The sequence below is a fragment of the Mitsuaria sp. BK037 genome (assembly GCF_014193045.1).
Classification (GTDB): domain Bacteria; phylum Pseudomonadota; class Gammaproteobacteria; order Burkholderiales; family Burkholderiaceae_C; genus Roseateles.
On the sequence record NZ_JACHYS010000001.1, the window covers coordinates 1243392 to 1299921 of the forward strand.

A 56530-nucleotide genomic window follows, 5' to 3' on the forward strand; every position below is an offset into this window, starting at 1 on the left:
CACGTTGACGCGGTCGTGCACGACTGCATCGGCAACCAGCCGGGCACGCAGAAGGAAGTGGTCAGCCTGAAGATCGGCTCCTCCGCCTTCATCATCGACGGCAGTCCCAACGTCCAGTTCGAGGGCAAGGCGGTGGTCTACACCGGCAGCTCCGGCATGGGCAACCAGATGTGAGGCCATGGGTACCAGCGCCGCGATGGTTCAGTTGAAGGTGATGAAGGCCGGCGGTGCCGGCGCCATCGCGGACATGAAGTGCTCGGAGATCCTGGCGTGCTTCGATCCGCCGATCGAATTCGGCAGCCACTCGCAGATGGTCGGGACCAAGGACGGCTACCAGGCGGAACACATCCTGCCGACCTCGGCGATGCACGACCTGGGTCGAGGCGGCGCCAAGTTCCCCGGCTGCGAGGGCTACAGCACCGGCGGTGCATTGACCTTCATGGCCGGCGACGGCCAGAGCGAAGGCATGGAGCACAAGATCCTGACGGACCAGATGCGCCAGTTCTCCCAGCAGAACGACCTGGCCAATCGCAACGCGCCGATGAGCGAGTGGATGGAGCAGTACAAGCAGGGCGCGAAGGATGCGTTGTCCCGGGGCAAGCCGACGCGCACGATCAATCGGCCCGACCTCGACCGCGACAACCTGATCGCGGCCGCGGCGGAGTGCATCGCGCTGGCCGCCGCGGAGTCGTTCGCCAAGCTCGATCCGCCGGTCAAGCCGGAGACCCCGCTGCGCAATCCCTGGGCCGCGACCAAGGCCCAGAAGGCCGAGGCGGAGGCGGTGAACATGGACGTCGACATCATGTAACACCGCCTCGGATGGCACGGCGACACTAGACGTTTTCGAAGGAGTCCCTCTTGCAGAAAGAAATCAACCAGGTCGTGGACACGGCCGACGGCCTCGTGTTCATGGGCCTGTCGTATCCGCCGGAGGACATCGGCGCGGCCGTGGGCAGCCTGTACCGGCTGGCGCCGGGCAGCAAGGCCGGCGATCCGGCCGTGCCCATCCTCAACACCAATGACGCGCTGCGGGTGCTGTGGGCCTCGCCCGCGGGCCAGCTGTGGGTCGGCAGCGCCGACGGCCATGTCGCCACCACCGCCGCCACCGGCTGGGCCGCGCCGGGCGGCGACCTGGACTACGAGGTGATGAACGGCGGCCCCGCCTGGACGGTCTCGACGCTGCCCCGCGACAGCGTGAAGGGGCTGGTGCCCAACATCACCGCGATCTGGGGCAGCGGGGATTCGGACGTCCACGTGGGGACGCGCGGCGGGCACCTGTATCACTGGAACGGGAAGGCGTGGACGCAGACCCGGGCGGGCGACGGCTCCGCCGACCAGACCATCCGCACGATCCGCGGCCACGCCGGTGACGACGTGTACGCCGTGGGCGCCGTGGATACCCTGTTGCATTTCGACGGCCAGCAATGGCGCAACCTGCCCATCCCCGGCACGCCGGGCCCTGGGGAGACGCTGGGCGGCATCGCGCTGCTGCCCGAGCGCGCCGTCATGCTCTGCGCGTCCGGCGAGGGCGGCCGCCTGCTGCATGGCAGCGCGGCGGGTTTCACCGAATTCGGTCGTTACCCGCTGCCGCTTAACGACGTGGCGGTGCTGGGCGACCGGCTGCTGTTCGCGATCTGGAACGGCGTGGCCGAGCTGGTCGGGCGCGACGTGCAGGTCGTGAAGGACAACTTCAAGACCGCCGGTGCCTTCGAGGGGCGCGGGCGGGTGTTCTTCACCGAGCCGGCCGCGCCGCGCATGCAGTTCATCGTCCATGACCCGGCCAATGCCGCGACGCCCTGGACCCGCAGCAAGTTCTGAGCGATGTTGGCCGCCCTGCAGACCTTGATGGAAGTGGCCCGGGCCCAGGCCCGGGTCGACGTCCGGCTGAAGCTGGCGGTGTTCGTGCGTGGATCCCTGAGCCGGCAGGACATGGATCCCGACACCCTGTGGGAATTGCTGCGCGAGCAGCCCTTCGCCGCGCACCTGAACCGTTTCCGGCGGGGCGGTGAGACGCAGTGGCGGCTGCCTCCGGCCGGCGGCTCCGGCCGCATCTGGGCGCGCCGAGCGGGCGTCGATCCGGCGGCTTGCGTCGCCTTCGCGGGCGACGGCAAGCATGGCCGGACCGCGATGTCCCTGCAGATCGCCGACCTCGGGCCGGCGATGGGGATGGAGCGGGCCAGTCACCTGATCTTCGAATTCCCGGACGACGCGTCCAACCGGCAGATCGCCGAGGTGGCACGCTGGAGCCTGTCGCACCTGCCGGTGCTGTGGGGCACGGCGGGCTGGTGCTTCGACGTCGTGGAGGGCTCGGCCTACATGGCGGCGCGCCACGTCGTGGCGCTGGCGCGCCGGTGCTGGGCGATCCAGATCCTGGAGCCCGCGGTCCTGCAGTGGGATGCGCTGCGCGGGCTGCCCGGCGTCAACTGGCTGACGCTGGTCGGCGATGGCTTCGCGGCGGCGCATGGCATCGACCCGGCGGCCCTGGCCGGGTTGGCCGGTGCCGAGGTGTTCGTCCATCGCGGACGCGATGCCACCATGGTGGCGGCTGGCGCGGCACCGCTGCGCGGCGACATCCATGCCGACGAATCCCTGGCGCCGCTGGTGACCGTGGCGCAGGCGCTGAAGCCGGCGCTGCTGGCCAGCTGCTCGCCGATGTACGGCCAGCTGGCCGATGAGGACGTCATGAACGCCTGGTTACAGCGCTTCATCGATCCCCAGGCCTGGCTCCGGGTGGACGTCGACGGGTAGGGCGCCTGGAGGACCTGCAGGGCCTGCGCGGCTCTGCCACAGCGTCCTCGTGACTTTCGTTCATTGCCCCCGATCCCCGTGACACGGAGGATGCGGGCTGGGCGGCGATCCTCGCCGCGGCGAGGCGTTCGATGTCACGATCAGAAGGTAATCCCCGCTCGGCCAAGCCGGGCAGCGCGCCGGCGGCTCCCGCCGACGATCCCACGCTCGATCCTGACGCGACCCGCATCGTGCCGGCACCGCTGCCGGCCGGTGCCGCGCCGCTGGAGCGCATGCCGCCGGACACCGCCGCCAACCGCGTCGCGCCCACCGCCGAGCCGCCCCACCATGACGACGGTCCCGAGACCGTCCAGCACGAGCGCGACGTCAGCTTCATCGACCCGACCTTCCCCGACACCTTCTCGATGCGCGCCGGCCGCAAGCCCGCGGACATCCCCGTCGACACCGACCACACCGTGATCGCGCCCGCGGCGCTGCTGATGCCGCGCGAGTCGGCCGAGCCCGCCGCCTCCTCGTCCACGCCGGCGCCCACTCCAGCGCCCACGGTGGCGCCCAGCCCGTCCCCCGTGGCGACCGCCCCCGCGGCGCCCCTTGCCAGCGCGCCCGCCGCCGCTCCGATCGATCCTCCCGCCGCCCCGGCCACCCCAGCCGCCACCATTTCCGTGAACGACAACGAAACCGTCATCGTGCCCGCCGGGGCGCTGCCTCCCGTGGCCAAGCCGGCGCCCACCGTGGCGCCCACCCCCGCGCCCAAGCCCGTCGAAGCCATCGCCGCGACCGGCAACGAGACGGTGATCGCGCCGGCGGCCAGCCTGGCGGCCGTCGGAGCCCCGGCCGCCAAGGCGCCCGCCGCGCCGCCGGTGGCCACGCCCGCCGCGCCCGCCGTCCCGCCCGCGCAGGAGGCGGGCGATTCCGAGTTCCACGCGTCCGAGTTCGCCGAGACCGTGCTCGATCCGGACGCCGTCGCGGCGGTGGCCGCCATGCGCGCGCTGCCGCCCGAACCCACGCCGATCGGGCGACCGTCCACCGGCACGCTGCCCGGCGGCGCGCTGGCCGCCGCCAAGGCCAGCGCCGACGCGCCGGTGCGCCAGGTCGGCCGCTTCCAGGTGCTGGACCGCATCGGCCGAGGCGGCATGGCCAGCGTGTTCAAGGCCCACGACCCGGGCATCGGCCGCGATGTGGCCATCAAGTTCCTGCATGCCTCGCTGTGCGAGGACGACGAGTACCGCGCCCGCTTCCTGCGCGAGGCGCGCGCCTCGGGCGGCCTGTCGCATCCCAACATCGTCACCGTGCACGACGTGGGCGAGGTCGACGGCCGTCCCTACATGGCGATGGAGCTGCTCGACGGCGAGCCGCTGGCCGACCTGCTCGAGCCCGGCCAGCCGCTGGCCATCCGCGACACCGTGGTGATGGCCATCCAGCTGGCCCGCGCGCTGGACTACGCGCACAAGCGCGGCATCGTCCACCGCGACATCAAGCCGGGCAACATCGCCCGCGTGCGCGGCACGCTGGACATCAAGGTGATGGACTTCGGCATCGCCCACATGGAGTCGACGAAGGGGGAGCAGCGCACCCGCGTCGGCGACGTGCTGGGCACGCCGCAGTACATGGCGCCCGAGCAGATGAACGGCGAGAAGATCGACGGCCGCTCGGACCTGTTCTCGGTCGGCATCGTGCTGTACCAGATGCTCACCGGCGTGCGCCCGTTCACCGGCGACAGCGTGGTCAACCTGGCGCTCAAGATCGCCAAGGACGACCCGACCCCGCTGAACAAGCTGCGGCCGGAGATTCCCGCGTCGCTGCGCCGCGTCGTCGACCGCTGCCTGGCCAAGGCGCCCGACAACCGCTTCCAGACCGGCGCCGAGCTGGCTGACGCGCTGGTCAAGGTGCTCAACGAGATCGACGAGGAAGCGCGCAACAAGAACCGCTCCAAGCTGATCCCGCTGCGGGTGAAGTGGGCCGCGATGATGGCCGGCATCGTCGCCATCGTGATGGCGGTCAGCGGCTCCATCATCAGCCAGCGCCAGAACGCCGCGCTGATGCAGCAGGTGGCCGACTACGGCACGGCGCTGTCGCGCTTCATCGCGGCGCAGAACGCCACCGCCGCGCTGGGCGAGGACTGGGTGTCGGTGGACGTGTCGCTGCAGGAGATCATGAAGACGCGCGACTTCGAGAGCGTCACCGTGATCGATCGCGCCGGCGTGGTGGCCGCGTCCAGCCAGCCCGACGCGGTCGGCAAGCCCTACCAGGCGCCGCCCGGCGAGCTGCTGGGCGAGCAGGGCGGCGTCAAGCGCACGCGGTATCACGCCGCGGGCGGGGCGGCGGTGCTGGGCTTCGACTCGCCGATCACCTTCCAGGACAAGACCGTGGGTCGCGTCGCGCTGGGCCTGCCGGAGCGCCCGCTGGAGAGCGTCGCGCGGCTGTCGCGCACGCTGATGGCGGTGCTGGCGGTGACGACGGTGCTGGCGGTGGCGATCGCGATGTTCTTCGTCGCCAACTGGTTCTCGCGGCCGATCAAGCTGGTCGTGGAGGCGCTGGACGAGATCGGTCGCGGCCGCGTCGACTTCCGCATCCGCGAGCAGCGCAAGGACGAGTTCGGGCTGCTCTACGCCGCCTTCGACCGCATGGCGCAGGCGCTGCAGGACAAGCAGGCGCTGGCGGCGTCCGCCGCCAAGGCGGAGGCGCCGACGACGATCGGCCGGCGCTCCGGGCTGCGTGGCGCCGGGATCGCGCCGGCGGCCGAGACGCCCGCCGCGGCAGCGGCCGCGCAGGCCGCCGTGTCCGTGAACGGCCAGGCCGCCGCGCCGTCCGACGAACAGACCCAGCCCGCGCCGCCGGTGCCTGCCGGGACGGACGCTGCCGATGCGCCGAAGCAGCCTTGAGCGTCGCCCGATGAGCGTGAAAGGATTCCCCCCGATGAATGGCCCTCACCCCAACCCTCTCCCGCCAGCGGGAGAGGGGGCCGGACCGTCCGCGTTTCGCTTGGCCTCCCTCTTTCCCTCTCTCTTTCCCCCTCTCCCGCTGGCGGGAGAGGGCAGGGGTGAGGGCCGACGGCCGATGCACTCCGCCATCGCCGCTGTCCTCGCCGCGCTGGCCCTGACCGCCTGCGTCACGACCCCCACCGGCACGCCGCCGCTGAACGAGCCCGCGCCGACCCCGCCGCCCGCCGCGGCCGCCGCTCACGGCGAGGTCATCGCCCGCAATGACCGGCTGTTGATCTACGTCCCCGTCGCCGGCGAATCCCTGCGCGGCATCGCCGCCCGGCTGCTGGGCAGCGAGGACCGCGACTGGCAGATCAGCGAGGCCAACGCCGGCGTCACCAAGGCCGATCCCGGCCAGCCGCTGATCGTCCCGCTCAAGCCGATGAACCCGGTGGGCGTGCGCGCTGGCAGCTTCCAGACCGTCCCCATCCTCTGCTACCACCGCCTGGGCACGACCGGCGGCAAGATGGCCGTCTCCCCGGCCAGCTTCGCCGCCCAGATGGAATGGCTGGCGAAGAACGACTACCGCGTCGTCAAGCTCTCGCAGCTGACCGGCTACCTCGAGGGCAAGGAGCCGCTGCCGCCCAAGGCGGTCGTCGTCACCTTCGACGACGGCTACGAGTCGGTCTACAAGTTCGCCTACCCGGTGCTGCGCAAGCTGGGCCTGCCTGCGACGATGTTCGTCTACACCGATTTCGTCGGCGCCGGCGGCGACGCGGTCAGCTGGCCGCAGCTGGCGGAGATGCAGGCCTCGGGGCTGATGGACATCCAGGCCCATTCGAAGTCGCACCGCAACCTGATCGAGCGCACCGCCGGCGAGAACGACGAGCGCTACAAGCGCAACCTCGACAGCGAGACCGCCGGCCCGCGCGACCTGATCGAGCAGAAGCTCAACACCAAGGACCAGGTGCGCCATTACGCCTATCCCTACGGTGACGCCAACGAACTGGTGCTGGAGACGCTGACGCGTCAGAAGTACACGCTGGCGGTGACCGTCAACCCGGGCGGCAACGCCTTCTACGCGCAGCCGCTGATGCTGCGCCGCACGATGATCTTCGGCGACCACGACCTCGAGGCCTTCAAGGCCCGGCTGCAGACCAGCCGCCGCATTGGACAGACGCCATGAGGGCCGCGCTCGCAGTCCTCCTGGCCGCCGCCGCGCTGGCGGCCTGCAGCAGCGGCCCGAGCGGCGCGCTGCGCGGCGGTGAAGGCGTGGCCGGCTCGCCCCCCACGGCCTTCGAGCAGGCGCAGGTGTCGCGCGCGCAGGAGCAGGTGAAGGACGGCCAGCTGGCCGAGGCCGCCTGGACCTGGGAAGCGCTGACCGTCCTGCGGCCCGACAACGCCGGCTACCGCGACAGCCTGGCCGCGACGCGGCAACTGATCGACAGCGGCGTGAGCGAGCGGCTCGAGAAGGCCCGGGCGGCGCAGAAGCGCGGCGACCTGGACGGCGCGAGCACGGCCTACCTGGGCGTGCTGGCGCTGCAGCCGGACAACGAGGCCGCCGCCGACGCGCTGCGTGGCCTGGAGAAGGAACGCAACCAGAAGAGCTACCTGGGCAAGCCGACGCGGCTGACGCTGCGCAAGGCGAGCCCGCCGGTGGCGGCCAAGCCGGCCGCCAAGGCGCAGGCGGCGGGTGCGTCGGGCAAGGACGCGGCCCCGGCCGCGGCGTCGGCCGGGCCGGACCGCAACGAACTCGAGCACATCGCGATGCTGGCCGCGCAGGGCGAGCTCGACGAGCCGATCCGGCTGCTCGAGCGCCGCGCGCCGCAGGACCGCAACGATCCCTCGGCCAAGCGGCTGCTGGCCGACCTCTACGTGCGCAAGGCCGAGAAGATCTCGACCATCGACAAGTCCGGCGCGGTGATGCTGCTGCAGAAGTGCCTGCGCGTCGATCCGAAGAACGCGCGCGCGACCGCGCTGATGCGCCAGCTCATCGACGAGTCGGCCGCCAAGGCTCCCGCCGCGGCGGGCCCGGCCGCGGCGGCGAAGAACAAGGTCGACAAGCGCTAGTCGCGGGCATCGGCGTTGGCCGACGGCCGCCGCCGAAGGCCGCCGCAGATGGTCGCCCGCGCCCCGACGCCTAGAACGTCACCGTGACCGAGGGCGCGCTGCGCTGCGCCTCGCCGTGGAACACGGCCTCGATGTTGTTGCCGTCCGGGTCCAGCACGAAGGCCGCGTAGTAGCCCGGGTGATAGGGGCGCTCGCCGGGCGCGCCGTTGTCGGTGCCGCCGTTGGCCAGCGCGGTCTTGTGGAAGGCATCGACCGCCGCGCGGTCCCGGGCCTGGAAGGCCAGGTGATGCCGCCCGGTCAGCTGGCCCTGCGCTGCATCGCTGCTCGCGGTCGACACGAACAGCTCGTCGGCCCAGAAATAGTCGTCGCCCGATCCACCGATGGGCACGCCCAGCGGCGGCAGGACCGCCTCGTAGAAGCGGCGGCTCGCGGCCAGGTCGCGCACGACGAGCTGCAGGTGGTCGATCAGGCGTCCGCGGTGCAGTTGCTGGACTTCCATGGAGGCTCCTTGAAGTGGGTCGGCATGACGCCGGTCAGGGCAAACGGCGTTCTTATCCGCCCGGCGCGCCGGCGTCATTCGTTTTTCCGTCGACGGCCCGCCGCGCCCCCGGAGTGCGGGACAAGGACGATGCGCCTGCCAGGGTCCTCGGCGTCCGGCTCAGATCACGCCCGGTCCGCCGCGCCGTCGGCGGTTCCGGCACCGGAGCCGGCGACCTGGGCGATGCTGACGCTCGGCGGGCTGTTCCTGCTGCTGCGCCAGCGGCGGAGCAGCGGAGCGGACACGGTCTTCTCCAGCACCCCCGCCAGCAGCACGCAGGCCACCACCGCCGGCGCGTAGACCGCGAAGGTCCAGGCCTGCGATGCGCCCATCACGGCGCGATACAGCGCCACCGTGGCGAGCACGACCAGCATGTGGCTCAGGTAGAGCTCGTAGCTGAGCTCGCCCAGACGGGCGAGCCAGCGTCCGCCACGGCGTGGCGCCGGCGGGTGAGCGACCGCGGCGACCAGCAGCGCGGCGGTGCCGACGCACAGGACGTACATGCCGCCCTTGAAGAGATGGCGGTGGACGAGCTCGCCCCAGCCGATCACCAGCAGCAGCCCGACGCCGCCGAGCACCGCCAGCAGGCGGGCCTCGCGCGCGCCCGGCCGCCAGCGCCGCGCGAGCAGCGCCGCCAGCACGCCCCAGGCGATCGCCGACATGCCGGGCAGGTAGGCCTTTTCCCACCAGACCTCGTCGCTCGGCGGGACCAGCGCCCTCAGCGGCACCAGGGCGAGCGCCAGCGCCACCAGCACCGCCACCAGCAGCGGCCGGGGCAGCGCCAGGCACAGCAGCGGGAAGCCGACGTAGAAGACCTCCTCGATCGACAGCGACCACAGCACGTCCCAGGCCGCCGGCGCCCAGCCGGTGCGGCCTTCATACCAGTTGAAGGTGAAGCTCAGCGCCGAGCCCAGCAGGCCGGCCAGCGACTGCCGCTCGCCCGGTGCGAAACCAGGCACGCCCAGCAGCGCCAGGGTCGACAGCAACGCCAGCATCACCAGCAGCAGCGGCAGGATGCGCGTGGCGCGGGCGCGGTAGAAGGCGCGCAGGTCGACCCGCCGCAGGTCGCCATCGCGCGCCAGCAGGCGGGTCGTGATCAGGAAGCCCGAGATCACGAAGAAGATGAACACCGCCTCGTAGCCGTTGAAGCTGATCGCGTCGATCAGGCGCTTGGGCAGCCAGGCACCGGCCAGGCTGGGCGCCAGCGGCAGGCGGAAGGGCAGGGCCAGGTGGTGGACCACCACCAGCAGGATGGCCACGCCACGCAGGCAGTCGATGGCGAAGTTGCGCGGCGTGGTGTCGGTCATGCGGAGCAGCGGCATCAGGCCGCCGAGAAGGATGGCGGCGCGGATGTTAGCGGCGCCTGGCGTCGGCGCGGCCGCTCATCGGAGTGACGGGCGTTACGTCGTCGAGCCACGCGGTGGCAGCGCGATCGGACGGATGCGCCGGGGCTCAGTCGGGCCGGCGTCCAGCATGTCGCGCACGCGGTCGTCAGCCTGCGCGACCAGCGGCTCGATCAGCGCGGCCTCCGGCAGGTTGGCCCAGTAACGGCGCGGCATCTCGCGGGTCATCATGGCCAGCTTCAGGCGCGCCGGATTGAAGATGCTGCGGTAGTAGGTCAGCCACAGCGCCGCGCCAGCGTCCGGCGGCGGCGCCGTCTCCCGCCGAGCCCCCGGGCCAGCGCACAGCCGGACGCCGTCCCAGTGCATCGAGACGCGCGGCGACAGGATGGTCCAGCGCAGGTTGGCGAAGCGCCGCGCGAAGAAGGGCGAGGCGGCCTCGAGCACATGGTGCTCGGGCTCGAACCAGGCGACCAGGCGTTCGCCGTCGGTGTCCTCGACCGGGACGAAGCGCACGAAGGCATGGGTCTTGTGGATCTCGTGCCGCACCTCGCGGGCGAGGCGCTCCGCGTGGCGGCGGTCCTCGTCGAAACGGTCGTGCCAGCGCGCGGCATCGGTCCTCAGGCGCGACAGCAGGCGATGCAGGAGCTCGAAGCGGCGCGGCTCGCGATGCAGCAGGGCGGACCGGCACAGCGACAGGAACGAGGCCGGCACCGTGAACGCGGCGCTCGCGACGCGCTCGCTCGCATCGCTCGCATCGGTCGCATCGACGTCCTCCGCAGTCGACCAGAGGTCGCCGCCGTCCTCGCCGGTGGTCCACTCCACGGTCTCCGGCGCTACGCCGTCCAGCACCAGGCGCCGGGCAGCGTGCCGAAAGCCGTCGAAGTCGACCGGCCCGTCGAGCCGCACGCGGATCATCCGAACAGCCCCAGCTGCGTGGGAGCGCCCGCGACAACGCCCCCGACCACGCCCGTGCCCGTGCCCGCGTCCGCTGCCCCACTGGCGCGAGTCGGGGCTGGCGGTGCCGCGCCAGGACGATGACCGTCGACGATGACGAAAGGCAACACCCGGCGCAGCGGCAGCTTCATGTGGCGCAGGTCCTCGGCCCGCACCCGGCGCAGTCGACGGGCGGCGATCAGCCGGTCGACTGACCCGACGCCCAGGCCGGGCACCCGCAGCAGCAGCTCTCGCGGCGCCTGGTTGAGGTCGACCGGGAAGCGCTCCGGATGGGCGAGCGCCCAGGCGTGCTTGGGATCGACGTCCAGCCGCAGCAGCCCGGTGCCGTCGTCGACGATCTCCTCGTGGTCGAAGCCGTAGAAGCGCATCAGCCAGTCGGCCTGGTAGAGGCGGTGCTCGCGCACCAGCGGCGGCGCCTTCAGCGGCAGGGCCCGCGCGGCATCGGGAATGGGGCTGAACGCCGAGTAATAGACGCGCCGCATGCGAAAGCGCCCGTAGAGCGCGGCGCTGCTGCGCAGGATGCTGCGGTCGTCGCTGTCGTCGGCGCCGACGATCATCTGCGTGCTCTGGCCCGCCGGGGCGAAGCGCGGCGGCCGCGCGGGGCGCGGCGCGGCGCCCGGAATCACGCGGATCGGCGCCTCGCCGGTCGACCCGACCGTGGACCCGCCGGTCGATCCGCCCGCTGACGCCCGCGCCTCGCGGGCCTCGTCGATGTGCAGCCTCAGCCGGCCCATCGAGCGGTGGATCGCGCTCGTGTCCTTCTCGGGCGCGAGCTGCTTCAGGCCAGCCTCGGTGGGCATCTCGACGTTGATGCTGAGCCGGTCGGCATACCGGCCGGCCCGGCGCAGCAGCTCGTCGCTGGCATCCGGGATGGTCTTGAGGTGGATGTAGCCGCGGAAGTCATGCACCTCGCGCAGCGTCTGCGCCACCCGCACCACCTGCTCCATGGTGTGGTCGGGGCTCTTGATGATCCCGCTGCTGAGGAACAGGCCCTCGATGGTGTTGCGGCGGTAGAAGTCCAGCGTCAGCCGCACGACCTCCTCGACGCTGAAGCGCGCCCGCGCCACGTTGCTCGACGACCGGTTGACGCAGTACAGGCAGTCGTACTGGCAATGGTTGGTCAGCAGGATCTTGAGCAGCGAGATGCAGCGGCCGTCGGGCGCGTAGCTGTGGCAGATGCCCATGCCTTCCGTCGAGCCGATGCCGGCGCCGCCGACGGAATCGCGCCGGTCGGTGCCGCTGGATGCGCAGGAGGCGTCGTACTTGGCGGCGTCGGCCAGGATGGCGAGCTTGCGGTCGAGGTCCATGGGGCGCGCGGGAATGACAAAAAACTGTATGAATATACAGTAATTGAGTCATCCAGCTCTCGCATCACCGGCCGCCTGCGAGGGGATTCCGCCGGCGAGCGCCCATGCAAAAGAGGCGCACGCGGCGCCTCTTCCTTGGGGTGTCCGACGCCGTCGCAGCGGCGCGGTGTCACTTCAGCTGGTCGGCCTTGGCCTTCAGCGTGACGGCCTTCTGGCGTTCCAGCTTGGCCAGCTCGTTGTCCGGGTCGAGCTGCAGCACCGTGTCCCAGCCGCGGATCGCGCCGGCCAGGTCCTGCTTGGCGAAGGCGGTGCGCGCATTCAGCGTCGCCCGGGCGATCTGCTTCTTGCGCAGCGCCTCGATGCGGGCGGCGGCGCCGGGATGATCGGCGGCCTCGGCGCGGCGGAACTCCTCCAGCGCCTTGTCCATGCGGCCGGCGCGCTCGTGCGCATCACCGGCACGCATGGCCTTCTCGCCGGGCGACAGTTCGGCCACCGGCGGCGGCGCGGGCGGGGCGGCGGGCGCCGGAGCGGCGGCCACGGTCGCGGGCGGCGCCGCCGGCGCGGTGGCCTTCGGATCGGGGCGCGCCGAGGGGCGCGGATACAGCGGACCCGCCGGCGGCTTGCCGGGGATGCGCAGCACCTGGCCGCCGGCGACCTGGCGCGGCACGCGGATGTCGTTGTAGCGGGCCAGGATGTAGAAGGCGTAGATGTCGCCCATGAAGCGGCCGGCGATCCGCGACAGGGTGTCGCTGGACTGCACCGTGTACGCGAAGGACTCGCGACCCAGCAGCGCCACCGGGTCGGCGGTGATCTGCTTCATGAGGCTGTTGGCCAGCTTGTTGCCGGGATCCAGCTGCAGCGCGCGCTGCAGCTCGGCGCGGGCCTGGTCTTCCTGGCCGGCTTCCAGCAGTTCGATCGACTGCATCGCGGTCTTCTGCGCCAGGGCCTGCTCGGCGGGCGTCGGCGGGACCGGCTCCGGCGGCGGGGGCGGCGGAGGCGGCGCCGTCACCACCGGTTCGGGCGGCGGCGGCGCGGGCGCGGGCGTCTGGCAGGCCGCCAGGGCCAGGCTCAGCAGCAGCACCGAGACGGCCGACAGGGCGGATGGCGCACCACCTCGCAGCGCGGCGGCAATCGAGGGGGAGGCGGTCGGGGCGTCGGGACGGAAAGTGGTCGACATCGGCATCACGTCGGGATTCGAGCGGGGTGGAGTATGAAACAGCGACAAGCCCCCCGCAGGTGACTTTCGTTCATTGAAGCAGGACCTTTGTCACGCAAACATCCCATGCCAGTCTCTCGAGGTCCCAAAGGCAGCATCATGACCCTCACCCTGCGCGCGGTGTCGCTCAACGACCTGCCCCTGACGCAGCCCATCACCGCGCGCTTCGACGCCACCGGGGGAACCATCGGTCGCGCCGACCACAACACCATGGCGCTGCCTGACCCGGAGCGCCACATCTCCCGCCAGCAGGCCGAGATCAGCGCCGACGCCGGCGGTTTCGTGATCCGCAACGTCGGCAGCGCCAATCCGATCACCGTCGCCGGACAACCGGTCGCCCAGGGTCAGGCCGTGCCGCTGCGCCACCTGGACCAGGTCCGCATCGGCGGCTACCTGCTGGAAGTGCAGAACGAGGCCGGCGACGACAGCGGCGCCACCGTGATCCGCCGGGCGCCGGACCTGGCGCGTCCGGTCATGCCGGCGCCTGGGCCCATGCCCATGCCGATCCCGGCGCCGCCGACGCCGCTGGGCGGCGCGACCTCGGCGCCCGCCGCGCTGTCCAGTTCCAACCCGTTCGCCGACCTGTTCGGCGGCGCGCCGACGCCGGCCGACCTGTTCGCCGCGACGCCGGCCCCGGCGCCGCATCTCTCGCCGTTCGCGGCCCCGCCGCCCGCCCCGACGCCCGCGCCGGCCGGACCGATGCTGCTGCCGGACGACTTCGATCCCTTCGCCCCGCCGCCGCCGTCGCGCCAAGCGTCCGCCGCCAGCGCCGCCGGCCCGGCCGCGTTCGACCCCTTCGGCGGCCTGGACCTGGCGCCGCCGCCCGCGCCCATCGCGCCGCCGGCGGCCTCGAACGACCTGGGCTTCGGCGGAGCCTTCGCCGACCTGGTGCCGGGCGACAACAACCGCTCGCTGGACGACCTGTTCGGCTTGCAGGCCCCGGGCGCGGACCCCCTGGCCGGCTTCATGGCCGGCGCGGCGCCGCGCGCCGACACCGGCGCGCGCGACGGCCTGCCGTCGGATCCGCTGGCGCTTTTCGGCGCCGCGGCGCCGGCCGCCAACACCGAGCCGCAGACGCCCGCGCTGCCGGACCACACGCCGGCGCTGCATTCGTCCTTCCGTCCGCCGGAGGTCCGCGGCCCGGCACCGGCGCCGCTGCCTCCGCCAGTTCCGCCGGTGGCCGTGATGCCGCCGCCGGTCATGCCGCCCGCCGCGGTCATGCCGCCTCCAGTGACGCCGCCCCCGGTGATGCCGCCGCCGGCCGTGGCGCCGCCGCCGACCTTCGCCCGGCCGCAACCGGCGGCGTCGGCGACCGCCGCGCCCGGTCAGCCCGCCGATACCGCCGCGCTCTGGCAGGCCTTCTGCGAAGGCGCGGGCGTGCGCATGGCCGCGCCGCCGCAAGGCCTGAACGCCGACCTGATGCGCGTCATCGGCCAGCTGCTGAATGCCTCGGTCGACGGCGCGCTGCGCATGATGGCGGTGCGCGCGGCCACGAAGCACGAGCTGCGCGCGCAGGTCACGGTGATCCGCTCGCGCGACAACAACCCGCTGAAGTTCTCGCCCGACGCGCAGTCGGCGCTCGAGCAGCTGCTGCAGCCGCCGGTGCGCGGCTTCCTGCCCGGCCCGGCGGCGATGCAGGACGCGATGCGGGACCTGGTCGGCCACACCATCGGCACCATGGCCGGCACCCGCGCGGCGCTGGAGGGCGTGCTGACGCGCTTCCAGCCCTCGGCGCTGGAGGCCAAGCTGACCAGCCGCTCGGTGCTGGACAGCGTGCTGGCGATGAACCGCAAGGCCAAGCTCTGGGAGCTCTACCTGCAGCATTTCGAATCCATCCGCGACGAGGCGCAGGAGGACTTCCACACCCTGTTCGGCAAGGCCTTCCTGGAGGCCTACGAAGACCAGCTCGAGCGCCTGAGCCAGCACGGCCAGGGCCCGGCGCCGGTCGCGCCGCACGCACAACCACAGCAGAGCGGGGCCTGAGCCCCGCCGATCGTCCTACACGTCGTTCACACCATGCTCAAGATCCGGGTCGCCGCCTGCAGCGAACAAGGCGCGCGCGCCAACAATGAAGACGCCATCGTGGCGCACGAGAACGGCCCCGGCTGGTATGCCGTGCTGGCCGACGGCGCCGGCGGCCACCGCAATGGCGCGGAGGCCGCGCGGCGCGCCGTCCACCGGATGCAGACCAGCCTGGGCGACGCCACGCTGCCGTGGCGGCCGGAGCTGCTGACCGGCGCGGTGCTGGCCGCGCACGACGACGTGCGTCGCGGCGTCGAGGGCACCGGCCGCGACCGCATGCACACGACGGTGGTGGCGCTGTGCGTGGATGCGCAGCGCAACTTCGCGCTGTGGACCCATGTGGGCGACTCCCGCCTGTACCGCATCCGCGACGGCCAGATCGACACGATCACGCAGGACGACAGCGTGGTGCAGATGCTGATCGAGGCCGGGCTGCTGACGCCGGAGCAGGCCGAGGATCACCCGCACAAGAACCACCTCGTGGCCGCGCTGGGCATCGAGGACGAACTGCATCCCCACACGACCTCGCCGCAGCCGCTGCAGGACGGCGACGTCTTCCTGCTGTGCAGCGACGGCTGGTGGGGCAGCGCGGGCGACACGCTGATCCACGACACGCTGCGCGCGGCCGCCTCGCCGGACGACTGGCTGGCGTCGATGCGCGCGGTGATCGAGGAGCGCGGCTTGCCGGACCAGGACAACTTCAGCGCCATCGCGCTGTGGGTCGGCGAGCCGGCCCTGGCGGTGGCCGCCGAGGCCCCGGCGGACGCGGCCGGCACGGCCACGGACGAGACCGCGGTGGACTCCGGACCCGTCCCGCTGGAGGAGGAAGAAGAGGACGAGTCGACGCGGCGGATGCCGCTCTGAGCGCGGGGCGCGAGCGCGCCGTCGCGGGAGCCGGCGCGAGACGGTGCCAGGCGCCGCGAGACAGTCGCAGACCTCTGGAGACAGCCGATGAGGACGGTCCGTCAAGTCGACGCCGGCGACCTGAGCGTCGGCCTGTGGGACGAGGGTCCGCGCGACGGGCCGGCGGTCGTGCTGCTGCACGGCTTTCCGTATGACATCCATGCCTACGAGGCGGTGACCGATCGCCTGGTCGAGCGCGGCTGCCGGGTGCTGGTGCCCTTCCTGCGCGGCTACGGCTCGACGCGCTTCCTCGAGGCGGACACCCTGCGGTCCGGCGAGCAGGCGGTGCTCGGCGCCGACCTGCGGGCGCTGATGGACGCGCTGAGGATCGAGTCCGCGGTGCTGGCCGGATACGACTGGGGCGGACGAGCCGCCTGCGTGGTCGCGGCGACCTGGCCGGAGCGCTGCGCCGGGCTGGTGTCCTGCAACGGCTACAACCTGCTGCATCCGCCGAACGCGATGGCGCCGGACGAGCCGGCCAACGAGGCGCGCTACTGGTACCAGTTCTACCTGCATGGCGAGCGCGGCCGGCGCGGCCTGGAGCAGCACCGGCAGGCCATGGCGAAACTGCTGTGGCAGATGTGGTCGCCGCGCTGGCCGTTCACCGAGGCGGACTTCCTTCGTACGGCGGCGGCCTTCGACAACCCCGATTTCGTCGAGGTGGTCGTGCATTCCTATCGCCACCGCTATGGCCTGGTCCCGGGCGACGCGCGCTTCCTCGATCTCGAGGCGCAGTTGCTGACCCGACCGGTGATCCAGGTCCCGACCATCCTGCTCGACGGCCTGGCGGACGGCGTTGCCGTCGAGCCCGACACGCGCTCGCACGCGCGCCATTTCGCGCGGCTCGTGCGGCATGAGCGGGTGGATGGCGTCGGCCACAACTTCCCGCAGGAGTGCCCGTCCGTCTTCGCCGCGGCGGTGATGGACCTCGTCGAGGCGGCTGCGAGGGAGCGACGAGTCTGATCAACGCGCCCTGTGCGGGGCGGGGCGGCCTTTCGGCAATTTGCGGAAGACAGATCAGCCAGGGGCCGATGGAGCCTCGGGACGCTGGCGGATAGATTGGCGTTCGACATCACTTCCGCCAAAGGGTTCGCGATGAAGCAGCGCTCTCACCACCGTGCCCCTTCGGCACAGGACCTCCCCGCGGCGCAGGGCGACCGCATGCCGGTGCGAGCGATGCATGAGCGCAGCCCGATCCAGGCGAGGACGCTGCAGGCCTTTGTCGACCAGTCACCCCGCATGCAGGCGCAGCGTCGGCTCGTCGACGGCGTGCTTGGCGGTGCAGAGGGGGATCGGCCAGTGTTGCAGGCCGCCGGCAGGTCTTCGCCGGATAGAGCGGCTGCGGCGTCACCCATGGGTGTCGCTCAGTTGGGCAAAAAGGACTCGGCCATCCCGGACTTCGTGACCGAGTTCTTCGAGCGCCTCAATACGACCTACCACGCGTTCAAGCAGGGCAATTGGAACTTGATCTCGCAGGCTCACGCGCAGGCCCATGGCGCCGCGCCCTCGACCTCAGGGGCGGCGTACACCATCGACGCGATCACTGGCAGGAAGCTGGTCGAGATGCTGACCCGAACCGGTTGGAAGCCTCACGACTCGGAGAGCCGCAAGAGTGCCATCGAGACCTCGGCGGCCTTTTCGAAAGCACGCAGGCAGCAGGGGGCTTCATCGGACCAGGGCGGAGCTCCACAGCTCACGACGGACGACCAGGGCAAGCCGATTCGAACGATCACTTCCCACAAGGCGCGAAAGAAGCTTCATCAAGACGGAGCAAGCGAGTACTACTACCTGAAGGGAAACAATGCGCTCTTCAAGGAGGGCCGTCCGGTGAAGGAGACGGACTATCCGATACCGGGCGCGCTCCAGCCCGCCGCGGCAACGATCGTCGATGTGGACTCGGACGAGTCGGAGGAGTCCAGCGAAGAGAGTGAGATCGAGGCGACCCGGCCGGTGCAATCTGGCGAAGGTGGTTCACCGAAGGACGAGCCCTAGGAGTTCGATCCCCCCCGGCCCGGGTGCCTGCGTGGCCTCTTCCGTCGGGCTTACGGCTGCGGCTTGTCCATCGCCGCATTCGACGCATCCACCGGGGTCGGCCCGCTGCCCAGCTCCACGCCGGTGACGGGCTCGCTCAGCGGATCGGACGCGGTGCGGGTGCGCATGGCCTCGCAGTCGCGTTCCTCCTCCGGCGTCAGGCCCACCGAGGCCTGGCCGTCGCCGCCGTCGACGGCGCATTGGCGCTCGCGGGCCGACTCGTACAGGAACAGCTTGCTGTCGTTCCACGGGCCCCGCATGTCGCCTTCGCCTTGCGACATGTTGTAGTAGACCGAGGCGAACTCCGGCTTGCCCGGCAGCTTGCCCGGCGGGAAGTTGGGGCTGATCGAATACAGCGCCTTCTCGAACGAGCGCTGGTGGGCGATCTCGCGGGTCATCAGGAAGCCGAGCGCCTCCTTCACGCCGGGGTCGTCGGTCACCGCGATCAGCCGTTCATAGACGATCTTGGCGCGCGCTTCGGCGGCGATGTTGGAGCGCAGGTCGGCGGTCGGCTCGCCGATGCTGTCGATGTAGCCGGCGTTCCAGAGCTGGCCGCCGGAGTTGGTCAGCGCCGGTCCGCCGCCGTACAGCACCTGCGTCACATGCGAGTCGTTGCCGGCGCCTTGCAGCGAGCGGAAGAGCTCCGCTTCGGAATCGGTCGCTTCGGCCAACTGGCCCTTGGCGCCCTTGTTGAGCATCGCAACGATGGTGCCGATGACCTCGAGGTGGCTGAGCTCCTCGGTGGCGATGTCGAGCAGCATGTCCTTGCGGCCCGGGTCGTCCTCGGCCAGCGCCTGGGTGAAGTAGCGGCAGGCGGCGGCGAGCTCGCCTTGCGGGCCGCCGAACTGCTCGAGCATCAGGTTGGCCAGCGCCGGATTGCATTCGCGGACGCGGACGGTGTACTGCAGACGTTTGTTGTGGGCGAACATGGAATCTCCTTGCGGTAGGCGGGGAAGAGGGCAACTTGAAGCGCCGCGCCACGCAGACCTCAAGCGGGGCCGGCGTGCATGGCGACAAGGTCGATCTGGCAAGGGCCGATCCAGCGCCGCGATGAGGGTCTCGCCGCCACGGTGGGAGTGCGATGGCCATGGATCGTCGATGGCATCGGCGTTCTCGGTCGCCAGGAAAATTGCGTCGCTTCGTTTCCGACGTTCGGAAGGGCATGCGGCAGAACTCACACACTTGTCCAGGCAAGTGTTTTGGGGTCAGGGCTTGCGCCGGTTCGCGCGCTGCGAGGCGCGCGCGCGTGCTCTCTCTAGCGGGACGCCCCAACGCTCGTATTTCCGCGAGTCGACTGGTTCATCTGCCGGTCGTCCGCAACCGCCTGCCGCCCCGCAACCTCGATGGCATGGGCTTTGCAATGAAGAGGTCGTTGGCATGTGCCAATGACCATTGACGGAGACATCACCATGACTCAGCAATCCAACCAAGGTCAGTCGACCCCAGGCCAGCAGGGCGGTTCCGGCTCGCAGCGCGAGCAGAACCAGCAGAACCAGCAGAACCAGCAAGGTCAACAAGGCCAGCCGGGTCGGCAGGACCAGAACCGCGAGCAGCAGCGCCAGCAGGGTCAGAACCAGGGCCAGCAAGGCCAGGCCTCGCAGGGCCAGGAGCAGCAGCGCCAACAAGCCCAGCAAGGCCAGCAGCGTGAGGACGGCTCGCAGAACCGCGCCGAGCAGCAGCGCCAGCAAGGCGGCCAGCAGCGTGAACAAGGCGGGCAGCAGCGCGACGAGCGTTGAGCGCCGGCAAGCGCAGGGGCCGGCCCGCAGGGGTCGGCCCCTTTCATCTTCCAGCGAAAGGAAATGCCGATGGGCGAAGCCCCGAGCGCCTTCACCGTGGACGACCTCTGCAACGAGCAGCGCATCGAGTCGCTCGACCTGCACCCTTGCGGCCAGCGTGCGGTGTGCGCGGTGAAGTCGGTGCAACGCGCGGACGATGACTACCAGACCCACCTGTGGCTGCTGCCCTTGGGCGGCGGACCGTCGAACCGGCTGACCTTCGTGCCCAGCAAGAACTCGCGGCCGCGCTGGTCGCCCGGCGGTGATCGCATCGCCTTCCTGAGCGACCGGCATGGCGGGCCGAAGCAGGTGTTCCTGATGCCGGCGGACGGCGGCGAGGCCCGCCAGATCACGCGTTTCGCCGGCACCGTGATCGACCTGGCGTGGCGGCCGGATGGCCGCCAGCTCGCGCTGGTCTGCGCGGTCAATGTCGATCCGGACCAGCGCGTCGACGGCACGCGGGAGATCGACCTGCAACGCCCGATCGCCCCCGCGACGGCGCCGGAAGTGGTCTGGCGCCTGCCCTACAAGATGGACGGCTCCGGTTATGTGCTGGGCGCCCGGCTGCAGATCGTGCTGCTGGACATCGAGTCGCAGGCGGCGACGCCGCTCACCCGCGGCGATTACGACGTGGGGCATCTGGCCTGGTCGTGCGACGGCCGGCGTCTGGCCTACACCCGGGGACGCGAGGACGAACGCGAGAGCCACTGCACCGATGTCTGGATGCTGGACCTCGACGGTCCCGCGCAGCCGTTTCCCGAGGCGCGGCGGCTCACCACCACGGTGGCCACCGCCTCGTGGCCGGCGTTCTCCCCCGACGGATCGACGATCGCCTTCATGGGCGCCGAGAACGGCGGCGACGCGATCATGCGGCTGTGGGCGGTGGACGTGGCCACTGGCACAACGCGTCGAGTGGCCGACGAGGATGTCGAGCTCTTCAGCAACGCGCTGTTCTGGGACGCCGATGGCCGCCGGCTGCGCGCGGTGCAGGCCTGGCGCGGCGTCCAGCGCATCGTGTCCATCCAGGTGGACAGCGGCGAAGTCACCCCGCTGGTCGAGCCGCCCGCCGGTCATGTGAGCGCGATGGCGGTGGGCGAGGTGATCGCCTATGTCGAGGAAGGCATGGACCATCCGATCGAAGCCCACCGCTGCGACCTCGACGGCGGCCAGGCGCGACGCATCAGCGACTTCAACGGCTGGTGGCGCCAGCGGCATGCGCTCAAGCTTGAGCGTCGCCGCTTCGAGGTGCCGGACGGCGAGGGCGGCACCGAGCAGATCGAGGGCTGGCTGCTGCTGCGGGAAGGCGAGCCTTCTCCGTGCCGGCTGCTGGTCGACGTGCATGGCGGACCGGCCAGCTATGTGGCGCTGCAGTTCCCGACGACACCCTACTGGCAGGTGCTGGCCAGCCAGGGCTGGGCCATCCTGGCGCTCAACGCGGTGGGGTCGGCCAGCTACGGCCGCCGGTTCAGTGAGCGGCTGCGCAAGTGCTGGGGCAGGCTCGACCTGCCGCAATACCGCGCCGCCATCGCCGCGTTGCGGCGCGAGGGCCTGGTGGACGATCGGGTCGCGATCGCCGGCTCGTCCTACGGCGGCTACTTCAGCGCGTATGCCACCGGCAACTGCGAGGACTTCCGCGCCTCGGTGGTCAGCGCGCCGGTGGGCAACCTGGAGACGCACTACGGCACCTCCGACAGCGGCTACTACGCCGACCCGTTCTCGATGGAAGGCAAGCCCGACGCCAACCGCGAGCTGATGATCGAGCTCTCGCCGATGGCGCACATCGGGCAGGGCAACACGCCGACGCTGTTCCTGCAGGGCAAGGACGACGAGCGTTGTCCGAAATGCCAGTCGGAGGAGATGTTCGTGAAGCTCAAGCGCTCCGGCACGCCGAGCGAGATGGTCCTCTATCCCGGCGGCGACCACCACACGCTGGGCCAGGGCCGACCGTCCCATCGGCTCGACGGGCATGGGCGCATCGTCGATTGGCTGAACCGATGGGTCGAGGTGCCGTTGCCGGCGGCGCCCGGGGAGAAGCGCTGAGCGCTTCTCCGTGCCTTGGCGCGTGGAACGGGGGTTGCCCGTACCACGCAGGGCTCGATCCCGCGAGCCCCCCTCTGGAGATCTCCATGTCCCTTCGTCACCTGGCCGTCGCTGGCGGCGTCGCGCTGTTGTCCGCGCACCTGTTCCGTTCCCTGCGTGCGCCGCAAGACGGCGCACCGGCCTCGGCGCCGCTTCCGGCATCCTCGACGGACGCGTCCTCACCAGGCGCTTCCTTGTCCGACGCTCCCTTGTCCGACCCTTCCTCGGCGGCTGACCGCACGCGGTCCGAAGGCAGCGCGCGCGCCTCGTCGGAGAGCGGCGAGCCCGCGCCTCTGACGCCGCTGGAAGGCGCGGCGGTCGCTGAGTCGCTGCGTGAGCAGGAGCGCCCCGAACTCGGCCTGCCGAGCGACACGCGCAACGATGCCGATCGCGTCCGGCCCGGCCTGGCGGACTTCGCGCGCGGTGCCTGAGTCGCGAGGTTGGCGATGAGGCCACGCACCGCCTTGTCGGCGGCCCTGACCGGGCTGCTGCTCGCCGCCTGCGGCGACCACCGGACCGAATCGCCGATCCAGTCGCCCGGCGCGCCGGCGCGGCCCGCGACGAAGGTCCTGGAAGCGGGCGCCGCGGTTCTGCAGGACAAGCCGCCGATCGAGGCGCTCAATGCCTACCTCGACGGCTTCCACTTCTACAACGGGCGACCCGCGTCGCAGATGGAGGCGCATCACTACTGCGCCGTCCTCAACGAGGAACTCATCCAATGCGTCATCTACGACGGCAACGTCAAGGACGCGAAGCTGATGGGCGTGGAATACATCATCAGCGGCCGGCAGTTCGCGGCCTTGCCGGCGGCGGAGAAGCGCCTGTGGCACAGCCATGTGCATGAGGTGAAGTCCGGCCAACTGATCGCGCCCGGCATTCCCGAGGCGGCCGAGCGGCAGCTGATGGAACGGCTGGTCGGCACCTACGGGAAGACCTGGCACACCTGGCACACCGATGAGGGCAAGTCGCTGCCCTTGGGCGTGCCGCAGCTGATGATGGGCTTCACCGCGGACGGCCAGGCGGACGCGGCCATGGTGGCCGCGCGCGACCAGCGATTCGGCGTCGTCAGCGCGCGCAAGCGCGAGCAGCGCGGCGCCATCCCCGCGCCGCCCATCGATGCGGGCGCGGATGCCTGGCGCCGCGGACAGGTCTATCAGATCCCCGATCCGACGGGCGCGCACGGGGCCGGTGCCCATGCGCCCGGGCGCGCCCCGTCCGCGCGGTGAGCGCGTCGCGTCTTCAGCCCGTGGACACCGCGATGCGCCGCGGCTGCGCATGCGCCTGCTTGGGGATCCGCAACGTCAGCACGCCGTCCTTCATGCCGGCCTCGATGCGGCCCATGTCGAGCTCGCGGCTCAAGGTGAAGGCGCGGCGGAAACGCGGCACGCTCACCTCGGCCCACAGCGGGCGCATGCCGTCCGGCGCGCTGACCGCAGCCTCGCCTTCGATCACCAGCGTCTCGCCATCGAGCCGGACGTCGAGCGCTTCCCGCGGCACGCCCGGCATGTCGGCCAGCAGCGTGATGCCGCCGGCGTCCTCGAAGATCTCGACCGCGGGTTCCGCCACCGCGCGGGGACCGGAGGCCGGCTTGCCGGCCGGCGCGTTCTGCCCGGTCGAGGCCAGTTCCGCGCGGGGGCCATCGGCGCGGGTCAGTTGGGTGTGGGTGGACATGACAGCTCCTTTCTTCGTGAGGTCGTCGTTCACTGGACGTTGATGCGCTGCGGACGGGCGGCTTCGCGCAATCCCACCGTGACGCGCAGCACGCCGTCGCGGTAATGCGCGTCCACGCTGCCGGTGTCGGCATCGTCGGGCAGCGCCACGGCGCGGGTGAAGCGGCCGTGCCAGCGCTCCGCGGCGTAGAGCTGCACGCCGTCGGACGAGTCGCGCGCGGTGGGCTTGCGCTCGCCGGAGATGCGCAGCACGCCGCGCTCGACGGTCACGTCGATGGCTTGCGCGTCCAGGCCGGCGGCGAAGGCGTAGACCTCGATGGAGCGCTCGGTGCGGCCCACATTGATCGGCGGGAAGGCGCCCGCCGTCGCCGAGCGGATGCTGTCCGCCAGACCGTCCGGGGCGCGCGAACGCGACAGCGCCTGCTGCAGCTGGGTGAGCTGCTCCAGCAGGCCTTGAGGGCGGTGGAACACGGTATCGAACATGAGAGACCTCCTTTCCTGGTCGATGAATCGATGGGGCGATGAAAGGGATGGCGCAGGCGCCGTCCCGTGATGAACCGGTGGTGCGGACGACTGGAGACGCGCGGCCGGGCTCGGCCCGAGGTCGGCCCGAGGTCCTGGCTCCGCGCGCTCGCGCCGTCGCGGCAAGGCGGGCGCTATCGCCCGTCAGGACGGGACGCGGCCGTGGTCGTGGTTGCCGTCGCGGCGGGGGAAGGCTCGCGCGCGAAGCAGGGGCGCGATGAGCACTTCAGGCGTCGCAGCGTTTCCCGCGCGAGCAGATAGGCCTGGAGATGGGGCGGGCTCATCACGAGCCGCGTCGAGCGCAGCGGGCGCGCGGGGCGCCGGGTCGGCGCCTGGGAGGGGGTGTCGGAGAGCGGCTTGGCCATGATTCAGTTCCTCGTCCGAATCGGTGGATGGCGGGTCGACACAGATTTAGGAACTGGGGCCTCGCGCTTCAAGAGCCGCGCGATTCAGGGAAAACCCTGATCAACCGGTCTTCTTCGTCAGCAGCGCCGCGAACGCTTCCACGTAGGGCAGGCCGGGCCCCCAGCGCATGTCGATCTGCTGGCCGGGCTCGGGGTTGGGCGACCACACGGTGCAGCCGGCCAGGCGCTCCATGAGCTCGCCCGCCGCCAGCATCGGCATCGCCGAGGTCAGCAGGCTCGCCGGCGCGGTGTAGGTGACCCACTGCACCGCGTTCTCCGGCGCGGGCAGCGTCGCCGCGTGGCTCGCCGGCCAGGGCGGGGCGGCCGCGAGCGCCGCCTCCAGCGAGTCCACCGTGGCGGTGTCGTCCAGCGTGCGCATGGCCGCGTTGGCCAGCACCGTGTACCAGCGGTCCAGGTGGTCCAGCCCCGCGCGGTCGATCGGCGGCTGCGTGCGTGGCTGCGCGATCACCAGCGGGAAATAGCGGCCGACGTTGTCGCAGCTGGCCATCAGCACGCCGAACCACCACTTCATGTCGACCACGCCCGGCGCCCAGGCGAAGCGCAGCACCGGCGCCGTCAGGTAGGTGTCGAGCCAGCGGGCGCCCAGGACCTTGGGCAGGTCCTGCATCATCCCGGACAGCCAGGCGTCGCAGTGGCGCACGCAGTGCTGCGGCAGCCGCCGCTGGGCGAAGTCGCCCAGGGCGGCGACCTTGCCGTACCAGCCCGGCACGGTGTCGCCGGACGTGTTCAGGGCTTCGGGCAACGCGCTCATCGTCGGTCTCTCCTGGTGCGCCTCACAGCCCGCCGGGGCAGCGGAACTCGTTGAGCTCCGGCAGCCGGAACGGGTTGCGGACGCTGCTGGCGGTGACCTCGAAGACCGCCTTGCGGCCCTCGATCTCGAAGGTGGCCTTGAATCGCTCGGGCGCGGCGGTCTTCTCGATCTTGACCCGGTCGAACAGGCGGAACAGCGCCCACGGGCCGTCGTTGACCATGCCGGACGAGCCGCTCGTGCTGGCCGGGCTCAGCTGCACCCGCACCTGCGAGCTGCCGCGCGGCCCCGGCCACTGCACCGAGGTCGGGATCTGCGGGCCGTGGCTGTAGCGCACGATCTGGCCGTCGACGTCGAGGATGAACTGCTGGATCGAGGTGTCCATCTCGATCGGCTTGAAGTCCAGCCGCAGCGACGGCGTGTTGCTGCCCGGGAAGAAGGTCTCCTTGATCGCCTGCGCGCGCTGGAACTGCGGCAGCGTGCCGCTGTCCGCGCCCAGCGGCGTGCCCTCGACCGCGCGGAACTTCCATGGCCGCGTCGTCGTGTCGACGTAGGGCGCGAGCTTCTGCTGGAAGAGCTGGTCGATCTTGCCGCCCGGCGCGAACAGCATCGCGAAGTCGGCCTGGGTCGCGTCGCGCGACGAATTGCGGTCCAGCGGATAACGGCCGGCCACGGCCTGATTGCAGAACTCGCCGACCTGCGAGCGCACCTCCATGCCCAGGTTCTGGCGCATCGCGCCCTGCGACACGCGGGCGCTGCTGCTGCCCAGGTCGTCCAGCATCGTGCGCAGCGGCTCGGGGCTCATCGCGGCGGCGGCCTTCAGCCGCGTGGGCACCGGCGAGGGCGGCGGCGCGCTGCCGCCCTTGAGCGCCGAATCGGCCGCCGTCAGCATGATGTTGGCCTCGGCGATCAGGCCCACCGTCTCGTCCAGCGGCGCCTTGCCGCCGCCCGGGGGCGCGGTGACCATGCTGCGCAGGCCGACGAAGCGGTCGTCGACGATGCTCTCGATGCGCGGCGCGTTCGGATCGGCTTGCGCGGGCTGGCCGGGCTTGCCGGAGAACATGCCCGCGACGCGCTCGCGCGTCTGCTGCACCAGGTCGGCGGCGCGGCGCTCGGCGTTCTCGATCGCGTTGCCCGGCTGGGCCAGCGTGGTCTCGCGCGAGGCCGCGCGCAGGAACGGGCCCAGCGGGCTGTCCGGCGCGGACAGCATGCGCGAGCGCTCCACCGACTGCGGCACCGTCGCCATCGGCAGCAGCTTGACGCTGTTGAGGAAGGCCTCCCAGGCCGCGGCGTAGTCGTTCAGGTAGAGCCGGCGCACGTCGTCCACCAGCGGCGCGTTGGCGCGCACCATGGCCTGCGCATCCTTGGGCGCGGCGGCCACGCCCAGCACCCAGGGCTCCTCGGCGGCCAGCTCGTCGGTCACCTGGCCGACGCGCGGCTGGAAACCGCGCAGGTAGGCGTCGCGGGTGAAGAAGCCCGGCACGCCCTGCGTCAGCGGCGCGCCGTTGGCGCGGGTGAACAGCAGCGGCGCGTTGTGGCCGCCGGCCCGCGCGACGGTGAAGTCGGGGTACTCGGTGCCCAGGCCCTGCGCGCGCAGCCGGTTGTAGATGCGCTGGGGCAGCGGCTGCGTCGCCAGCTGCGTGCGCACCGCCGTCAGCAGCGACGCATCCTCGGGCAGCGGCGAGGCGATGCCCCCCTGCGACAGCAAGGCATCCAGGTGGGCGCCGAGCGCCGCGCGCTGGTCAGGCGTCAACTCGCGGCGGGTGCTTTCCCAGTCGCCCTCGATGTGCTGCTTGAGCGCCTGCGCGTCGAAGTGCTGCGGGTCGTGCAGCATCACGTAGGCCTTGAGCGCCTCATACAGCGTGACCGGCGTGGCGGCGCCCTGGCGCAGCTGCTCCTCGATGCGCAGCACCAGCCGCGGCAGCACCGCGTCGCCCAGCATGCGCTGGTAGGCGGCGCGCGCCGCGCTGTCGATCTTGCGGCCCTGGAACAGGCCCATGCGCATGGACAGCGGCACCTCGTCCTCGACCGCCGCCAGCGCGCGCGTGGCCTGCAGCGCCGGCAGGATCGGCAGCAGGTCGGCCGAGGCGCGGTTGGGCGTGGCCTGCAGCAGCTCGCGGACCTGCTCGGCGCGGGCGCTGGTCTCCTGCAGGTACTTGCGGTTGTTGAAGTAGCTGACCGTCCACGCGGTCAGCAGGCCGACGCCGACGACCGCGACGGCCGCGTAGCCGGCCAGCGCCAGCGCATTGCGGCGCCGCTCCCAGCCGCGGTGCGTGCCGCCCAGGCCGGCCTCGGCGAAGACGACCTCGCCCAGCAGGCGGTTCAGGAAGTAGCTGCGGCCGCTGGCCTGGTTGGGCGCGAGCACCGCATGCTCGATCTGGTAGCTGCGCGCCACCGAGCCCAGCACGCGGTCGATCGGCGTGCCTTCCTGCGTGCCGCTGACGAAGTAGATGCCGCGCAGCTGCGGCTGCGCCTCGTAGGGGGAGGGCGCGAAGACGCCCTCGGCGTACTCGGCCAGCAGCGCGCGCAGGCTCGCGAACTGGGCCGGGAAGCCGTAGATGCGGGCGCGGCGCTGCGGGTCGCGCTCGGCCTGCAGGCGATCGATCAGGCCGTCCTGCAGGCGCTGCTCGAGGGTGTCGAACTCGGCGCCGAAGCCCGCCAGCGGCGAGGCGCTGGCGCGCGGGAAGGTGAAGCCCCAGGGCGCGGCGCGCTGGTCCTTGTCCACCGTGGCGAAGTAGTCCATGAAGCCGGACAGCAGGTCGGCCTTGGTCACCAGCAGGTAGACCGGGAAGCGGATGTCCAGGTCCTTCTGCAGCTCCTGCACCCGGGCCCGCACGGTGGCGGCATGCTGGGCGCGCTCGGCCGGGCTGCGCGACAGCAGGTCGGTCACCGAGACCGTCACCAGCGCGCCGTTGATCGGCTGGCGCGGGCGCGAGCGCCGCAGCATCTGCAGGAAGCCGCTCCAGGTCGCCTTGTCGTTGGTCGGGTCGCTGTCCTGCGTAGTGAAGCGGCCGGCGGTGTCGATCAGCACCGCGCGGTCGGTGAACCACCAGTCGCAGTGGCGCGTGCCGCCGACGCCGCGGATCGCGTGGTCGCCCATCTGGTCGGCCAGCGGGAAGTTCAGCCCGCTGTGACGCAGCGCGGTCGTCTTGCCGGACCCCGGCGCGCCGATGATCAGGTACCAGGGCAGCTCATAGAGATAACGTCCGCCGAAGCGCGAGCGCAGCTTCGCGCCGAAGCCGGCCGAGCCCTCGGCGCCGAAGCGCGAGCGCTGCAGCAGCTGCAGCGCCTGCCGGAAGCGCTCCCGCACGGCCAGCATGTCGGCGCTCTCGCGCTCGGTCGTGTCGGCGGCCGGTTGCTGCAGCAACTGGTTGACGACGGCCGTGTTGCCGCGCTTGGCGCGCCAGCGGCTCCAGGCGATGCACAGCGCCACCACCAGCACCAGCAGGCCGATGGTGATCCAGCGCGAGCGCGCGGTGTCCAGCGGACGCGCCTCGCCGACGGCGATCAGCGGGCCGACGATCCAGATCAGCAGCGCGACCGCCAGCACCAGCACCGCCAGCAGCACCCAGCGGTTGAAGATCCATCCCAGGACGCGTTTCATCGCGAAGCTCCGCGCGCCGGCGCGTCGGGCGCGCGGCCATTGATCATCAGACTGACCTCGACGCGCCGGTTCAGCGCGCGGTTGGTCGGGGTGTCGTTCGGCGCCACCGGCTCGGCCTCGGCGCGGCCCTCGGCGCGGATGCGCTCGGGGGCGACGCGGCGCGCGATCAGCAGCTCGCGCACGGTGTTGGCGCGTTCCTCGGACAGGTGCCAGTTGGACGGGAAACGGGCGGTGCGGATCGGCGTGTTGTCGCTGTGGCCGGTCACCAGCACCGTGCCCTGCACCTGCGTCAGCGCGTCGGCGATGCGGCCCATCAGCGCTTCGCGCTCCGGGACGATGGTCGCGCTGGCCGGCGCGAACAGGCCGTCGCCGCGGATCGTGACCACGCTGCGGTCGACCTCGTCGCGCACCGCGACCAGCCCGGCCTTGATGTCGGACTGCAGGAACTGCGCCAGGCGCGGCTTGGCCGGCGGCGGCGGTGGCGCGACCACCGGCGGCGAGAGCCGCAGCGACTGGATCTGGCCGAACACCGGATCGGAGCGATCCGCCAGCGAGAGCGTCAGCGTCAGGTACACGCCCACCAGCAGCAGCGCCGTCAGCGCCGCGGTCGCCGCCAGCGGCAGCCAGCCGATGTGGCGGCGCTGCACGGTCGGCTCGACCTGCCAGTGCTGCGCCAGCGCGGCGGGATAGTCGCCGCGCTGCTGCTTCAGGATCTGCGCCAAGCGGTCACGTACCGCCTCGAGTTGCGCGGGGCCGTTGTCGATGACGCGGTAGCGGCCGGCGAAGCCCAGCGTCAGCGCGGCGTAGATCAGCTCGAGCAGATCGCGGTTGGCATCGGGCTTCTCGGCCAGGCGCGCCATCAGCTGGAAGACCTTTTCGCCGCCCCAGGTCTCGTTGTGGAACATCGACAGCAGGCTGTGCCGCGCCCAGACGCCGGAGCCGCCCCAGGGGGTGTCGGCGCAGGCCTCGTCGATCATCGTGCAGAGCACGTAGCGCGTGGCCATGACGCGCTCGGGCGGGATGCCCGCGGCGGCGGCGCGCGCGGCAAAGTCGCGGATACCCTGGGCCAGGTTGTTGCGCAGCGCGGCCACGTCGTCGACGCGGCGCGTCGTGCGCAGCTGCGGCACCAGCAGCAGCAGCGGGTTGGCCAGCGTCAGCAGCGGGTTGAGCCCGGCGGCCGGCGGAGCGGCGTCGGGCTGGACCGAGTCCGGCGCGGGCGAGGCGCCACGCGGCGCCTGCGCACCGCCGGGGCGGGGCTTGATGAAGGTGCGCTGATCGTCGAAGCCTGCGAACGGATCGTTGAGCGCGGAGGGGTCCATGCCGGCTCCCGGAGGTTGCTTGTCTTGTCGATGGAAGGGCTGAGGAGCGGGGACCAGGCCCGGCATGCCGCCGCGCGGGGCGGCTATTGCCGGATGGCCCAGAGCTCAAGCTCCAGTCCGGGGAAGTCGCCGGCCACGTGCAGCGCCAGGCTGCCGCTGCGCTCGAGCTGTTTCCACAGTTCGCCGCCGCGGTCCAGCTCGAAATAATGGAAGCCCGCATGGAACGGCAGCTGGCGCGGCGCCACCGGCAGCGCGCGCAGGCCGATGCCGGGCAGCTGCAGGTTGACCAGGTCGCGGATGCGGTCCACCGGGCCCAGCTTGGATTGCGCCGGGAAGCGCTGGCGCAGTTGCTCGGCCGAGACCTGCGCATTGACCGCGATGACGAAGCTGGCGCTGCGCAGCAGGTCGGCATCGGGCACGACGGCGGTGCGCACGCCATGGGTGCGCTCGGTCAGGTCGATCTGCAGCGCGTTGCGCTCCAGCACCACGCTGAGCATGCGGCGCAGGTCCTCCAGCAGCGGCGCGAAACTGCCGCGCAGGTCGTCGTGACGGTACAGCGGATATTCGGGCGCCAGGCGGGTGTCGCTCACGAAGGTGGCCAGGTCGCCGGCCAGCTGCAGACAGTCGCGGTGCAGCAGCTCCGGATGGACATGCGGCGACTCGGCATGCTGGCGGAACAGCGGGTCGGCGCGGTTCAGCGCCTGCAGCATCAGGAAGTCGGCCAGCTCGGACACGCCGTTGCCCAGCTGCCCCATGCGTGAGGACAGCAGCTGCGCGCGCTGGCGCACCAGCCCGTGCAGCAGCGAGGCCATCGCGGACAGGTGGCCGCTGGCGTCGATGCGGGTCTGCGGCGGGATGTAGCTGCGGTCCAGCACCAGCTGCTGGTCGGCGCGGCGCTCGGCCACGCGGGCCACGCCCAGCGCGGCATAGGCATCGTTGAGCTCGCGCGCCGGCAGCAGCCGCAGCGTGAGCGCGCCGGTCTGGACCGGCTCGGGCTCGTCGCCGGCGCTGGTCTGGTCGCGCAGGTCCTGGTCGACGACGTGGTAGCGGTGCAGCTCGCCGGCATCGTGGCCGTTGAAGGCCACCTGGTCGGTGCCCGGGCGCGCGATCGGCGCGGCCAGCACGATCATGTCGCCCTTGAGGTCGGCAGGCACCTCCAGCGGCGCCATCGCGGCGTCCGCCTGCGGGATCTGGAAGGGCGTGCCGTCGGGCAGGATGCCGCTGGCGCGCACGATGCCCAGCCGGCCGACGCTCAGCAGCGCCTCGTCCAGCACCAGCTCGGTGAAGCCCCAGCCATGCGGCGCGAGCGCGCGCGCGCGGCTGTCGACCAGGTGCTCCAGATATCGGGTTTCCTGCTGGAAATGGTGGGGCAGCAGGAACATGCCCTGCGACCAGATGACCTTGCTGTGCCAGCTCACGGCTGCTTGACCGAGGCGCTGACCGACAGCTCGTCGGCCTGGATGAGGACGTCCTGCTTCTTGCCGACCATCACCGGCACCACCGCGCGCCAGCGCGCATGCTCCAGGTCGCGGTAGGCGCCGAAGACGGCGATGAAGCGGGTCTCCGGCGACAGCGTCTTCTTGTTGATGGTCCGGGATTCGCCAGGCTGGAGGGTCATTTCCTCGCGGGCGACCATCTCGGTGCCAAGCTCGGCCTGGTCCTTCTGGTACAGGCTGATGAAATCGGCAGCATTGAAGGCGTTGGTCGACTTCAGCTCATACACCCGCACCAGCAGCGGGGAGGGGCGCTTGTTGACGCTCGGGTTGAGCTGCGGCGACGCTTGGATGCTGCCGCGCACCTCGGTGGGCTTGGGCGAGCTGGAGAAGGGATTGAGCTTGTCGATCGACGAGCAGCCCCCCAGCAGGCCGAGCGCGCCCAGCGCCAGCAGCATTCCTGTGGCGCCCCGGCGAGCGGCGCGCATGTATCCGTGGTGTCCCGAACGAGGCGTGAGCATCTTGGCTGTCCTTCTTGACCGGAGGAAAGGATAGCCAGTGGGGGCGGTTGGGCCTCGTGACTTAGGTAATCGGGGAGGGTGTCCCCGACCAGGACCGTACTGCGTCGGTTTTGCGACCGAGGACGGCGGGCGGGGGAGGGCTCAGGCGGTGCGGAGGCGGAATTGGCTGACCAGCTTGGCCAGTTGCTGGGCCTGGCCGTTGAGGCTCTCGGCGGCGGCGGCGCTCTGCTCGACCAACGCGGCATTCTGCTGGGTCACCTGGTCGAGGTGGGAGACCGCGCCGCCGACTTGCTGGATGCCGCCGTTCTGTTCCTGCGTCGCCGCGGAAATCTCCCGGATCAAGGTGTCGACCTGGCCGACCTGGGCGACCACGCGCTGCATGACCTCGCCGGCCCCCTCGGCCTGGCGGGCGCCCGTGTCGACACGGTCGACGCTGGCCTGGATCAGGCCCTTGATCTCGCGGGCGGCGCCGGCCGAGCGCTGCGCCAGCGCACGCACCTCGGAGGCCACGACGGCGAAGCCGCGCCCCTGCTCGCCGGCCCGGGCCGCCTCGACCGCCGCATTCAGCGCCAGGATGTTGGTCTGGAAGGCAATCGAGTCGATGACGCCAATGATGTCCTCGATGCGCCGCGAAGCATCGCTGATGCCCTGCATCGTCCGGACCAGCTCGCCGACAGCCTGGCCACCCTCGCTGGCCGCGCCGGAGGCATCCGCCGCCATGCGGCTGGCCTCGCCGGCCGAGGCCGCGCTCTGCGACACCGAACTGGTCAGCTGCTCCATCGAGGCGGCCGTCTGCTGCAGGCTGCTGGCCTGGCTTTCGGTGCGGGTGCTCAGATCAGCATTGCCCTGGGCGATCTCGCGCGATCCGGTGGCGATGCTCTCGCTGCTGTCGCGCACCTGGCCGACCAGCGCCCCCAACTGACCGACCATCCGCGCCATGGCCCGCAGGAGGTCGGCGGGCTCGTCGCGGCCCTCGGCGTGGATGTCGACGGTCAGGTCGCCGGCGGCCACGTCCTCGGTGGCCTTGACCGCCTCGGCGATCGGCGAGGTGATGGAGCGCGTCACCTGCCACGCCAGCGCGATGCCCACGGCCAGCGCGGCGGCGACGACCAGCAGCGTGATCAGCCGGCCGTGGTCGTAGGACTCGGCCGCGGCCCGGGCAGCGTGGTCGCCGCCGGCGCGGTTGAAGTCGATGCCCTTGGCGATCGCGGCCGACACGGCGACGAACAGCGTCGTGGTGCGCCCGGTCGCCAGTTGACGGGCGTTCGCGTGCTCGGCCTCGCCGGCGGCGGCCGCGCGCAGCAGCTCGGCGTCGGCCGCCAGGTAGGCCGTCCAGGCCGCCCGGATGTCCTGGTAGAGGGCGCGTTCGGTCTCGCCGGTGATGCTGGTTTCGTAGGCCTTGGCGGCCTCGTCGAACGCGCGCAGTGCGCTTTCACGCTCGCGGCCGCTGGCGGCGCGGGTGGTCTCGTCGGTGACCAGCGCGGCCCGCAGCGACTGGCGGCGGGCGAGGTTGGCGGCATCGTGCATCGCGCCCAGCCGGGTGACGCTGGGCAGCCAGTTGCCGTTCAGGTCCTGGACGTTCTCGTTGATCCGGGCCATCTGCAGGGTCCCGAACCAAGCGCTGAAACAGAGCAGGGCGAGGATCGCCGCAAAGGCCAGCGCCAGCCGCCTGCCGATCCGGAAATTACGAAGCAAGGCCATGGGAAGCTCCCGGAAACATTGCCTGGAATTTCCCTGGCGGGGCAGGCCGGATGCCCGGGTGGTGGCCAGGCATGCTCGCTTCCCCTGGGCTGACAACGTTGTCATGGTGTCGTATGCTCCGCGCCCACAAGAAGGAGACAAGTCGATGAGCGCAGATCTTTCCCGGATCACCGGGGGCGGCACGCCGTCCGGGCCGGCCCTGGCGGAAGCGGCACCGGGCGCCGATCCGGGCGCGGCGGCCCCCGCGCGGCCGGCCCGCCATCCGCTGACCTGGGTGCCGTCGCTCTATCTGGCGATGGGACTGCCGAACGTGCTGGTCGGCGCGGTGGCGGCGATCCTCTACAAGAACCTGGGCGTGTCCAACGAGGACATCGCGCTCTACACCTCGCAGATGTACCTGCCCTGGGTGCTCAAGCCGCTGTGGTCGCCCTTGCTGGAACCCTACCGGACCAAGCGCTGGTGGGTGATCACGATGCAGTTCCTGATGATGGCGTCGCTGGGCGCGGTCGCGTTCTGCCTGCCGCTGGACGGCTTCTTCCGCGCTTCGCTGGCCTTCTTCTGGATCACCGGTTTCGCCTCCGCGACGCAGGACATCGTGGCCGACGGCGTGTTCATGACCACCATGCCGCCCCGCGAGCAGGCCAGTTACGCCGGCCTGCAGGGCATGTGCTGGAACCTGGGCGCGGTGGTGGCCTCGGGGCTGCTGGTGTCGCTGACCGGCTGGCTGCACGCGTCGCTGCACTGGACCTGGGTGCAGTGCTGGATGGCCGTGATGCTGGGGGCGGCGGCGATGATGGGCGGCTTCGGCCTGTGGCACCTGCGGGTGCTGCCGCCGGGCGCGCCGGCCGCGGTCCACGGCCAGGACCTGGCCACCGCGATGCTGTCGCTGCGGCAGTCCTGGGCCACGCTGTTCCAGAAGCCGTCGATCTGGATGATGCTGGCGGTGGTCTTCTTCTATCGCTTCGGCGAGGGCTTCATCGAGAAGTTCGGCCCGCTGTTCCTGCTCGATCCGCGCAGCGCCGGCGGCCTCGGCCTGGACAACGGCGCGCTGGGGCACATCTACGGCACGGCGGGCACGGTGGCCTTCATCGCGGGCGCCTTCCTGGGCGGCTTCATCGCCGCGAAGATGACGCTGCGGCGGTCTTTCCTGCTGCTGGCGATCTCGCTCAACCTGCCGCACCTGACCTATTACTACCTGAGCCACGCGATGCCGACCGACCTGTGGTGGATCGGCGCCGTGGTCGCGATCGAGAAGTTCGGCTTCGGCATGGGCTCCGTCGGCCACATGCTGTACATGATGCAGCAGATCGCGCCGGGGCCCTTCAAGATGACCCACTACGCGATGGCCACCGGCGTGATGGCGATGACCAAGTGGGCCACCGGCAGCGTCAGCGGCTGGCTGTTCGCCGGGGTCGGCCAGCACTACGCGAGCTTCTTCGGCTGGGTGCTGGTGTTCTCGATCCCGCCGATCGTGCTGGCCTGGTTCGCGCCGTTCCCGATCCGGGCCGGACACGACGGCGAGGCCGAAGCCACACCGGCCAGCGGGCACTGATCCTTCAATACCGCCTCACTGCTAACTCACCGCCGGCTCCCTGCCGGCTCACTGCCGGCCAAGCGTGTCCAGCGGGATCTTCAGGTAGCGCACGCCGTTGTCCTCGGCTGGCGGCAGGTGGCCGGCGCGGATGTTGACCTGGATCGACGGCAGGATCAGCGTCGGCACCTCAAGCCGCGCGTCGCGGCCCTGGCGCAGCGCGACGAAGGCCGCCTCGCTGACGCCGTCATGGACATGCAGGTTGGCGCGGCGCTGCTCCGCCACCGTCGTTTCCCACGCCGGCGCGCGGCCCTCGGGCGGATAGTCGTGGCAGACGAACAGCCGCGTCGCCGGCGGTAGCGCCAGCAGCCGCTGGATCGAGCGGTACAGCGTCGCCGCATCGCCGCCGGGGAAATCGGCGCGCGCGGTGCCGACGTCCGGCATGAACAGCGTGTCGCCGACGAAGACGGCGTCCCCGATGCGATAGGCGACGCAGGCCGGCGTGTGGCCCGGGACGCTGATCGCCTCGGCCTCGAGGCCGCCGATGCGGAAGGTCTCGCCGTCGCGGAACAGGTGGTCGAACTGGCGGCCGTCGGGCAGGAAGTCGCGCTCCAGGTTGTAGAGCTTGCGGAAGACCGCCTGCACTTCGCGGATGTGCTCGCCGATGGCGATGAGGCCGCCGACACGCGCCTGCAGGTGGCGCGCGGCGGAGAGGTGATCGGCATGGGCGTGGGTCTCGAGGATCCACTGCACGGTGAGGCCGGCCTGGGCGACATGCGCCAGCAGGCGATCGGCCTGCGTGGTGGCGGTGCGGCCGGACTTGAGGTCGAAATCCAGCACCGGGTCGACGATGGCGGCCTGCCGGGTCGCGGGATCCGTCAACACGTAGCTGACGGTGCCGGTCTGGGGATCGTGGAAGGCCTGGATCGACAGGCCGGAGGAGGCGTGGCTCATGGCCGGGGCGCTCGCGGCTGGTGGGGGTGCCGGGCACTATACCGAGCGCCGGGCGCCGAGTGCCGCGCGGTGGACCGGCGGCCCGCCCCGGACCGGCGCCAGGGTGGCGCGTCGACGGCCCGGGGGCGAGGCGACTCAGGAGCCGCCGGTGGGGCGCCTGCGCGTGCCGCCGCCGCTGGTGATGGCGGTGCACTGCAGCGGATGGCGGACCTCGTGGGCCATGCCGCCGAGCAGGAACAGCAGGGCGAGGACCAGGCGCTTCATGGCGGGTTTCCCGGCGTCGCGCTCAGACCAGCTCCAGGCCGACGTTCATGTTGCCGCGCGTCATCTTGGAGTAGGGGCAGGTCTCGTGGGCGCGCTTGATCAGGTCGTAGGCCTGGTCGCGCGGGAGGCCGGGCACGTGGATGCGCAGCCGGCCGCTCAGGAAGTAGCCGTCGGCGCCGCGGTTGAGGTCGACGATGGCTTCGACGTCGGTCTCCGCGGGCAGGCGCACGCCCATCGCCTGGGCGGCCAGGCCCATCGCGCCGATGAAGCAGGCCGACCAGCCGACGCCGAACAGCTGTTCCGGGTTGGTGCCGGGGCGCGACGATCCGGGCGTGCCGAGCTGCACGTCGAGGCGGCCGTCGTCGGACTGGCCGCGGCCCTCGCGGCCGCCGGTGGTGCGGGTGTGGGCGGTGTAGAGAACCTGGACGTGATCGGTGGTGGTGGACATGGCGGACTCCTTTGAAGGCTTGAAGGCAGCGTGATCTGCTGCGTGGTCCGCATTGCACCGGGGCGATGTATCGCCGGTGTGTGACCGCCGCGGCGAATTGGCGCGGCGCGTGTCGCGGCGGGTGCTGGACACAGTGGCATACAAACCGGCTCCGGCGACCGCGCGTGACGGCGACGTGGAGATGGCGTGAAGGCGGGTGCGCCCAACGCCAAGTCGTTGCGCCGACTTGCGTGATCGCGGGTTTTCTTAAGCATTCCCTAACCCGGCCGGCGCACCTTACGTCCCAGGGCAACACGTTGTTTGACGCAATCGGCCCGACCCGCTCCGCGGCCCACGGCGACGCCTTGCAGAAGACGCCACCGGCGCGGAGCCCGCCGGACCGCAGGAGAAGCACATGAGCAAGTCCACCCCGATCCTCGCCATGGTGGCCGCCTTCGCGGCGGCGTCGGCCCAGGCCGCGACCGATCCCGACGACATGGCGCGCCGATCGGAGCGACGAGCGATGGTCCAGCAGCAACTGCGCGCGGTGCAGGTCGAGCTCTACTGCGACCACCAGGACAACGCGATGCACCTGCTGCGCGACGCCCGTCGCCAGTTGATGGCGCAGCGCCTGCCGGTCAGCGCCCCCGAGCTGCGCCAGCTGGAGAAGGTCAGCTGGCTGGTGCGCCACGGCGACACCGTCGAGGCGATCGCCACGATCGACGCCGCCCGCGGCGACCTCGCCTGAGCGCAGGCCCATCGGCCCTCGATTCATTTCGCCATCAGTCAGCCGTCGACCGGTTGGGCAGCGCCCCGACCGGCGACGGCTGACCTCCTTCGGTTTCAATTCGAGCCTGGCCGACTTTCGTAAGGGGTTCGGACCACTGGAACCGCGCAAAGCACGCGGATCCCTCGAAACGCCTCCCGCTCCCGCGCCCTAGCATCGACATCTTCGACAACGCGTGTGGCGGCGATGACTCCGGAAATGTTGGCGTTCTGGCTGGCGGGCGTGTTGCCACCCAGCTCCAGCTGGATCCTCAATCTTGCGATTCGTGGTCCGGCCTGCCTGAAGACGTCCGGCGCCGACTGGGCATTGCTCCTGCTCGCCTTCGACGGCGCGGTGGCGATCACCTGGCCGGAGATCCTCTGCAACATCCCGAACGAAGCGGTGAGGGCATTCCTGCCGTCATTGGCCCCCTCGCTGGTTTTCGTCTCGCTGGTGATCTGGATCGTGATCGTCCAATGGTGCGAGCCGCTGCTTGTCCACGCGCGCCGGGCCCGACGGCCCAGCTTCTGGCGCATCGCGAGTGGCGCAGGCGCCTGGGCGCTCGTGGTGTTGAACGTCTTCGGGCACTACTACTTGCTGATAAGGGGTTTCCATGTGGACTGAATTCCTCCTCAATTGCGCCGCGGCCTTCGTGTTCTTCCTCGCCTTCTTCCTGACCGTCTACTACATCGCCTACCGGAAGGGCGTGTTCGATGCGCCTGATCCATCGGACGGTTCATCGCCGGAAGGCGGCTGACGACCGGACGTCAGCCCGGCGCCGCCGGCATGTGGAAAGACACTAGCCGCCACCGCATGTCCGCGCGCTAGCATCGCGCGCCATGCGGATCCTCCTGGTCGAAGACGAGAAGCCCCTGGCCGACTGGCTGGTGAAGGCGCTCGGGCAGAACGATTTCGTCGTCGACTGGGTCGACGACGGCCGGCTCGTGCTGGGCCAGCTCGGCGCGACCCGCTACGACGCGATGATCCTGGACCTCGGCCTGCCGGGACTGGGCGGCCACGAAGTCCTGGCCCGCCTGCGCGACGCCGACTCCCGCGTGCCGGTGCTGGTGCTGACCGCGCGCGACTCGCTGATGGAGCGCGTCAGCACGCTGCATGAGGGCGCCGACGACTTCCTCGCCAAGCCCTTCGAGATCCAGGAGCTCGAGGCCCGCCTGGTCGCGCTGATCCGCCGCTCGCGCGGGCGCGACCAGCCGCGCTTCGCCTGCGGGCCGCTGGTCTACGACGCCGCCTCCAAGCTGTTCACCCTGGACCGCGAACCGCTGCCGCTGTCCCCCCGCGAGCACGCGGTGCTGCGCACGCTGATCCAGCACAGCGGCGAGCCGATGTCCAAGCAGGAAATCCTCGAGCGCCTGTTCTCCGACGAGCAGGACGTGCGGCCCGAGGCCGTCGAGGTGCTCGTGCACCGGCTGCGCCGCCGGATCGAATCCGGCAAGGTGCGCATCACCACGCTGCGCGGCCTGGGCTACGTGCTGGAAGCCTCATGACGGCGCCGGCGTCGGGCGCGCGCCGGCTCGCCCGCCTGATGCCGCTGCTGCCGTCGCTGCCGGCCCGCTGGCACCGCTTCAGCGTCCGTCGCACGCTGCTGGCGCTGGTGCTGCCCGTCATGCTGGCCGCCGTCGGCGTCGAGCTGGCGCTGACCTGGGGCACCGCGCTGCAGGCCGCGAACTCGGCCTACGACCGCTCGCTGCTCGGCGCCATCAAGGCGATCGAGAACAACGTGTCGACCGAGACCGGCGGCTTGTCGGTGGAGATGCCGTATCGCCTGCTGGAGTTCTTCGAGCTGACCGCCAGCGGCCAGGTGTATTTCCGCGTCAGCACCGAGGACGGCCTGGTCGAGATCGGCAACGCCGGGCTGCCGTTGCCGGCGCAGCCGCTCAAGACCGGCGTGCCGCGCTTCATCGATGCCGAGTACTTCGGCGAGCCGGTGCGCGTCGGCACCTGGGCGCGCGAGCTCGATCCGGAGCGGCCCGGCCGCCGCCTGATCATCCAGGTGGCGGAGAGCACGAACTCGCGCAACGCGTTCTCCCGCGCGCTGCTGATCCAGGCGATGTGGCGCGACCTGCTGACGGTGTCCGTCGTTGCCGGCACGCTGGCGCTGGTGATCGGCTGGGCGCTGCGCCCGCTGGACCGTCTGCGGCGCGAGGTCGAGGCGCGGGCCGACGACGACCTGTCGCCGGTCGACGAAACCCAGGTGCCCGCCGACGCGGCGCCGCTGGTGCGCGCGATCAACCACCATCTGGCCCGGCAGCGGGAGCTGATCGACGGCCGCCGGCGTTTCGTCGATGACGCCTCGCACCAGCTGCGCACGCCGCTGGCGACGCTGGCCACCATGGTCGGATATGCGCGGCGCGAGCACGATCCGGCGCGCATCGCCGAGGCGCTGGAAGCGCTCAAGGGCCAGATCGACGACACGGTGCGCCGCACCAACCAGATGCTGGCGCTGGCCCGCGCCGACACCGCGCCGGTGGTGATGGCGCCGCTGGCGCTGGATCGCCTGGCCGACCGCTGCGCGCGCGAGTCCTGGCCGCTGGCCCGCGAGCAGGGCATCGACCTGGGTTTCGACTGCGGCCAGGCCGACATCGTCGTGCTCGGCCACGAGGGCCAGTTGCGCGAGGCGCTGCTGAACCTGCTGCACAACGCGCTGCGCTACACGCCGCGCGGCGGGCAGGTGACGCTGCAGGTCGGCATCGCGGGCTCGATGGCGGTGATCCGCGTCGTCGACGACGGCCCCGGCATTCCCGCCGACGAGCGGCCGCGCGCCGGCGAGCGCTTCTTCCGCGGCAGCAACGTCGACCTGCCGGGCTCGGGCCTGGGCCTGGCGATCGTGCGGGCGATCGCCCGGCGGCACCTGGGCGACATGGACGTCAGCGCCGCGCGCCTGGACGCCGACGGCCTGGAGCGCGGGACCACCGTGACGCTGCGGCTTCCGCTGTCGCCGGCATCGGAAATTCCTGAACCGCTGAAAGCCGGCTGAAAGCGCCGCTTTCCTAGAGTCCGCTGCAAGCAGGTGGCGGGCGACCGCGCGAGCCTGCCGGCGATTCGCGATTCCCGCGAGCCCGGCGGCTGACGGCGACCCAGATCACCGCAGGAGACAAGATGCGATCGACCCCGATGTTGCAGGCGGGCCGGCGTTGGGCGGGCGCGCTGCTGATGGCCGCCGCCCTGGCGGCCGGGACCGGCCTGATGGCGCCGGCGGCTCATGCCGCGCCGCCCGCGTTGCCGGTGGGCGACGCCGCGCCGGAATGCATCGCCCCGGCCAAGCCCGGCGGTGGCTTCGACCAGAGCTGCAAGCTCGCCCAGGCGGCGTTCCAGCAGGCCGGGCTGACGAAGACGCCGATGCGCATCACCTACCTGCCGGGCGGCGTCGGCGCGATCGCCTTCGACCAGATCGTCACCCGCCGTCCCGCGGAACCGCAGACGCTGGTCGCCTTCTCCAGCGGCTCGCTGCTCAACCTTTCCAACGGCCGTTTCGGCAAGCGCAGCATCGACGACGTGCGCTGGGTCGCCGCCGTCGGCATCGACTACGGCGTGGTGCTGGTGGGACGCCAGGCGCCCTGGAAGACGCTGCCGGACCTGCTGGCCGCGCTCAAGGCCGACCCGGGACGCATCAGCTTCGCCGCCGGCGGCACCATCGGCAGCCAGGACTGGGTGAAGTCCGCCCTCGTGGCCGGGGCGGCGGGGGTCGATCACAAATCCATGCGCTTCGTCGCTTTCGAGGGCGGCGGCGAGGCCAGCGCCGCGCTCAAGGGCGGGCACGTGCAGGTCTACATGGGCGACGCGTCCGAGGTCTTCGACAAGCTCGCCCCCGGCGGCCCCTTCCGGGTGCTGGCGGTGCTGGCCGAGCAGCGCCTGCCCGGGCCGCTGGCCGGCGTGCCGACGGCGCGGGAGCAGGGCGTGGACATCGTCTGGCCCGCGATCCGGGGCTTCTACGTCGGCCCGCAGGTGCCGGACGGCGCGGTCGCGGCCTGGACGGCCAGCTTCGACCAGCTGATGGCCACGCCGGCCTTCCAGGAACTCCGCGCGCAACACGGGCTGTTCCCGCTGGCGCTGACCGGCCCGGCGCTGCGCGCCTTCATCGACCGCCAGAACCGCCAGTACGCCGAGCTCGCGACCCGCTTCGGCCTGCGGCGCTGAGCGACCCCTTGCCTTTCCCGATCCCCATCAACGACAACGAGGAGACCTCTTGAAAACGACCCGCACCCTTCGACTGAACGCCCTGTGCGCCGGCCTGCTGGCGCTGTGCGCCGCGCCCGTCGCCTTCGCGCAGAGCAGCGTCACCGTCTACGGCATCGCCGACGTGCTGATGGAATACCGCGACCACATGAACGCGGCCGGCGACCACCGCTTCGGCGTCACCTCCGGCGGCATGAACACCTCGCGCTGGGGCCTGCGCGGCAGCGAGGATCTGGGCGGCGGCCTCAAGGCCGTGTTCCAACTCGAGGCCGAGGTTGGCATGGACACCGGCGCGGCAGGCTCGTCTTTCTGGGGCCGCCAGGCCAACGTCGGGCTGGACGGCGACTTCGGGCGCGTGATCGTCGGCCGCTCGTACTCGACGACCTACGACTTCATGCTGCCCTTCGACCCGATGGGCTACGCGCCGTTCTACTCCTGGGCCACCTCCGGCGGCCAGATCGCGACGCTGCCGCGCAAGGACGGCATGGTCACCGGCGTGTCCAACCTGATCAAGTACCAGGGGACCTTCGGGCCGGTGAAGCTCGGCGCGACGTATGCGCTGGGCGAGGTGGCCGGTTCGGATTCGGCGGGGCGCTTCTTCTCGCTGGCGGGCGGCTACACGGCGGGACCGTTCGCGGCGGCGCTGGTGGTGGACCAGCGCAATGGCGCCACCATCGCGGCCAACGGCCGCTACGACAAGGAGAAGGCGCTGCATTGGGGCGTGTCTTATGACTGGAAGCCGGTCAAGCTGTTCCTGGCGCAGCGCGTCTACAAGAAGGAATTCGCCACCGGCGGCGCCAACGCCAAGAGCACGATGACCTGGCTGGGCGCGACCTGGCAGGCCACGCCGGCGATCAGCCTGACGCCGGCCGTCTACTTCCAGAACATCTCCAGCGGCGCCAGCGGCACCGACGATCCGCGCCTCTTCGCGCTGCGCGCCAAGTACGAACTGTCCAAGCGCACCAGCCTGTACGCGGTGGCTTCGACCGCCAAGTCCGGCGATGGCGGCGTGGTCAGCGTCTCGCGCGATGACAACGGCTTCGCTGATTCGCAGTCCAGCGTCGGGCTGGGGATCCAGCACCGGTTCTGATCGGGTGGGTGAGTCCCTCGCCGCGGCGCCTCAGGCCGCGGGTGAGGGCTGGCCTGGCAGCAGGCCTTCGCCGCGCAGCCGGGCCAGCACGTCGAAGAGCAGGTCGCTGCGGATGCCGTAGGCGGCGCGCGGCGAGTTCACGAATCCCGAGGCGTTGAGCACCAGGCTCGTCCCGTCCACGCCGTCGAGCTGGACGTTGGGCGCCGGCGTCGCCAGCACGCCGGGATGCGCCTCGAACGAGGCCAGCACCAGCGCCTTCACCCGGTCGATGTCGGTGGCCAGCGGCATCGGCAGCTTGAACTGCACCATGCCCAGCGACTCGCCGTAGGTGACGTTGCGCACGATCTTGGTGATGAACTCCGAGTTCGGCACGATGACCGTCGAGCGGTCGCCCATCTGGATCTCGGTCGAGCGCACGCTGATGCGGCGGATGTCGCCCTCGACGCCGGAGAGCGAGACCCAGTCGCCCACCTTCACCGGCCGCTCGGCCAGCAGGATCAGGCCGGAGACGAAGTTCTGCACGATGGACTGCAGGCCGAAGCCGATGCCCACCGACAGCGCGCTGGCCACCCAGGCCACGCTCTGCAGGCTGAACTCCATCGCGGTTAGCGAGGCGGCGATGGCCAGGACCGTGCCCATGTAGCCGAACAGCGTCGTCGCCGACGAGCGCATGCCCGCGTCCATCCGCGTGGTGGGCATGTAGCGCGTCGACAGCCATCCCTTGAGCCCCCGCACCGCGCCCAGACCCAGCAGCAGCACCACCAGGCCCTGAAGCAGTTCCAGCGGCCGCAGCGTCAGGCCGCCGATCGCCAGGCCGTCCGCCACCTTGCCGGACCGCCGCACCAGATCCAGCGGGCCCTCGCCATAGGGCGCCAGGAGCAGCAGCAGCGCCAGGAAGGCGATCGCGATGCGGCACAGGCCCGAGAGCAGCAGCGCGGTCTGCTCGCGGGTACGCGGTGGCGCCGGGGCCTCGTCGGGCGCCGCGGCGGGCTTGCCGTCGGGCTTGGGCACCGCGGGCAGGGGCGCCAGCAGCGTCATGAAGAGGTCGTCGACCAGCGCGCTCGCCAGGTAGGCGCCGCCCAGCACGATGAGCGCCCAGACGAACTGGTTCATCGCGAACACGGCCAGCGACACGAAGCCCAGCAGCAGCGCCAGCACCGCGGCGGTCAGCAGCAACCACACGCCGGCGCGCAGCACGGATAACCAGAGCGGGCGGAGGGCGGGCTCGGCCGACCGGGGCGCGCCATCGGCGTCCTTCGATCCGGCTGTCTTCCCAGCGCTCTTTCCAGCCGCCTTTCCGGGCTCGTCTCCCGGCGTGTCCCCGGGCGCGTCGCGTCGCGGCAACTGCCTGGCCGCCAGGGCCAGCACCGCCACGAAGGTCAGCGCCGCCAGCGCATGCGCGGCGCCGGTCCAGGCCAGGCTGATCTCCAGCGTCGCCGCCGTCCGGGAGGTCAACCAGCCCAGCATCGCCGCGGCGGCCAGCGTGTGCGGGAACCAGGCCAGCCGCGCGGCCGTCTCATCCGGCGCGGGCAGCAGGCGCCACGAGGGCTTGCGCGGCATCAGCGCGGCGGCGCCCAGGCCCGCGACGAAGCCGCCGAACCAGACGATGGCCTCGACCGTGTCCAGCCAGCCGGCCAGCACCGGCGCCACCGGCGCCGTGGCGCCCAGCGTCAGCATCAGGCCGTGGACGATGAGGCCGGGTCGCAGCGTGCGCAGCGTCACCAGGCTCACCGCGTAAAGCGAGCGCCGCAACCGCCCTGGCGGCACGCGGGTCGCGCACAAGTGGGCGATGAGGCGCAGCAGCGCGTGGGTGACGAGCAGCACCAGGGCCGCCGCGCCCGCCAGCACCAGCCAGCCCCGGGCCGGCACGGCGCGCCAGAGATCGGCCAGCGACTGCCAGAACGTGCGCACCCGCGCCAGGTCGCCCGGCCCCTCGCGGGCCAGTCCGGTCCAGAAACCCGATTGCAGCGGGGAGGGCACCCGCTCCCCCAGCCGCGCGCCCAGCTGCATCCGGCGGTTCTGCTCGGCGCTGGCGATCGCCTGGCCGGCCTCCACGGCGGTGAGCTTGGCGAGCTTGACCTGCGCGTCGGTGTCGGCGATCTCACGCGCCAGCTGCGCGCGCTGCGCGGCAAGTTCCGGCGGTTCCTTCGCACCGGCCGGCGCGTCGCCCAGCTGGGCCAGCCGCGCGCGGGCGTCGGTCAGCCGCGGCTCCAGCGCCGCCGACGCCTCCTCGGCGCGCGACTGCACCGACAGCGCCTGCTTGCGCAAATCCTGCAGGTCGGCCTCGTCGTCCAGCCCCTTGTCCTGCTGCCGCTGCAGCTGGGCCAGGTCCTTGCGCGCGGCCTCCAGCACCTTGTCGGGATCCACGGGCGCGCTCGGCGCTTCCTGCGCCCAGGCCGTCGATGCCGCCGTCAGCAGGCCCAACATCCATGTCGCGAGAAGCCGCGACAGCCATCCGGTCGACACCGTCATCCCGATCCATTCATCAGCGCAGGTGCCGCCCGCGGGGCAATCGGCTTGCCCGGGCCGGTCACGCGGCACCGGACTTTGGTCACTGGCTCCGCCAGGGGGCGCGGCTAGCCTGCGGTCTGCTTCGAAAGGGAGACACCCCATGCACCTGCTGCGAATCAACGCGGACTGGGCCCGGCAGATCGCGACGCTGCGCGACGCGACCACCGAGGAAACCCACCTGATCCGCTTCGACAACGGCTTCTACCGCATCTGCCGGCCCGGCCACGGGCAGTTCCAGGTGCTGCTCAAGCCCGGCGACGACAAGACCGGCAACGCGCCCGGCGTACGGCTGACGCTGCAGGAGAAGGACCTCTACGTGGCCGACATCGACGGCCGCCGCTTCGAGCGCTACGCCAGCACGCTGGACCAGATGCAGCCGACCGCCAGCGGGCTCGACGCCGCGGTGCGGCGGCTGCCGCAGGCGAACGGGGAGGAGCTGTTCCGGCTGCAGTCGCTGATCGTCTTCTGCATCGCCGAGTCGCTGCGCAGCGACCAGGTCGCCACCGCCGTGGGGCAGATGATCCTCAGCTCCACCGCCGGGCTGCTGGGCGTCGGGCCGACGCTGCCGACGCCGCGCCTGCTCGAGCAGGCCCGGTGCTGGGGCCAGGCGAGCAACGCCGTCCACGCGGCGCTCTCGCCGGAGGCGCGGGCCATCGTCGTCAAGCGCCGGACCGAGCTGACGCCGCAGCAGCGGCAGTTCAGCGAGCGCGTGGACATGGGGCGCATCGAAGCCGCGCTGCAGGAGCGGGCGAGGGCGGTGAAGGTGCTCAAGCGGCCTGATTGATCCCGCGCCGGCGCCCGTTTGGGCGCATGGCGTGCAATGGGCCGGCACGGCGTCGGACTCCCCGCGCCTCGCCCAGCGGCGCGGCGGGAGCGGGTAGAGTCGCCGCCATCGTTCACCCCCGCCCGCCGCCGTCGCGTCCGCTTCGGCCCCGTGGGCGATGCCACGAGGACCCGCCATGACGACGCCTTCCTATCCCGATGTCCGCCTGCTGATCGCCAACGAATGGGTCGATGCGGCCGGCGGCAAGACCATCGACGTGCGCAACCCGGCCACCGGTGCCGTCATCGGCAAGGTCGCCCATGCCGGCCAGGTCGACCTGGACCGCGCGCTCGAAGCCGCCCGCAAGGGCTTCGAGGCCTGGCGCCAGGTGTCCGCGCACGAGCGCGCCGCCACCATGCGCCGCGCCGCCGCGCTGCTGCGCGAACGCGCGGCCGACATCGCCCGGCTGCTGACCCAGGAGCAAGGCAAGCCGGTGGCCGAGGCCAAGGTCGAGGTGCTCGCCGGTGCCGACATCATCGAGTGGTTCGCCGACGAAGGCCGCCGCGTCTATGGGCGCATCGTGCCGTCGCGCAACCTGGCGGCACAGCAGCTGGTGCTGAAGGAACCGGTCGGTCCGGTGGCCGCCTTCACGCCGTGGAACTTCCCGGTCAACCAGATCGTGCGCAAGCTTGGCGCGGCCCTGGCCACCGGATGCTCCTTCCTCGTGAAGGCGCCCGAGGAAACGCCGGCATCCCCAGCGGCGCTGCTGCAGACCTTCGTCGACGCCGGCGTGCCGCCTGGCACCGTCGGGCTGGTCTTCGGCGATCCGGCCGAGATCTCCAGCTACCTCATTCCCCACCCGGTCATCCGCAAGGTCACCTTCACCGGATCGACACCGGTGGGCAAGCAGCTGGCGGCGCTGGCCGGCGCCCACATGAAGCGGGTGACGATGGAACTGGGCGGTCATGCGCCGGTGATCGTGGCGGAGGACGCCGATGTCGCGCTGGCGGTCAAGGCCGCTGGCGGCGCGAAGTTCCGCAACGCGGGACAGGTCTGCATCTCGCCGACGCGCTTCCTGGTCCACAACAGCCTGAAGGACGAGTTCACCGCCGCGATGGTCAAGCACGCGCAGGGACTCAAGCTCGGCGACGGCCTCGCCGAAGGCACGACGCTCGGGCCCCTGGCGAACGAGCGGCGCGTCGTCGCGATGTCCAAGATCGTCGCCGAGGCGCGAGAGCGCGGCGCCAAGATCGCCACGGGCGGGGAGCGCGTCGGGACGGCGGGCAACTTCTTCGCGCCCACCATCCTGGCCGACGTGCCGCTGGACGCCTCGGTCTTCAACGATGAGCCCTTCGGGCCGATCGCGGCGATTCGCGGCTTCGACACGCTCGAGGACGCCATCGCGGAAGCCAACCGGCTGCCCTTCGGCCTGGCCGGTTATGCCTTCACCAAGTCGATCAAGAACGCCCATCTGCTCGCGCAGCGCGTCGAGGTCGGGATGCTCTGGATCAACCAGCCGGCCACGCCGTCCGCCGAGATGCCCTTTGGTGGCGTCAAGGATTCGGGCTACGGGTCGGAAGGCGGCCCCGAGGCGCTCGAGGCCTACCTGAACACCAAGGCGGTGTCGCTGCTCGGCGTCTGAGGACCTTCTCGCCAGGTCTCGCAGCGGTCGGCCGGCAGTCTCCGGCCGGTCACGACCGCCACGCCGGATGAACGGCGCGAGGAGTCAACGGCTCCTTGGATGCGGGGACTGCTGCCCGTGAGCGCGTATTTGGCCCGGCGTGAGGCGCCTCAGGCTTGAACGGACGCGGCGGCATGATCCCTGGCCTCGAACCTGCCAGGGCTTGCGGTGACGTCCACCACCCAGAGCAGCTGGCTCAGCGCCCGGTTGGAGGCCCAGTCGTCTTCAAACCGCTGAATCAGCGTCGACGCCTCGCTCCAGCGGTCCATCGAGAAGCCCCAGACCGTGAACCAGAGGTGGCGGCGGCCCGTGTCGACGTCGTGGTAGACGGCAACGCTGATCTGCCGATCGCCGACGTGTCGGATCAACAGCTGCATGAGCGCTTCCAGCTCGACGCGCGAGAACTCGTGGTACCTCCCGAGATGCCACGCCAGGATGTCCTCGTGGTCCGGCGTGCCGCGCAGCGCCTGCAGGTTGTAGGGCCACTCGTTGGGCGAGCACGGATCCCGGGAGGGACAGAACTCGTAGGGCGACTGTCCCTTGCTGTAGACCCACACCGTCCCGGGCCGAGGCCCGGTTCGATCACTCTGCTGCGCGCTCAAATGCGGCGCCTCCCTGCACTCGACTTGCTTCAACATCGCTACTGCCTTTCGCCGTCATCGACCCCATGCCGGTGGAAGGTGCCCATTCTCGAAATCGAGGCCGGTTTCGCCATGACTCAAACTGGTTCTCGAGGGGGGAGAGAAGAGGGGCCACCTTCTGGGGGAAGCCCGGGTGGGGCGCGATTCGCGTCGGCGATCAAGCCACCCAGCGCGGCCACCACACCGTGATCACGCCCTGCAGGCAGATCCACCCCCAAAGGAGCACCACCGATTCGCGAGTGGCGTGCTGGCGGGGGCGGACCAGGCCGCTGGCGATGCGCACGCCGTAGTACAGCGCCAGCAGCGCCGCCACCACGATCTGCAGCCCTTGCAGCGCGTGCAGCGCGGCCAGCGTGCCCGTCCAAGCGTCCAGCGTCGGGGGGCGGTCGGCAGGCCATGCCGACTTCAATCCGGCGTGGAAGGCCCATGCCGCCAGGGCGAACGCGGGCAGCAGCAACGCGCTTCGCCAGGCCGGCACGAGCGTGCGCCAGGCGCCGCGGCCGGTCCATGCCATCAGCAGCGCGCTGAGCACGAAGCCCAGTGTCTGCAGCCAGAGCGCGTCGACGCCCGCCAGGCCGACCCCGGGCGGCGGGCAGACGTCCAGGCGCATCGCGACATGCAGGTGCGCGAAGGCCATCGACGCGAAGATCGTCGCCTCCACCACGATCAGGATCACCACGCCCCAGAACGACGGCGCCTGCCGGCCCGATGCGCCCAGTGGCAGCAGCACGCCGTCCGCCGCCTGCGCGTCCTCGGCGGCCGGCGCCCGGTCCGTCTGCCACAGCCAGGCCCAGATCGCCACCAGCGCGAGCACGCCGCCCGCCACCGTCCCGCCCACCTGCTTGACGGTCATCAGCAGGAAGAAGGCCGCCGTGCCGATCGCGGCCAGCAAGGGCCACAGGCTGTCGCCCGCCAGCACGACCACGCGCAGCGGATGGGCCCGGACCGGGCTGGTGATCAAGGTCTCCCGGCCACCGGTGACCGTGCCGGGCAGCCAATGCGCGCCGGCCTCGACCTCCTCATGCAACTCGGGCCGGTGCCACAGCGGCTCGTGATGCTCGACATGCGGAATGCTGCGGGTGCCGTAGGCCTCGCTCGGCAGCCACTCCAGCGTCGACGAGCGCCAGGGGTCGTTGTGCGATTGCTCCGGGCCGCGCTGGCTGCGGACCAGGTCGACGACGAACAGCAGCACCCCCGCCGCGATGACGACCGCGCCGATCGACGACAGCAGGTTGGGCACTTCCAGCCCCAGGCCCGCCGGATAGGTGTGGACGCGGCGCGGCATGCCCAGCATGCCTGCCAGGTGCATCGGGAAGAAGGTCAGGTGGAAGCCGCCGAAGACGAGCCCGAAGACCCAGCGGCCGGCCCGCTCCGACAGCGCGCGCCCCTTCCACAGCGGCATCCAGTGGTAGAGCGCCGCGAACATCGGCAGCACCATGCCGCCGATCAGCACGTAATGGAAATGCGCGACCACGAAGTAGGTGTCATGGACCTGCCAGTCGATCGGCAGCAGCGCCAGCATCACGCCGGTGAGCCCGCCCAGCACGAAGGTCACCAGGAAGCCGACCAGGAACCAGGTCGCCGTCGTCCACCTCAGGCGGCCGCGCCACAGCGTCCCGATCCACGCGAAGATCTGCAGCGCCCCGGGGATCGCGATCGCGACGCTGAAGATCGACACCAGGCTCAGCCCCAGCCCGCCCAGCCCCGCGGTGAACATGTGGTGCAGCCAGAGCAGGAAGCTGACCGCGCCGATGGCGATCAGCGCCGCGGTGACCGCATGCCGGCCGATCAGCGAGGTCCTCGCCAGCGCCGGCACCATCGTCGACACCAGCCCCGCCGCCGGCAGGAAGATGATGTAGACCTCCGGGTGGCCGAAGAACCAGAACAGGTGCTGCCACAGCAGCGGATCGCCGCCCCGCGTGGCGTCGAAGATCGGCCAGTCGAAGGCCCGCTCGAGCTCCAGCAGCGCCGTACCGGCGATCACCGCCGGGAAGGCCAGCACGATCATCAGGCCCACCACCAGCATCGCCCAGGCATAGACCGGCATGCGGCCCAGGCTCATGCCGGGTGCTCGCGTCATCAGGATGCCGGTGATCAGCTCGATGGCGCCGGCGATGGCGGAGATCTCGATGAAGCCGATGCCCAGCAGCCAGAAGTCGGCGTTCAGGCCTGGCGAGTAGTGCGAGCCGCTCAGCGGCGGATACATGAACCAGCCCGAGTCCGGCGCCAGCTGCCAGAACAGCGTGGCGTAGAAGGCCAGCCCGCCGATCGCGTACATCCAGTAGGAATAGGCGGACAGGCGCGGGAAGGGCAGGTCGCGCGCGCCCAGCATGTTGGGCAGCAGGTAGACGGCGATCGCCTCCACCATCGGCACGGCGAAGAGGAACATCATCACCGTGCCATGCATGGTGAACAGCTGCTGGAACAGCGGCGCGTCGATCAGGGTCTGCGACGGGGCGGCCAGCTGCGCCCGCATCAGCAGCGCCAGCACGCCGCCCAGCAGCAGGAAGACGAAGGCCGTCGCGATGTAGAGCTTGCCGATGAAGACGTTGTTGACGCTGCCGACGACGCGCCAGCCCGACGGCCGCGTCCAGGCGGCGCGCAGCCGCTCCAGCTCGCCGGCCGGACGGGGAAGGCGGTTGTCGGGTCGCGTCGCGGGCGGCGCGGGTGACGCTGCCGCCGCTGTTGCCGTCGGCGGCGCGGACGGGGCGGGCGCGTCGGCGGTGTCCGTCATGGCGTCAGGGCGACCAGGGGCCGCTCGGTCCCGGCGCCGCCGGGCGGCGGTCCAGCGAGGTACTCGACCAGCGCGTCGACCTCGTCCGCCCGCAGGTGCCGGTAGCTCGGCATCCGCGCGCCGGGCTTGACCTGCTGCACGTCGGCGATCCATTGGCGCAGCGCCGTGCGGGGATCACCCAGCGGATCGCGGTTGCGCAGCGCGCCCGCGCCCAGCCACAGCCGACTCGCCACATGGGTGAGGTCCGGCCCCAGCGGCGGACGATCCGGCGCGCCCGTGGCGTCCGGTGCGGTCGAGGCGGTGGCCGGCCCACCGCCGCCGCGCACCGCGTGGCAGGCGATGCAGCCCTGGTCGCGGAACAGCGCCGCGCCGCGCAAGGCCGCGCGCGAGACCGGTGGCGGCGCCGCGTCGGACTGGGCGCGCCGCCAGCGTTCGAAGTCCGCCGGCGGCATCGCGACGACCTGCAGCACCATTGCCGCATGCTGCGTGCCGCAGTACTCGGAGCACGGCCCGCGGTACACGCCGGGACGATCGGCGGTGAAGGTCAGGCGGTTGAGCCGCCCGGGCACCAGATCCACCTTGCCGCCCAGCGCCGGCACCCAGTAGCTGTGGATGACGTCGTCCGAGGCCAGCGTCAGCGCGACCGGTCGCCCGACCGGCACCCGCAGCTCGTTGGCGGCGGCGAAGCCGGGGACGCCGTGCTCCGGCGAATAGACCAGCGACCACCACCACAGGTGACCGGTCACGGTCACGCGCAATGCGCCGGCGGGGGCCGGCTCGTCGAGGCCGCGCGCGCGGCGCTCGCCGTGCAGCAGCAGGCCGCCGAAGACCAGCACCGGCAGCACCAGCCCGCCGCCCCAGAGCCAGAACGCGGTGGCCACCGGCCGGCGGCCCTTCCACCAGAGCGCCGCCGCGAGGCAGCCCATCGCCAGGACGAAGGCCAGGGCGCAGACGCCCAGCGCCGTGTGCATGACCTCCGCCAGCGCCCGCGCCTCGGGACCGGCCGGCCGGAGCATGCCGCCCGCGCTCATTGCAGCGACATCAGGTAGCCGGCGATGTCGCGCGCGTCGCGCTCGGACAGGCCGAGCCGCGGCATCGTCGTGCCCGGCAGCATCCCGGGCGGGTCCAGCAGCCAGCGCTGCAGGGTTTCCGGCGTGTTGGGCAGCTGCCCGGCGATGTAGCTGCGCCGGCCGAAGCGCGCCAGCTCCGGCGCGCGCTGCGCGCCGCCGGGCACGCCCGGCACGGCATGGCAGCTGCCGCACTGGTAATGCGCCATCAGCGTGCGCCCGCGCGCCAGGTCCGCCGTGTCGACCTGCCAGCGTCGCAGCGGCTCGTCCGGGGCGGGGCCGCAGCCGGTCAATCCAAGCACCAGCAGGACCGCCGACGCGGGGGCGGACAGGCGGGCGGCGAGCCGGGCGAACGCGCAGCCGATGCGAAGCCCGGCTTGGCGCCCGGCGAGCGGCCGGAGCCGGCACGCCACGTCCGGCTCGGACCCGTGGGCGACGACCGGCACGGACAGCGGTGCGCCGTCACACGCGCTCACGGACAGGGCGGGGGAAGGAGGGCAAGGGCGCTGCATGCGCGCTCCCCGGCACACGAAGTGCCTGCCCGGGCAGGGGTCCGGCATCGCGCTTGCCTCGCTGCCGCCATGAGCGATCCGCCGCGCCGTCTCTCCCCCGCGAAAGCCGCCGGGTCGGCCCTGGCCGTGGCGGCGGCGCTCGCTCTGGCCGGCGCCGCCGCCTTCGTCGGGCTCGGCATTTACGACGTATCGGCGACGGGGCCGCATCTGCAGCCGGTGCATTCCTTGCTGGAATTCGCGCTCAAGCGGGCGGTGCAGCGGCGGGCGGAGGCGCATCCGCCGCCGCCCGACCTGCTGACCCGCGAGCGCGTGATGCAGGGGGCCGCCTGCTTCCGCGAGCACTGCGTCACCTGCCACGGCGCGCCCGGCGTCGCGCCGGAACCCTTCGCGCTGGGCATGCAGCCGGTGCCCAGCTCGCTGATCGAAGCCACCCGGCACTGGCGCCGCCAGGACCTGTACTGGATCACCCGCAACGGCATCAAGATGAGCGGCATGCCGGCCTGGGAGTACCGCCTCGACGACGGCGAGCTCTGGTCGGTGGTCGCCTTCCTCGACGCGCTGCCGCTGATGACGCCGGACCAGTACCGGGCCTTGGTCGGAACAGGGCAGGGCGACGCCTCGCGCAGCGGCGTCGCGGCCGCCCCCGCCCTCGGCGCCGCCCTGGCCCCTGCGTCCACGCGGCGCTGCGGGGCGCTGGTCGAGGCGCCGGCGCCGCTGACGCCGGCGCTCTCCAACGCCGAACTCGCCCAGCGAGCGTTCCGTCAGCACGGCTGCACCGCCTGCCATGCGATTCCCGGCGTCGTTGGTCCGGACACCTCGAACGGGCCGCGGCTCAGCGGCCTGGCGGGCCGGGACCGCATCGGCGGCAAGGCCTTTCCAACCGAGGACGGCCTGGCCGCGTGGATCCGCGATCCCCAGGCGATCGACGCCCACACCGCCATGCCCACGCTGGGCATCAGCGAGACGCAGGCGCGGCTGATGGCGCGCTACCTGCTGGCCCACTGACGCGCGCGGCTCTCGCCGCCGGCCTCGGTTGCCCGCCCTCGTTGCCGGCTCTCGCTGCCGAGCGTCACTTCTCCAGGATGAAGGACCCGATCACCAGCGCATCCAGCGGGGTGCTGAAGAAGGCCTCGAGCGCCGCCTTGGGCGAGCCCACGATCGGCTCGCCCCGCACGTTGAACGAGGTGTTCACCAGCACCGGCACGCCGGTGCGCTCGCCCACGGCCTGGAGCAGGTCGTGGAAGACCGGGTTGGTGGCCGCGTCCACCGTCTGCACGCGCGCGGTCCGGTCGGTGTGCAAGGCCGACGGGATGCGCTCACCGCGTCCGGGCTTGACGTTGTAGACGAAGAGCATGAACGGCGACTCGCCGCCGTTGGCCTCGGCCGGCTCGAACCAGTCGGCCAGGTCCTCGCGATTGACCGCGGGCGCCACCGGCCGGAAGTCCTCCCGGTCCTTGAGCTCGTTGAGCCGCGCCTGCATCGCCGGATCGACCGGCGAGGCCAGCAGCGAGCGCGCCCCCAGCGCGCGCGGCCCGAACTCCATCCGGCCCTGGAACCAGCCGATGATCTTGTTCCCGGCCAGCAGCGCGGCGGTCTCGGCCGCCACGTTCTCGGCCTTGCGATAACGCAGCTGCGCCCACTGCAGCAGCGCCTCGATCTCCTCGTCCGAATAAGCCGGGCCGAGGTAGGCATGGTCCATCTGCCAGCGGCGCTCGGCCAGCAGGACGGCGCCGTCGTTCGTTCCGCTCGCCGTTGCGCTCGTTGCGCCGTCCTCGCTGCCGCGCGCCTTGGCGTGCATCGTGCCGCCCGTCGCGACCTCCGTCGCGGCGTCGGTCGACGTATCCGCCCCGCGGTCCGCCTGTCCGGAGCGCGCCAGCGCGTCCACCCACAGCGCCGCGCCCAGCGCGGTGCCGGCGTCGCCGGCGGCCGGCTGCACCCAGACCTCGCGGAAGATGCCCGCGTCGCGCAGCCGCGAGTTCATGACGCAGTTCAGGGCCACGCCGCCCGCCATCGCCAACCGGTCCTCGCCGGTGCGCTCGCGCAGCCAGACCGCCAGCCGCAGCGCCGTCTCCTCCAGCACGTCCTGCAGCGAGGCCGCCAGGTCGAGGTAGGCCTCGCCCATCGCTGACCCCGGCACCCGCGCCGGGCCGAAACGCGCCGTCAGGTCCAGCGGCAGCGTGCGGTACTGGCCGTCGGCGTCCACCACCAGGTGCTCGCGCAGCAGGTCCGCATACCGCGGCGTGCCCAGCGCGGCCATGGCCATGACCTTGTACTCGTCGCTCGAATGCAGGAAGCCCAGGTGCGAGGTCACCCGCTCGTACAGCAGCCCCAGCGAATGCGGCACATGGACCTCGCCCAGCGCCTCGTAGCGGTGGTCGCGGTAGCGGCCATAGCAGGTGCTGGCCTGCTCGCCGCGGCCGTCCAGGGTCATCACCGCGCAGCTCGAGAACGGCGCGGCGAGGAAGGCGCTGGCCTGGTGGCACAGGTGATGCGGCACGAAATGCCAGCGGTAGGGCGCATCGGCGTGCCGCACCCCCGCGAAGCGCTTGCGCAGGTGATGCGGCACCGCGTCGGTCAGCAGCCGCGGCGCGCTCATCACATAGGCGGCGAACAGCGGGTCCCACGGGTTCTCCCAGGGCCCGGCCTCGAAGTCCGATGGCTGCAGCGGCAGGGTGAATCGGCCGTCCGGCGCGCGGTCGCCGAGGAAGCGCCGCGGATCGAAGCTGTAGGCCACATGCGCCAGGTCGCCGAGCGTCGCGCCGGCCTCCTTCAGGCAGAAGTCGATCGCGTGATAAGGCAGCTCCCAGGCCGTGAAGGGCACCGGCCGCTTGCCGTGCTTCACCCGCGTGAAGCGTTCCTCTTCGGCCGCCGCGATCACCTCGCCGTCGACCATCAGGGCCGCGGCCGAATCGTGGAAGCTCGCATTGATGCCCAGCGTCAGCAGGCGTCGGGGGGAAGTCGCAGTCATGGAAGCTCCGTGAGGGTTGAGGGCGAAGGGATGAAGGGGCGGAATCGATGCGGCCGGTGGGGCGGGCGGGCGAAGAGGGCGAAGAGGGCGGCGACAAGCTGAAGAGGGCCGCGCTCAGGCGGGCACGCGCGCGAGGTCATGCAGCGTCCGCACCAGTTCCTCGGGCACGACCGGCTTGGCCAGGTGGCGCTGGAAGCCGGCGACCAGCGCGCGCAGCCGGTCCTCGGGCTGCGCCATGCCGGTGAGCGCGATGGCCGGCAGGCGCCGGCCCAGCGGCACCTCGCGCCGCGCCTCCAGGTCGCGCAGCGCCCGTACCACCGCATGGCCGTCTTCCGGCCCGAGCGCGATGTCGCAGACCAGGACATGCGGCCACGCGTCGGGCGGGCGCTCGGCCAGGCGTCGCAGCGCCTCGTGGCCGGTGGTCAGGCGCTCGGTCCGCGCGCCGTCGTGCTCCAGCAGCGCGCCCAGCGAATCGAGCGCGTCCTCGTCGTCGTCCACGCACATCACGTTCAGGCCGGCCAGGGGATGCTCGTCCAGGCCGAACACCGTCTCCAGCGCCGTCTCCTCGCGGTCGAGC

The 56530-nt window shown here is 71.7% G+C and carries 50 protein-coding genes and 1 pseudogene (2 of these 51 only partly in view); 27 read left to right on the forward strand and 24 right to left on the reverse strand.

All coding sequences use genetic code 11. From position 1 onward, the window contains the following. The 7 genes from FHT37_RS05450 to FHT37_RS05480 all read left to right on the forward strand — a co-directional run. Positions 1-174, forward strand: the final stretch of a protein-coding gene (locus FHT37_RS05450) for a PAAR-like domain-containing protein (RefSeq protein WP_091724466.1). 198 nt of this gene lie to the left of the window's left edge; only the last 174 of its 372 coding nucleotides appear in the window; its start codon lies beyond the left edge, outside the window; it ends in the stop codon at positions 172-174. Between the two features lie 22 nt (positions 175-196). Further along, positions 197-808: a hypothetical protein gene (locus FHT37_RS05455; protein ID WP_183479329.1), complete on the forward strand. Its 612-nt coding sequence runs from the start codon at positions 197-199 to the stop codon at positions 806-808. Positions 809-858: 50 nt separating this feature from the next. Next, complete coding sequence (locus tag FHT37_RS05460) at positions 859-1818, forward strand: hypothetical protein (protein WP_091724468.1); 960 nt, start codon at positions 859-861, stop codon at positions 1816-1818. Between the two features lie 3 nt (positions 1819-1821). Then, entirely contained in the window at positions 1822-2748 is a 927-nt protein-coding gene (locus tag FHT37_RS05465; RefSeq protein ID WP_183479331.1) for a type VI immunity family protein, read from the forward strand. A 131-nt stretch (positions 2749-2879) separates the two neighbouring features. Then, positions 2880-5630, forward strand: coding sequence for a protein kinase domain-containing protein (locus tag FHT37_RS05470; RefSeq protein ID WP_183479333.1), 2751 nt, complete (start codon positions 2880-2882; stop codon positions 5628-5630). A gap of 175 nt (positions 5631-5805) precedes the next feature. Then, positions 5806-6855: a polysaccharide deacetylase family protein gene (locus FHT37_RS05475; RefSeq protein WP_183479335.1), complete on the forward strand. Its 1050-nt coding sequence runs from the start codon at positions 5806-5808 to the stop codon at positions 6853-6855. Next, the gene (locus FHT37_RS05480; protein ID WP_091724472.1) at positions 6852-7739 is read left to right on the forward strand and encodes a hypothetical protein; all 888 of its coding nucleotides are present in this window, start codon (positions 6852-6854) and stop codon (positions 7737-7739) included. Before FHT37_RS05475 ends, FHT37_RS05480 begins: the two co-directional genes overlap by 4 nt. Positions 7740-7809: 70 nt before the next feature. Here the strand turns inward: FHT37_RS05480 and FHT37_RS05485 are convergent, their stop codons facing one another. Continuing rightward, positions 7810-8238 (reverse strand): VOC family protein, encoded by a 429-nt coding sequence (locus FHT37_RS05485; protein ID WP_091724473.1) that lies wholly within the window; start codon positions 8236-8238, stop codon positions 7810-7812. 222 nt (positions 8239-8460) lie between these two features. Here FHT37_RS05485 and FHT37_RS25780 point away from each other — a divergent pair, with 222 nt between their 5' ends. Beyond that, the gene (locus tag FHT37_RS25780; RefSeq protein WP_409072705.1) at positions 8461-8577 is read left to right on the forward strand and encodes a hypothetical protein; all 117 of its coding nucleotides are present in this window, start codon (positions 8461-8463) and stop codon (positions 8575-8577) included. On the opposite strand, the pseudogene FHT37_RS05490 reads toward FHT37_RS25780, so the two are convergent. The 4 genes and pseudogenes from FHT37_RS05490 to FHT37_RS05505 all read right to left on the reverse strand — a co-directional run. After that, positions 8553-9599 (reverse strand): annotated as a pseudogene (locus FHT37_RS05490) (acyltransferase family protein); the annotation flags it as partial. The gene FHT37_RS25780 and the pseudogene FHT37_RS05490 overlap by 25 nt on opposite strands. 78 nt (positions 9600-9677) lie before the next feature. Next, positions 9678-10535 (reverse strand): TIGR03915 family putative DNA repair protein, encoded by an 858-nt coding sequence (locus FHT37_RS05495; protein ID WP_183479339.1) that lies wholly within the window; start codon positions 10533-10535, stop codon positions 9678-9680. Next, positions 10532-11881, reverse strand: a complete 1350-nt coding sequence (locus tag FHT37_RS05500) for a putative DNA modification/repair radical SAM protein (protein ID WP_183479341.1) — start codon at positions 11879-11881, stop codon at positions 10532-10534. The genes FHT37_RS05495 and FHT37_RS05500 overlap by 4 nt, the downstream gene beginning before the upstream one ends. A gap of 169 nt (positions 11882-12050) precedes the next feature. After that, positions 12051-13058 carry a LysM domain-containing protein gene (locus tag FHT37_RS05505; RefSeq protein ID WP_175538245.1) on the reverse strand — a complete coding sequence of 336 codons (1008 nt, stop codon included), beginning with the start codon at positions 13056-13058 and terminating at the stop codon, positions 12051-12053. Between the two features lie 138 nt (positions 13059-13196). Between FHT37_RS05505 and tagH the strand changes: the two genes are divergently transcribed. From tagH to FHT37_RS05525, 4 genes are all read left to right on the forward strand, one after another. Beyond that, the gene (tagH, locus tag FHT37_RS25610) at positions 13197-15080 is read left to right on the forward strand and encodes a type VI secretion system-associated FHA domain protein TagH (protein ID WP_183479343.1); all 1884 of its coding nucleotides are present in this window, start codon (positions 13197-13199) and stop codon (positions 15078-15080) included. Positions 15081-15113: 33 nt separating this feature from the next. After that, positions 15114-15983 carry a PP2C family serine/threonine-protein phosphatase gene (locus FHT37_RS05515; protein ID WP_183479345.1) on the forward strand — a complete coding sequence of 290 codons (870 nt, stop codon included), beginning with the start codon at positions 15114-15116 and terminating at the stop codon, positions 15981-15983. Positions 15984-16070: 87 nt separating this feature from the next. Then, positions 16071-16985 carry an alpha/beta fold hydrolase gene (locus FHT37_RS05520; RefSeq protein WP_183479347.1) on the forward strand — a complete coding sequence of 305 codons (915 nt, stop codon included), beginning with the start codon at positions 16071-16073 and terminating at the stop codon, positions 16983-16985. A gap of 96 nt (positions 16986-17081) precedes the next feature. After that, complete coding sequence (locus FHT37_RS05525) at positions 17082-18014, forward strand: hypothetical protein (RefSeq protein WP_183479349.1); 933 nt, start codon at positions 17082-17084, stop codon at positions 18012-18014. Positions 18015-18064: 50 nt separating this feature from the next. Here FHT37_RS05525 and FHT37_RS05530 read toward each other — a convergent pair whose 3' ends face one another. Beyond that, complete coding sequence (locus FHT37_RS05530) at positions 18065-18982, reverse strand: manganese catalase family protein (RefSeq protein ID WP_147240472.1); 918 nt, start codon at positions 18980-18982, stop codon at positions 18065-18067. Positions 18983-19462: 480 nt separating this feature from the next. Here FHT37_RS05530 and FHT37_RS05535 point away from each other — a divergent pair, with 480 nt between their 5' ends. From FHT37_RS05535 to FHT37_RS05550, 4 genes are all read left to right on the forward strand, one after another. Next, entirely contained in the window at positions 19463-19789 is a 327-nt protein-coding gene (locus FHT37_RS05535; protein ID WP_183479351.1) for a hypothetical protein, read from the forward strand. 69 nt (positions 19790-19858) lie between these two features. Further along, positions 19859-21868 (forward strand): S9 family peptidase, encoded by a 2010-nt coding sequence (locus FHT37_RS05540; RefSeq protein ID WP_183479353.1) that lies wholly within the window; start codon positions 19859-19861, stop codon positions 21866-21868. 248 nt (positions 21869-22116) lie between these two features. Next, positions 22117-22338 carry a hypothetical protein gene (locus FHT37_RS05545; protein ID WP_183479355.1) on the forward strand — a complete coding sequence of 74 codons (222 nt, stop codon included), beginning with the start codon at positions 22117-22119 and terminating at the stop codon, positions 22336-22338. A gap of 15 nt (positions 22339-22353) precedes the next feature. Beyond that, complete coding sequence (locus FHT37_RS05550; protein ID WP_183479357.1) at positions 22354-23133, forward strand: OBAP family protein; 780 nt, start codon at positions 22354-22356, stop codon at positions 23131-23133. 13 nt (positions 23134-23146) lie between these two features. On the opposite strand, the gene FHT37_RS05555 is transcribed toward FHT37_RS05550, so the two are convergent. The 8 genes from FHT37_RS05555 to FHT37_RS05590 all read right to left on the reverse strand — a co-directional run bounded on the left by FHT37_RS05555 (position 23147) and on the right by FHT37_RS05590 (position 33850). Then, positions 23147-23578, reverse strand: coding sequence for an Hsp20/alpha crystallin family protein (locus FHT37_RS05555; protein ID WP_147240469.1), 432 nt, complete (start codon positions 23576-23578; stop codon positions 23147-23149). Positions 23579-23607: 29 nt separating this feature from the next. Next, positions 23608-24060 (reverse strand): Hsp20/alpha crystallin family protein, encoded by a 453-nt coding sequence (locus FHT37_RS05560; RefSeq protein ID WP_091724487.1) that lies wholly within the window; start codon positions 24058-24060, stop codon positions 23608-23610. A 504-nt stretch (positions 24061-24564) separates the two neighbouring features. After that, the gene (gene tagF, locus FHT37_RS05565) at positions 24565-25275 is read right to left on the reverse strand and encodes a type VI secretion system-associated protein TagF (RefSeq protein WP_091724489.1); all 711 of its coding nucleotides are present in this window, start codon (positions 25273-25275) and stop codon (positions 24565-24567) included. A gap of 22 nt (positions 25276-25297) precedes the next feature. Then, positions 25298-28876, reverse strand: coding sequence for a type VI secretion system membrane subunit TssM (gene tssM / locus FHT37_RS05570; RefSeq protein ID WP_183479359.1), 3579 nt, complete (start codon positions 28874-28876; stop codon positions 25298-25300). Beyond that, positions 28873-30195, reverse strand: a complete 1323-nt coding sequence (locus FHT37_RS05575; RefSeq protein WP_091724491.1) for a DotU family type VI secretion system protein — start codon at positions 30193-30195, stop codon at positions 28873-28875. Before FHT37_RS05575 ends, tssM begins: the two co-directional genes overlap by 4 nt. Positions 30196-30278: 83 nt before the next feature. Beyond that, a complete protein-coding gene (tssK, locus tag FHT37_RS05580) occupies positions 30279-31613 on the reverse strand; it encodes a type VI secretion system baseplate subunit TssK (RefSeq protein WP_091724492.1) in 1335 nt (444 codons plus the stop codon). After that, on the reverse strand, positions 31610-32116 hold the full coding sequence (gene tssJ, locus FHT37_RS05585) for a type VI secretion system lipoprotein TssJ (RefSeq protein ID WP_221210959.1): 507 nt from the start codon (positions 32114-32116) through the stop codon (positions 31610-31612). Before tssJ ends, tssK begins: the two co-directional genes overlap by 4 nt. 174 nt (positions 32117-32290) lie before the next feature. After that, on the reverse strand, positions 32291-33850 hold the full coding sequence (locus tag FHT37_RS05590) for a methyl-accepting chemotaxis protein (RefSeq protein WP_255489495.1): 1560 nt from the start codon (positions 33848-33850) through the stop codon (positions 32291-32293). 145 nt (positions 33851-33995) lie between these two features. On the opposite strand from FHT37_RS05590, the gene FHT37_RS05595 reads away from it, so the two are divergent. After that, positions 33996-35402: an MFS transporter gene (locus tag FHT37_RS05595; protein ID WP_183479363.1), complete on the forward strand. Its 1407-nt coding sequence runs from the start codon at positions 33996-33998 to the stop codon at positions 35400-35402. Positions 35403-35450: 48 nt separating this feature from the next. Here the strand turns inward: FHT37_RS05595 and FHT37_RS05600 are convergent, their stop codons facing one another. From FHT37_RS05600 to FHT37_RS05605, 3 genes are all read right to left on the reverse strand, one after another. Then, a complete protein-coding gene (locus FHT37_RS05600; RefSeq protein ID WP_183479365.1) occupies positions 35451-36335 on the reverse strand; it encodes an MBL fold metallo-hydrolase in 885 nt (294 codons plus the stop codon). A 135-nt stretch (positions 36336-36470) separates the two neighbouring features. Then, positions 36471-36599: a hypothetical protein gene (locus tag FHT37_RS25290; RefSeq protein WP_255489496.1), complete on the reverse strand. Its 129-nt coding sequence runs from the start codon at positions 36597-36599 to the stop codon at positions 36471-36473. A gap of 22 nt (positions 36600-36621) precedes the next feature. Then, a complete protein-coding gene (locus FHT37_RS05605) occupies positions 36622-37047 on the reverse strand; it encodes an organic hydroperoxide resistance protein (RefSeq protein WP_183479367.1) in 426 nt (141 codons plus the stop codon). A 394-nt stretch (positions 37048-37441) separates the two neighbouring features. Between FHT37_RS05605 and FHT37_RS05610 the strand changes: the two genes are divergently transcribed. The 7 genes from FHT37_RS05610 (at position 37442) to FHT37_RS05640 (ending at position 43076) form a co-directional block, all read left to right on the forward strand. Further along, entirely contained in the window at positions 37442-37774 is a 333-nt protein-coding gene (locus FHT37_RS05610) for a hypothetical protein (RefSeq protein WP_091724497.1), read from the forward strand. A 237-nt stretch (positions 37775-38011) separates the two neighbouring features. Further along, positions 38012-38416: a hypothetical protein gene (locus tag FHT37_RS05615; RefSeq protein ID WP_183479370.1), complete on the forward strand. Its 405-nt coding sequence runs from the start codon at positions 38012-38014 to the stop codon at positions 38414-38416. Beyond that, positions 38406-38549 (forward strand): hypothetical protein, encoded by a 144-nt coding sequence (locus FHT37_RS05620; protein ID WP_175538252.1) that lies wholly within the window; start codon positions 38406-38408, stop codon positions 38547-38549. The genes FHT37_RS05615 and FHT37_RS05620 overlap by 11 nt, the downstream gene beginning before the upstream one ends. An 82-nt stretch (positions 38550-38631) precedes the next feature. Then, on the forward strand, positions 38632-39297 hold the full coding sequence (locus tag FHT37_RS05625; protein WP_091724499.1) for a response regulator: 666 nt from the start codon (positions 38632-38634) through the stop codon (positions 39295-39297). Beyond that, entirely contained in the window at positions 39294-40787 is a 1494-nt protein-coding gene (locus tag FHT37_RS05630) for a sensor histidine kinase (RefSeq protein WP_255489497.1), read from the forward strand. Before FHT37_RS05625 ends, FHT37_RS05630 begins: the two co-directional genes overlap by 4 nt. A 122-nt stretch (positions 40788-40909) precedes the next feature. Beyond that, positions 40910-41947 (forward strand): tripartite tricarboxylate transporter substrate binding protein, encoded by a 1038-nt coding sequence (locus FHT37_RS05635; protein ID WP_183479372.1) that lies wholly within the window; start codon positions 40910-40912, stop codon positions 41945-41947. Positions 41948-41996: 49 nt separating this feature from the next. Further along, the gene (locus FHT37_RS05640; protein WP_409072689.1) at positions 41997-43076 is read left to right on the forward strand and encodes a porin; all 1080 of its coding nucleotides are present in this window, start codon (positions 41997-41999) and stop codon (positions 43074-43076) included. 30 nt (positions 43077-43106) lie between these two features. Here the strand turns inward: FHT37_RS05640 and FHT37_RS05645 are convergent, their stop codons facing one another. Continuing rightward, positions 43107-45503, reverse strand: a complete 2397-nt coding sequence (locus FHT37_RS05645; RefSeq protein WP_221210960.1) for a DUF3772 domain-containing protein — start codon at positions 45501-45503, stop codon at positions 43107-43109. Positions 45504-45687: 184 nt separating this feature from the next. Here FHT37_RS05645 and FHT37_RS05650 point away from each other — a divergent pair, with 184 nt between their 5' ends. Both FHT37_RS05650 and FHT37_RS05655 read left to right on the forward strand, forming a co-directional pair. Continuing rightward, positions 45688-46371: a hypothetical protein gene (locus FHT37_RS05650; protein ID WP_091724502.1), complete on the forward strand. Its 684-nt coding sequence runs from the start codon at positions 45688-45690 to the stop codon at positions 46369-46371. 175 nt (positions 46372-46546) lie between these two features. Then, positions 46547-47992 carry an NAD-dependent succinate-semialdehyde dehydrogenase gene (locus tag FHT37_RS05655; protein ID WP_091724503.1) on the forward strand — a complete coding sequence of 482 codons (1446 nt, stop codon included), beginning with the start codon at positions 46547-46549 and terminating at the stop codon, positions 47990-47992. Between the two features lie 149 nt (positions 47993-48141). On the opposite strand, the gene FHT37_RS05660 is transcribed toward FHT37_RS05655, so the two are convergent. The 4 genes from FHT37_RS05660 to FHT37_RS05675 all read right to left on the reverse strand — a co-directional run bounded on the left by FHT37_RS05660 (position 48142) and on the right by FHT37_RS05675 (position 52949). Then, the gene (locus FHT37_RS05660) at positions 48142-48669 is read right to left on the reverse strand and encodes a hypothetical protein (RefSeq protein WP_147242771.1); all 528 of its coding nucleotides are present in this window, start codon (positions 48667-48669) and stop codon (positions 48142-48144) included. A 160-nt stretch (positions 48670-48829) separates the two neighbouring features. Then, entirely contained in the window at positions 48830-51406 is a 2577-nt protein-coding gene (locus FHT37_RS05665) for a cbb3-type cytochrome c oxidase subunit I (protein ID WP_183479374.1), read from the reverse strand. Beyond that, the gene (coxB, locus tag FHT37_RS05670) at positions 51403-52437 is read right to left on the reverse strand and encodes a cytochrome c oxidase subunit II (protein WP_183479376.1); all 1035 of its coding nucleotides are present in this window, start codon (positions 52435-52437) and stop codon (positions 51403-51405) included. Before coxB ends, FHT37_RS05665 begins: the two co-directional genes overlap by 4 nt. Next, positions 52434-52949, reverse strand: coding sequence for a c-type cytochrome (locus FHT37_RS05675; protein WP_310739716.1), 516 nt, complete (start codon positions 52947-52949; stop codon positions 52434-52436). The genes coxB and FHT37_RS05675 overlap by 4 nt, the downstream gene beginning before the upstream one ends. Positions 52950-53054: 105 nt before the next feature. Here FHT37_RS05675 and FHT37_RS05680 point away from each other — a divergent pair, with 105 nt between their 5' ends. After that, positions 53055-53990, forward strand: a complete 936-nt coding sequence (locus tag FHT37_RS05680; RefSeq protein WP_175538257.1) for a c-type cytochrome — start codon at positions 53055-53057, stop codon at positions 53988-53990. A gap of 64 nt (positions 53991-54054) precedes the next feature. Here the strand turns inward: FHT37_RS05680 and FHT37_RS05685 are convergent, their stop codons facing one another. Continuing rightward, entirely contained in the window at positions 54055-55953 is a 1899-nt protein-coding gene (locus tag FHT37_RS05685; protein ID WP_183479380.1) for a carbamoyltransferase C-terminal domain-containing protein, read from the reverse strand. A 114-nt stretch (positions 55954-56067) separates the two neighbouring features. Beyond that, positions 56068-56530, reverse strand: the end of a protein-coding gene (locus FHT37_RS05690) for an ATP-binding cassette domain-containing protein (protein ID WP_183479382.1). The gene runs 2324 nt beyond the window's last position; the window shows 463 of its 2787 coding nt (coding positions 2325-2787); its start codon lies beyond the right edge, outside the window; it ends in the stop codon at positions 56068-56070.

What these genes read in the sequence shown, in the direction of transcription:
- FHT37_RS05530 (WP_147240472.1), bottom strand. Translation starts at nt 18,982, where the DNA reads ATGTTCGCCCACAACAAACGTCTGCAGTACACCGTCCGCGTCCGCGAA.
- FHT37_RS05625 (WP_091724499.1), top strand. Translation starts at nt 38,632, where the DNA reads ATGCGGATCCTCCTGGTCGAAGACGAGAAGCCCCTGGCCGACTGGCTG.
- FHT37_RS05505 (WP_175538245.1), bottom strand. Translation starts at nt 13,058, where the DNA reads ATGTCGACCACTTTCCGTCCCGACGCCCCGACCGCCTCCCCCTCGATT.
- tagH (WP_183479343.1), top strand. Translation starts at nt 13,197, where the DNA reads ATGACCCTCACCCTGCGCGCGGTGTCGCTCAACGACCTGCCCCTGACG.
- FHT37_RS05470 (WP_183479333.1), top strand. Translation starts at nt 2,880, where the DNA reads ATGTCACGATCAGAAGGTAATCCCCGCTCGGCCAAGCCGGGCAGCGCG.
- FHT37_RS05680 (WP_175538257.1), top strand. Translation starts at nt 53,055, where the DNA reads ATGAGCGATCCGCCGCGCCGTCTCTCCCCCGCGAAAGCCGCCGGGTCG.
- FHT37_RS05600 (WP_183479365.1), bottom strand. Translation starts at nt 36,335, where the DNA reads ATGAGCCACGCCTCCTCCGGCCTGTCGATCCAGGCCTTCCACGATCCC.
- FHT37_RS05630 (WP_255489497.1), top strand. Translation starts at nt 39,294, where the DNA reads ATGACGGCGCCGGCGTCGGGCGCGCGCCGGCTCGCCCGCCTGATGCCG.
- FHT37_RS05475 (WP_183479335.1), top strand. Translation starts at nt 5,806, where the DNA reads ATGCACTCCGCCATCGCCGCTGTCCTCGCCGCGCTGGCCCTGACCGCC.
- coxB (WP_183479376.1), bottom strand. Translation starts at nt 52,437, where the DNA reads ATGAGCGCGGGCGGCATGCTCCGGCCGGCCGGTCCCGAGGCGCGGGCG.
- FHT37_RS05650 (WP_091724502.1), top strand. Translation starts at nt 45,688, where the DNA reads ATGCACCTGCTGCGAATCAACGCGGACTGGGCCCGGCAGATCGCGACG.
- FHT37_RS05665 (WP_183479374.1), bottom strand. Translation starts at nt 51,406, where the DNA reads ATGACGGACACCGCCGACGCGCCCGCCCCGTCCGCGCCGCCGACGGCA.
- FHT37_RS05500 (WP_183479341.1), bottom strand. Translation starts at nt 11,881, where the DNA reads ATGGACCTCGACCGCAAGCTCGCCATCCTGGCCGACGCCGCCAAGTAC.
- tagF (WP_091724489.1), bottom strand. Translation starts at nt 25,275, where the DNA reads ATGAGCGCGTTGCCCGAAGCCCTGAACACGTCCGGCGACACCGTGCCG.
- FHT37_RS05535 (WP_183479351.1), top strand. Translation starts at nt 19,463, where the DNA reads ATGACTCAGCAATCCAACCAAGGTCAGTCGACCCCAGGCCAGCAGGGC.
- FHT37_RS05550 (WP_183479357.1), top strand. Translation starts at nt 22,354, where the DNA reads ATGAGGCCACGCACCGCCTTGTCGGCGGCCCTGACCGGGCTGCTGCTC.
- FHT37_RS05555 (WP_147240469.1), bottom strand. Translation starts at nt 23,578, where the DNA reads ATGTCCACCCACACCCAACTGACCCGCGCCGATGGCCCCCGCGCGGAA.
- FHT37_RS05455 (WP_183479329.1), top strand. Translation starts at nt 197, where the DNA reads ATGGTTCAGTTGAAGGTGATGAAGGCCGGCGGTGCCGGCGCCATCGCG.
- FHT37_RS05575 (WP_091724491.1), bottom strand. Translation starts at nt 30,195, where the DNA reads ATGGACCCCTCCGCGCTCAACGATCCGTTCGCAGGCTTCGACGATCAG.
- FHT37_RS05620 (WP_175538252.1), top strand. Translation starts at nt 38,406, where the DNA reads ATGTGGACTGAATTCCTCCTCAATTGCGCCGCGGCCTTCGTGTTCTTC.
- tssJ (WP_221210959.1), bottom strand. Translation starts at nt 32,116, where the DNA reads ATGCGCGCCGCTCGCCGGGGCGCCACAGGAATGCTGCTGGCGCTGGGC.
- FHT37_RS05605 (WP_183479367.1), bottom strand. Translation starts at nt 37,047, where the DNA reads ATGTCCACCACCACCGATCACGTCCAGGTTCTCTACACCGCCCACACC.
- FHT37_RS05635 (WP_183479372.1), top strand. Translation starts at nt 40,910, where the DNA reads ATGCGATCGACCCCGATGTTGCAGGCGGGCCGGCGTTGGGCGGGCGCG.
- FHT37_RS25290 (WP_255489496.1), bottom strand. Translation starts at nt 36,599, where the DNA reads ATGAAGCGCCTGGTCCTCGCCCTGCTGTTCCTGCTCGGCGGCATGGCC.
- FHT37_RS05495 (WP_183479339.1), bottom strand. Translation starts at nt 10,535, where the DNA reads ATGATCCGCGTGCGGCTCGACGGGCCGGTCGACTTCGACGGCTTTCGG.
- FHT37_RS05615 (WP_183479370.1), top strand. Translation starts at nt 38,012, where the DNA reads ATGTTGGCGTTCTGGCTGGCGGGCGTGTTGCCACCCAGCTCCAGCTGG.
- FHT37_RS05645 (WP_221210960.1), bottom strand. Translation starts at nt 45,503, where the DNA reads ATGTTGGGCCTGCTGACGGCGGCATCGACGGCCTGGGCGCAGGAAGCG.
- FHT37_RS05465 (WP_183479331.1), top strand. Translation starts at nt 1,822, where the DNA reads ATGTTGGCCGCCCTGCAGACCTTGATGGAAGTGGCCCGGGCCCAGGCC.
- FHT37_RS05610 (WP_091724497.1), top strand. Translation starts at nt 37,442, where the DNA reads ATGAGCAAGTCCACCCCGATCCTCGCCATGGTGGCCGCCTTCGCGGCG.
- FHT37_RS05520 (WP_183479347.1), top strand. Translation starts at nt 16,071, where the DNA reads ATGAGGACGGTCCGTCAAGTCGACGCCGGCGACCTGAGCGTCGGCCTG.
- FHT37_RS05655 (WP_091724503.1), top strand. Translation starts at nt 46,547, where the DNA reads ATGACGACGCCTTCCTATCCCGATGTCCGCCTGCTGATCGCCAACGAA.
- FHT37_RS05515 (WP_183479345.1), top strand. Translation starts at nt 15,114, where the DNA reads ATGCTCAAGATCCGGGTCGCCGCCTGCAGCGAACAAGGCGCGCGCGCC.
- FHT37_RS05485 (WP_091724473.1), bottom strand. Translation starts at nt 8,238, where the DNA reads ATGGAAGTCCAGCAACTGCACCGCGGACGCCTGATCGACCACCTGCAG.
- FHT37_RS05590 (WP_255489495.1), bottom strand. Translation starts at nt 33,850, where the DNA reads ATGGCCTTGCTTCGTAATTTCCGGATCGGCAGGCGGCTGGCGCTGGCC.
- FHT37_RS05480 (WP_091724472.1), top strand. Translation starts at nt 6,852, where the DNA reads ATGAGGGCCGCGCTCGCAGTCCTCCTGGCCGCCGCCGCGCTGGCGGCC.
- FHT37_RS05660 (WP_147242771.1), bottom strand. Translation starts at nt 48,669, where the DNA reads ATGTTGAAGCAAGTCGAGTGCAGGGAGGCGCCGCATTTGAGCGCGCAG.
- FHT37_RS25780 (WP_409072705.1), top strand. Translation starts at nt 8,461, where the DNA reads ATGCTGACGCTCGGCGGGCTGTTCCTGCTGCTGCGCCAGCGGCGGAGC.
- FHT37_RS05560 (WP_091724487.1), bottom strand. Translation starts at nt 24,060, where the DNA reads ATGTTCGATACCGTGTTCCACCGCCCTCAAGGCCTGCTGGAGCAGCTC.
- tssM (WP_183479359.1), bottom strand. Translation starts at nt 28,876, where the DNA reads ATGAAACGCGTCCTGGGATGGATCTTCAACCGCTGGGTGCTGCTGGCG.
- FHT37_RS05595 (WP_183479363.1), top strand. Translation starts at nt 33,996, where the DNA reads ATGAGCGCAGATCTTTCCCGGATCACCGGGGGCGGCACGCCGTCCGGG.
- FHT37_RS05685 (WP_183479380.1), bottom strand. Translation starts at nt 55,953, where the DNA reads ATGACTGCGACTTCCCCCCGACGCCTGCTGACGCTGGGCATCAATGCG.
- FHT37_RS05540 (WP_183479353.1), top strand. Translation starts at nt 19,859, where the DNA reads ATGGGCGAAGCCCCGAGCGCCTTCACCGTGGACGACCTCTGCAACGAG.